Genomic DNA, 56,702 nt, shown 5'->3' with positions numbered 1-56,702 from the left:
ATCACAAAAATCAACACGCCGATTGCAACAGCAACACGAGTTAAAAAGCCAAATAACGGCAGCTTCCCTTCTTGCCATTCGTTATATGCCTGTAGAGCGCCCTTAGCAGTGACGATAAACGCTGCAATACCGATAATCATTGCCACGATGCCGAATACAGCCAAAATGATGTTTTTTGCGACTTCTACATAGTCGGTACTGCTACCGCTAGGAACGTCAACAGTAGGCAAATCAACGGCGCTGGCAATGCCTGAATGAACTAGCAAAGCAGAGATCCCCGCCATGCAAGTCATTCGTAATAAACGGGTTTTATTCTTAGTAATAATTTGAGTTAGTTTCATTTTGTTACTCGCAAAGGGTTAAAAGAAAAACGTGGTAAAAATCAGCAATCCGATAAATCGACATGCATAAAACATAACGTCCAGATTATCTAATTTGCCTTGTGACCAAGACCTAAACAGACCAAGGAAGAACCAAGCGCCAATTAGAAAAATGGTAATGGTGTAGATAACAATTAAGGTCGTGGAGAGAGTGCTTGCTTTAGCTGCACCAGCAACTGTTGCATCCCAGGCTCCGACCGAAGTATTTGTAACGCTCATATTCAATCCCTAAAAAACTGGCACAGGGCGAGGCGTTAACGGGGCGTTTAGATAAGCGTCAATATCAGACTCTAACTGCTTTAACTGACGCTCCACTATCGAGTAGTTAAACTGCACTTTTGCATTAGGGTCAGAGTGCATTTTGATTGTCTGAGCTTGTTCCAATAGCTTTGAAACTTGAGTACGCATAACCTCAAGCCCCATTCGTTCCCTAGTCGCATCGGCAGCTTGTGTTACACTTGAAGCTAGTAGCAAGCTAATGGTTAATAGTTTTGTAATCTTCAAAATTAAAAATCCCACAAAAGGTCAGTTTGAGGGATTTTAATTGCTAGGGTTTTGCCTGTCAGAATTGGCATGGATAAAAAGTAGGGTTTTCGTTTAACCTCAAAGTGGTTGCTAGTTTTTCGACTTTCGCGCCCTTAACTGGCTAGCGGCAGTAAAGCCGCATTACCCATCGAAATGACCGTTTTTCCCTATCATTTTTCTTCAAATGTTACACCATAGACTGCGTGGAGCTTTGCGTTTTCTTGAATCGTGTCAAAAACTGTATCAGAAATAAAAAGCCCGTTCCACGACACTGAATCACGCTCATAAAACGTAACCAATCCACGAGTTGTTGTTGCGGAGGCTATGTCATACTCAGCAGGGGTGAATCGGTAATGCTGGTAATAGGTGTTATTGTCATTGGAGCCAATTGTTACTATTTCATCAAAAAGCCTAAAGGACTTTGATAGCACTATATCGCCAGTCGATAAACCCCCAGCTTGACTCCAAAGTAATTCGTAGTTTCTTTTTGTACCGCTGCCAGCGGCGGTCGGCAAAGGAGTCCCTGCTAGCAAGGTTGTTGCGTTGCCCTCAGCCGCCGCTACGCTCGAATAACTATTGGACTGTACGGCTAGGGATGATATGTCAGCAGCGGTGACCCCCCCACACCCCGCAAGTGTTGCGGCGATAGCAACCACTAACATTGATGTTGAGCTGGTCTTGAATTTTGTTTTTTGCATTTCTAAAACTCCTTAAATCTCAAAACGCAATAAGCGCCCCGAAGGACGCCCATCACACCACCTATTTTACTTTTTCAGCTTTCGACTAAAGGCCAGACCAAGTAACGCGATTAGGCTGTAACCTAATGAACCACCACTAGAGCCTGATTCCTCTTTAGAACCACCAGTGTTACCGCCATTACCGTTATCAGGGGTGACTTCCCAAGCGTTTACGCGAATAGATTGCTGACCATCCAAAGTGATTTCACCTTGACCGCCGTTACTCGTTACTTTCATTTGGCAAACCTCAAACGGTGCAACACTGTCTGCACTGTGGTGAGCCGCTTTAACATCATCTTGTTCAGGGGCAAAACAGCTAATCGAATTAATATCTACTGTTACATCGCCGGTATATGAAATTGTGTTTAGCAAATTGACGTTTTCAGTGTGTAAAGATTGCACTTTTACTGTCACAGTCTCGCCCGTTTTCACACTCTTAACCCACGATGGAAAGTTCCAGCCGTTAATCGTTTCTAAAATGAATTGCTGAGTTAATGGGAAGGCCAAGCGGTTTGAGTAGCCGCCGTCACCAACTAGCTCATAATCAGGACTAGCCACTTCTTTGTAATAATCAGCATCCGTGGGTTCGGTTGCGTGGTATTCCCAAGTCGCTCCCGCAATATCCCAAGGTGAGTTAGAATGAGTCACCGACACCGCATAACCGAGTTCGTTTAAGTACGCTGAACCCGAGTCACCGCTAGTTGTTGTCCCTTGTCCAATTTGATAAGTAACCATTAATGATGGAGGGATTCTTTCGCAATAACCATCATCCAAGATTGCATATGGCATGGTGTAACATTCTTCACCGAGAGTATTGGTATAGGGCGCAAAATCGCCACCCCAATGCCAATTCGCCAACGGGCGCAGCTGTGCATACCCAAGATTGGTGCCTGTACCGCCAAATCCGTAGACGCGAAGCAGAGCATTATCCGCAGGCGTTACCGTGGAGATTGGCGTAAAATCGGAGTGCTGAATGGCGCTCGATAACTCCCAAAAGGCAACGTCCATTAACTTCATGTTATCGACGCTCCAACCTGTTTGAACATAGGTGTTAAGAACGCTTGCCCCGTTTCCGTAAGCTGAATTAATGTATGTGCCTTTACCACAATGAGCGGCGGTTAATACCCACCTCCCCGCGATAACCGTACCTGTGCAGCTTCCGTTAGAGCCATTTCGCCAGTCGATGCCGCGAATAACGGTTGAGCTATCGTGACTCACGCGCTCAACTGCGGTGTAATTTTCCGTAACCGCAAGGGCTGAGTTAGCAATGGTTAAAGCTGTAATGGCTAGTGCAATCTTTGATAATTTCATAACGTACTACCTATCTCGTTTGTATGGAAAAATAATATCAGAGCGCACCGAAATGTCTCCTAACTTATTGTTTTGTATTATGCAATGCCATCAAATGATGCAGGATATATTTACGTTCACCTCGCCCTTGTAAAAATCCTTCCACTTATTAGTCGCTTTATCAAGTGCTCTGTATTTGATAAATACTTGCCAATATTTAGAGGCTGCATATGTAGTGTAATAGCTCGACACCCCGCCTAGGGTTGTAAACTCGTCACCTGCCACAGTTTTTACGGCTGTTGAAATTGCAGGTGTCAGCCCAGTAGGACAGCTTGGCATAGATACCTTCGTTCCCGCGCCACTGGTCACTGCAACCGCAAAACTTGAAATCACCGTTGCCCCCAGGTTCATTTGTCTGCCGTCCTGAGTTCTGACTAAAACGTTTTTAGCGTTTGCAATTGAGTAATTCCCTACGTTCCAATCGCCCGTTAGTGGGGTGTCACCGTCTTTACGCAAGAAAACGTCTGAGCGCACACTTGCCCCGCTACGGTTCACTCGAATAGTTAAGTACGTTTTGGCGGCATCCACGGTAACAAATGGAATAGTTCTAACGATATAAGCCGCAGCGCGTTTTCTTCTGGCTGCATCCGTAATCTTGGTGAGTGGATATTTGATTTGAGCATGAGTTCGTACTGCTGGCGATGCAGAGAGATTTTCGTCGTAACTGGTTATCGTGATTGAGTCCCCCCAAAACGTGTAATCCACTGGGCGGCAAGTACCCAATACCGTGAAGCTGTTTGATGTGCAAGCGTCTGCGTAGCCCTTAGAGACTAAATCGCTCATGGCAGACGGGAAACGCTCTTTTGTGTTTACCGTATTAAGTGAGTCATGCTCAAAAGCCTGAACCATTGTAATGAGTTCGTTGATACCGTCAGCGGCCACTTGAGCCTCACGCTCGAAAGCGTCGTTTTGCTTGGTTTGAAAGTAGATAGCACTCAAGATGCTGATAACGCCCAAGGCAACAACTAATTCAATTAAGGTAAAACCGCTTTGTTTACTGCGTTTCAATTTTCAGCTCACTTCGTAATTTGATTTGGATTTATATCGACTCAAAACACCAGTTCCCTGATTTCGAGTTTTCTTGGACGTAATCCGAATACCGGGATAATTTTGATGAAGGCTTTAAGGAAATATCGAATCCGAACTCATTGGTTGAGGTATTTAATTTGGTTGCGCCGATTGCGGCGGCGGCACGTTTGGTAAATTCGGTGTCTGTCAGCAAGAAATACACAGTAACCTTGTAAGGAAGTATCCTTGAGCTGGCATCGGTGGCCGTGGAGAACACAAAGCGTGTGGTAAAGGGCGCAAGTGATGGATCGCTGGTTAGCAATCCATTTGAGTATAGGGTTGCAACTGTCAGATTAGTGCTTACGGAAGTGCAATTTTGAATTTGGGTATTTGCATAGCCAGCGAGAGCAAACTCTAGTTCTTCTTTTTGTTGCAGCAGCTTGGCTATTTCAGCATGGCCTTTAGTGTTGCTCTTGATCAAAAGATGAATGCCAAGGCTCAATACCGACGCCACGACAAAAGCAATGCATAGCGTTAATAGCATGAAACCTTGGCATTTTTTCATTTACAGCAACCTTAAGTTTTAAATGTCGATCTTGATAACGCCGCCAGCAGCGTTAGTGGTTGGTGCAGTTTGGGTGATCGTCGGGCAGGTAGAGTCTGCGCGAGTACAGGCTCCTTTAGAACGTGCAGCTAAAGTATCTGCAAGCTCTTGGAATCGCTCGTCAGGAATGTTAGTTAAGCCAATTGTGATATGGCCTGCACCTAATTTGGTAGAGGTCGTAAGAGTCCAATCACCGCCAAATGGGTTAGCACCAACGCCAGTTTTTGCGGTTCCACAAATTGAGGTATTCAGCAAACCATCTGCACAAAGGTTTGAGATTGAAATTGTGGATGGGTATGAAGGGCGCATACCACGGAAAGTTAAGGCGTCTGTAGCAATCGCATCCACAGCCTGGCCAATTTGATGCTTCTGCTGCATAAATTGTACTTTTGGGATAAGCGCGGCAGCTGCTGCAGCGATAACACCGATGATTACTAACGCTGTAATTAATTCAACAAGCGCGATACCTTTTTGCTTGTTCTTTTTACTGCCTAAGTTGTACTTCATAGAAACCTCTAATAAATGATAAAAATTCTTTACTTCAATGTTCGGTAAGCGAGCTGATTGAAATGGTAAATGGGGAGCTAAAATTATTCTGAAAAGACATGGGTTGGTTTTTGGCGTAAACCTAAAAGGTCATCCCTGCTCGCATCATTTGGAGTGCGTACTGTCCACCAAATGCCAGTAAAATGAACATTGCTGCGCCGAAGTATCCGACTAACATGATGACAATGGATGCTCTTGATATCGCCTTATCCAGTAGCTTGTCGTGCCTGATAGAGCTGCTTTCTAATACGCTGCTTTGGCCAGCATTTTTCGCCGTTAGCGTTTTGAGGCGTGACACCTCTGAATCGGTAAGGAGCCCTACATCAAGAATTTGCCCTAAACCGGAGCTGCTTGCCTTTTTAGCGATTTGATTTAAAAAATCGCGCATATAAGGAGTTGAGGTTTTTGAAAGTGTTTCAATGGCTTGAACCAAGCGAATCTGAGAGTTCAGCATCATCGAAAGGCTACTTAGGAACGTAGTAGAGAGCATCATTCGGTAGTGACGGAATATAGGCCAGTTATCTACCTTCTTACGAAATTGCCCTGTCCAGTTGGCCAGCATGAAGCTGCTCAACTTGAATAATACAAAAATCAACGCTAGGTACACGGTTCCAAAATTGACCATGTGTTCAGAAAAGCCATAAGACCACTGGCTCACCATTGGCCAACGAGCAACAGGGGTTTTAAGTGCAGCCTCTTGGAAAATGAAGAAATACACCACCACATTGACGTTCATACCGACCAACATCATTACGAGTGGGTAAGTGTTTTTAGCAAATATCTTGCTCATAACGCTTGAGCGGCGTTGTAAGGAGCTTATTGCGTTGTCCAGTGCCGGGAGCAAAGCCCGGCGCTTCTCACCAGCCCTAATCGCTTGAATGATGGTGTCATCAAACCAGCCGCTAAAAGCTACAGAGGCTGGTTTGCCGCTGTTTAGGGTTTTGTGAATGTCAATTGCAGCCCTTTTTGCGGCACCATTAGAGAATGTTCGTAAATGCTGAACAATCACTATGGGGGCTTGATTAGAAGCAATACCGTCCTTGAAATCCTCTAAGAATTGCTTTTGTTGTTCAATGTTGAACCCTTTGTATTTCTGCTTTTTCTTAAAACTTGAAATTGCGGTATTCAAATAGGAAGCTATATCTAAATTCATACTGCCGCTCCTGCGCTAAGTAGCTCTTGGTTCAAAGTGCTGTAGTCAAAGCTCTTAGCGTTTGAACTATCCATATTCGCCACTTTGTCGCAGGCTTCGTGAATATCAATAATTCGATTCTTCACCGAATAAAGTGCGTGATCACGAACAGTTGGGTATTTGGACTTCTCCAAATATCGACTAATGCCAACCATATCCCTAGCCTGAATTAACTCTCGAATGGAGTCATCGAGCATGAGGAATTCAGCCAATACCGTTAACCCATCAAAGCCACGATATTTGCAGATAGCGCAGCCATTTTCATTGCGGTACAGCAAATCTTCGTAACCGTCGATTAAACGCTCAGCAAGTGCAATTTCATCCATCATTTTTGTGTAATGCAATTCGTCATCAAAACGTCTAAATGCTTTGGCCTTCACCAGTAGCTTTTCAGTTTCGTGTTTGTGAACATCATGCTTGCGAGCGCAAGTGCATAGCTTATTAGCGAGCTTTTGATGCATAAAGCAGGTGAAGGCGTCACCGTCAGCTACTTGGGCTGGATGCATTCCGAAGTATTCAATCATTGCGCTGATAACACCTTGCGCTGAACTGGTATGCATCGTGCCCAACGCTAAGTGACCTGTTGAAGCAAGGCGATAAAAAACATCGGCTGTGGGTTTATCGCGGAGTTCACCGAACATCACAATGTCGGGGTCTTGGCGCAGTAGTCGTTTACCGTAGTAAGCGAATGATCCGATGGTCACGCCATACTGATCTTCTTCACCGCTCAAGTTAATTTCGGTTTGAGCAATCTTGTTATTTGACCACTCAACCGGATCTTCCAAAGTATGAACGCTACGAGACTCTGGAACCAAGTTGATCATTGACATGAGTGTTGTCGTTTTACCTGAACCAGTTTGGCCAGTGATTAACAAGCCGCCGTATGGCAAGCCAATGATGTTGTGCAGCATTTTGGTTTGAGCTGGTAAAAAACCTAATTCCTTAGGTAGTGGAATCTTGTCACTAAATGGATCTAGTGCTCGAATAACGATTTTACAGCCGCCTTTTATTGGCATAGTTGAAGCGCGATAGCGTAAATCTCGGCCAGCAATGCGCCAAGTAAAACTCGATTCGTCAGCTTCGTTTGGGTAGAACATACCCTTGGCACCTTCGGAAGCGATAGAGCCAAAAACGTAGCCGCCGATCAGCATTCCGTATTCATCACTGCGGGTTGCTGTGTAGATACGTTCTAACTTGCCAGCAATACGGCCTTTGACGACTGTACCTTCATCCTTTGCCCCTTCCTCCCTGGTGCGAACAAAGATATGAATATCGGCAATCTTCCTGTCCCGCGCTTCCTTGAGAAGTTCGTCTAAGTTTTCGCGACCTAAGTTTTCATCAATTGCATCACCTGAGTCGATTTTGAATGTGATCAACAATGCGTTATTGGGGATCATCAAAATCTTATCAATAGCCCTCTGTTCGGCCAGTCGGATGCTTACAAAGCGGTTGTCGCCGCCGAAAGATTCTAATTCAGCTGTCAATTCATCTATAAATGGATGATTGAAAGATGAAGTAAAAATGCAGAAGTCCTCAGTCACGAAACAAATGCCATTTTCCTTGCATTTATTCAAGATTTCTTCGTTCTTAAAAATCGAGTAGCCGCCGTCTACAAAGTCCGTTGCTATCGGAATTTTTAATCCGTCATCGAGGTAGTTTCGACTTTTCGCAGTTTCACAATCACTCAGTTGAACATCATCCGGTAGCAACTGAATTTCGGCTTCATCAACGAGATTAACGTCAATGTGCTGCAATTCGGTAGGTGTCAAAGGCTCTTTCATTACTTGTCCAGCCCTAAGCAATACTCTTTCTTGTTGATAGCAATGCACACTTGAGAATCGCTTAAGCTCTTAACAATCAGATTTTTAATGGCCTTGCCGCTAGTTACGCCAAATTCATTAATGGTGCTAACTTCATCATTCACTAAGATGGTGGCTTCGAGGCTTCCATGAATAGTCGCAATTGATAAAAGCTGAATTGAGGATTTCGCTTCAACTGTTAGTTGCTCTTTCGTCGCAGCTGTCAATTCAGCTGGTACATTAACTGGCATTGTCAAAGCTACTTGTTCAGGCATTACGTAAGCAGGCATATTTTTATTTGAATGCCCAAAAGCATTAGCTGTTTGGGCTCCATCAGGAGAAATATCAGCTAATTCGGATTTGTTTTTTGCAATCTGGACTTGGGCCTGTGTTTCTTTCGCTTCTTCCTCTTTCAATAACGTGCTTAATCGTTTCTTGATTAAATCATTATTAAACATCGCCATATCTTGAACTTTTAAAGGCAAGAGCGTAGGAGCCCCTTCTATTTCAGGAGCATTAACCTGAGTAATGATCTGTTTTACATTTTCACCACTGGGTTTTGCTGAGCTAGAGTCCATTAAAAAATATGCACCAATCGCAATCGCTACACCGATAATGCCCACTGCTGCAACTGGGCTTACCTCAGTTGATTTTTTATCAACTACTACGTCTTTAGTGTTCACGTTAAATACCTACCAATCTCATTTTATGAGTTATTTTGAATGTGGTTTGATCGACCTTATCAATTGACAAGTCGATTGAAATTAAGGGGATATTTGCAAAGACAGCATAAATATCGCTGATTTGCATGACAGTCAGGTTTTCAAGGTTTAATGTCAGGCTCACCGCCTTGTACTTGTCCACTGGCTCAATCGAAGAAATCTCAACCGCTTGTTGGCCATGAATAGCTAATAGGTCGTTGAGCTGAGCAATGTTCAGTACCGTATCAATCTGATATTTTTTAAACGCCTTGAAATAATCACCGCTTTTAGATTCAGGAAGCGCCGACTCAAAAGTAGCTAGTCCATCACCGCTAATGGCGACCTCTTTAAGTTCCCTTTGTCTGCTCCACAAAATTAAATCTGTGTAAGTAGCAACATCGCTTTGTTTGGCCAATTCGATAGAGAAATTCACTTCGTTGCTTCGGTACTTCTCAACTGACCAACTTTTCAGTCCTTCAAAAGTCGCAAAAGTGCTAATAGCATTGTTTAAATCCTCGACAACGTGGCGACCCGTCAAGGCATCCCGGTAGGACTTCCATTCATCACTTGTCTTATACTCAACTTGTTCAACCTGCATAGATTGGTAAAATTTATAGGCACCAAATGCAGTAAGACCAAACAGCCCGGCATAAGTCAGGTTGAGCATAGATTCAGAAAATGTTCGCCCGTTTGACGCAAGCAATTCTGAAACTGTTGAATAAGTAAACAGCTCCAAAATGCTTGGTTCAACCTGCTCATGCCCAATATGCAATTTAGCTTGCTCCGCTTTCGCTAATGAGCAAATTAACCCTAGGTCAATACCTTCCGTGGCTACGATTCTGCTATCGTGCGAAGTAACAGCCTTCTTGAATACGGATATAAATGCGTCCTGCATTTTTGCTTCGTAAGTGGCTGTTATGCTGAAATCCTTAACAAAAATGAAAGTCAAAGTTGATTTAAGCGGATCGTCGTCATTGCTAGCTCGACCTATAGCAACAAAGTTTCTGTGCCGCTTCCCGTACTGGTAAGCAAGAGCGTCGCATTCAAGAGATCTTTCAGACTTTCTAACGATTAACTGAACCTGATCATCTTTGAGGTCGGGGCATAATGAAGCCATGTAACCACCGCTCTGATTTTTTAAGTAAGAGCGGATAACCTTACGTTTACGGATCTCTGGTTTTGATGGAATAACAAATCTGGCCATTGTGATTCCTATCTAATAATCCGTGGTGTAACCAAAACAAGGGTATGGCTCTTGCGTTCTTTACCACTATTGCCACCTAGCAATGGGTTTCTGAATGATTCTGATTGCTCAGAAGTTACAGCGGATTGGGTGTACCCACTTAAAATTACTGTCCGGCCATTCTGAATTTTCAATGGTTGGTTGAATCTGTCCTCAGACATATTCGGTGTTTTAAGGGTGATAGTCGGCATTTCTACAGTGCCAAAATTACCCAGGCGAGAAATAGTGGCTGACATTTGCATTAGCACTTCATCACCATCAATTTTGACCAGAGCCCTCATTGAGAAACCTTCGCTTACAACGCCCTGATTAACTTCTGAATAAGTGCTACTGTCCTCGTTTGTAGCTTCGCGCATCGTAATATCTTTGACGTAAGCCTCTTTACGCAGGCTCTCAATCTCACCAACACGGTTATTAATTGCCAGCATAGACGGGGTTGTTACGAGTGATACGTTGCCTTGTGTCTTAAGAGCGTTGACTAAAGCGGTTGAGCCATTAAATAACTTATCTGTCGATGCAAAGGTCAAGCCGCTCGTTTCGCCGCTACTTGGGATAGTGAAATTCAGAGTACCTTTAGTGGTTTCTCGCACCATGTTCCAATCAACGCCAAAACTGTTATCAAGGTTCGATTGGAATGTGATGATCTGAACATCAATGCGAACCATTTGGCCAAACATCGCGTTTAGCTGCTTTACGTAATTTTCGACGTCACGCATGATCCTCGGTTTAGTCGTAACAGTCAGAGTCCCACTTGCGATATTTGGATGAACCTGACCGTTGACATTTTTCTCACCCATCATGGATTCTATGACTTTTACGGCATCTTTGATTTCGCTAGATACTGTGGCTTTGATGTTTGCAAACTGATCTTGGTCAGCGTTAAACAATGCGCCGCTTGAGCTTTCTGCGCTTGTATCCTGACCCTCGGTAATATCCGTGGCTGTGTTCTTACCAATTAAAAAGTCATGCTGACCAACTAAATTAAACAAAGATAATGTTTTGGTTTCCCAAGCAAGAACTGAAATAGTGTTCTCGACAGAAGTGTCCAGCTTGTATTCGGTCTGATTTTCAATTGATGCAATTAAATCGCTCAGAGTGCCATTAACATTCACCCTTACCTTTACACCCGAGTTAGTATCACGACCCCAATAAACGACTGTCTTTAAACGGCGATTAATGTCTTGCATTACCACGGACAAGGGAACATCAATAGTATTCATGCTTACAGGCACAGAGTCAGTCCAACTCACAGCCTTCTTAATCTTTACCTTTGCAAAGTTCGTAGGCGGCGCAGTAACGAATAAATTACTTTGGTTTGCCCGAATGTCCTCAAGCTGGCTCTTAGTATCCAAAGCAGCATTTTTTTGATCTAGAAAATCCGTTGAACCACAGCCGGTGATCAAAGAAGCTGTTGCAATACAGACGGCTAGTTTTGTACGTTTAATCATTAATTCAGACCTTCCGAAGCAGACACGATATAGACTTCTTGCTTAGTCTCTAAAAAGCGGGGTTGTACGCTTACGCATTTTTCAGTTGCTTTAAGAACCGAATTAACAATGTTGTTGCTTGTCACGATTGGGTAATCAACCGATATCATACAATCGTCGTCAGCAAGCCAGCCGCTTTCAGCGTTGAAAGACCAACCAAACTCCCCGGCCAATTCCGATAAGTTTTGTGAAAGCAAACCTTTTTTCATGTTGAATACATGAACGTCACTAGCCCCACCTAGGAATTGATGAAATACAACATAGCCTTGACCTTCATTGATATATGCATAAGTGCGTTTGCCATCTTCATTTGTGGCATTGACTAAATCGGCAACCCCTGTAGCAAACTCTTTTACAGAGTTAGCATTAAGTGCTGTTGCTTGTTTTGGGTTGCTTCTGAAAATACCAGCGACCTGGTTATCAACTTCCCACATAACTTGCAGACCTTGTTGGCGCATGTAGCGTCTAATCGTCGCTGCATACGTTTCACTTGGAGAAGTAGAAACTGTATTATTCAAGCGTTTAGACTCTTTAATTTCCTCTTGCATAGGCTTATCTACTTGTTGATTTACTGTTGGTTCAGTCTTGGAAATTGAATAATCAGAACCCCTTAAAATTCCAGCTTCACCTTTAAAGTTATTAACAGGACTCTCGGTTTGTTGCCGAATGATTGGCTCAGTTGGTATAGATTGGACTTGGTTATTTTCCGCTTGGTAGGAATTACCTTCGGTGTACCGAGCCAAGATCATTTCTTCATCAGTCATAATTTGAGTAGGTGCAATAGAGGCTTCACCTAATCCAATATTGGTAGATACAGGATTTATGGTTCTGCCCTCAGTAAATGCACTCAACTGCAAGTCTTTGGCTGCTTCGGCTTCACGGCTTTTAACAGAAACAAATTGCTCTGATGAAGGAACGGACAATTTATAGGGAGTGATTAAAAGCTGATTTTTTCCTTTGAGCACATAAGTCAAAAACGGCGTATTTTCATACAATGCATCAAAGGCTGATTCTGCAGTCAATTCAGAAACATTAATGTTCACTGGTAAGGTTAATGGTGGAGTTGTAGGGGTAATATCTTTGTGCCACTGAATTGATTTTAGATTGTACTTTGCTGCTAATGCCTCAGTGGTCGATCTTAGCGATGCACCTGCATCTGCATGAAAAATATCAGTCTTACCAGTTATCCCGGTATTCATTGAGCAACCAGCCAAGCCAAACAATACACTGGCTGCTAATAATTTGAGTTTCATTGAATCGTTCCAAGTCTAATGAGTATCGTGATGGTAACGACAAGAGAAAAATGTGCTCGAAAGGTGTGGGTTGATTTTGGTTAGCTGACAGAGTTTTTTAATTTGCAGACTGCAAATTTATAGAGTTCTTTCAGTAAATTGGCATCCTGGTAAAATGTATTTAATAAAATTTTCGATTGAGGTGGTATATGGAACTAGCAGGTTTAGTAATTAAACAAATTGAGCAACTAGGCGTATGGAAAATTGCAGCAGGTATGATCGTAGTATCTTGCTTATTAGAGATTTTCTTTGGCTACTACTCTAAAGCAATGAAAAAAGCCTTTTTAAAAGGTATTGATCAAGCATGATCCTTTAGATCAAACCAATGAACTAAAAAGTTGCTTTGCGATCTAATGGTAGGTTTATAGTGCAGAAAATGAAGCTTTTTAATATATGAACGGGTATCGAAAACAAACCCCCTAGGGGTTGTTTGAGATTCCCTGTTCCTTCGACTGAGCCTAAGCGAAAGAGAATGCTTTAACTTTAAGTATCTAAAGATACTTAAAGATACTAGGAAGCCATTAAAAACTATCCCAATTCCTGTGAAAACTATACCAGTTTCTGAAAAATATATACCAGTCTCTATCGTCTGATATACCAGTTTCTAAAGTCCCATTATCCCAGTAGCTGTAATTGATTATTTTTTGTATCCCAGTCTCTGTAAGGGTTTGAAGCTATTCTGATTCTTATGCACACCTATAAATCGGTGTAAATGATCCACTTTCATTAGTTGGGCTTCAGTCTCAATTTTCTACCTTAAAGGGATTCAAATCACCTTTAAAAAATATCCCAGTATCTGTGTTAACTATCCCACTGTCTGTATTATTTATCCCAGTATCTGTAATCATCGCAATTTCCCTGCATAGTAATGAAATTAACCTGCACTTTATGGGGTAGAAATCGTCAAAAAGTAAAATATCCCAGTATCTGTAACAATATACCAGTTAGTGTGAAAGCTATCCCAGTTAGTGTGCAGATATATACCAGTCTCTGTGGTTGGTATACCAGTTGATGTATTCCAGTCTAAATGGGTGAGCTTACGCAATTTACTTTTCAATGGTCACAGAGACTGGCGAACACTATCCCAGTATCTGTGATCTTTATACCAGTATGTGTAGACTTACTATCCCAGTATCTGTAAAAATATACCAATACCTGTAAAATTGGGTTGTATCTATTCCAGTCTCTGTTATGTTGGGCTGATAAGAAAAAAATTAGGGAGAATTGGCGTGGCCGAGAATCAATTTGGTCTGTTGGTAACTGACGAGGAAAAACGTCCTAACAGGCACATTTCGTCACATTTATTTTCTAGGGCAACTATCTTTCACCCATCACCAACTTATACGCCTTGGATGCTAGAGCGAATGGCTGGCCGTTTAGAGTCAGACTTAAATAAACCCCTGTCGTCCGTAGAGTTTCCTCTCTTTAGTAAGAACTTTCGTGTAGACCTACATGGCGATTTCTTACTGCAATCTCATAAAGACTTATTAGAAACCATTATCGCTTACGCAAAAACGATTAAGCTGGATGATGAATCTTACGCTGCGGGTGAACGCCTAACTTGGAAAGCCATTTTCAAGGCTCTGCCGGAACTCCAAGTTGTTGGTAGTGGCCTTGAGTTTGATTCAGTATTAGATCCTGATGCCACGGTGTTTTCTATTGGGCTATATGAGTTGGCCGGGTGGTTATCTGTAAAGCCAGATCGTGTTAATTATGATCTTATAGAAAAGCGGATCTTCCAATTGTCCATGGCTCGATTAGTTGTAAACGAAATTAATGAGGACGGGCAAATCGTTGATGTGAACCCTATTAAGTTTGTTGATGACTTTAGGCTTTGCTATGACAGCTCTAAAAATAAGAATGGCAAGGGTTCCCGCTCAACCAATCACGTATTTTTAGTGTTAGATCGTAGGCTAATTGATGCCATTCTCAACTATGGTTACTACTACAGAATTGAGCAGCATAAAATTATGCATTACCGTTCCCCTGCCCTTCGCTCGTTCTTGAAGTGGATTAAAACCCATGAGCCACAATATCTGAATGGCAAAAAGCTGGCTTGGACGTTAGCTGAGTATGCTAAGTCTGTAGCTTCCCCGGTTGGAGCAAATTTTCTACGCAATCTTAAAGAGCAGGTTCTATCTAATGTTGCTGAAATTGAAGCTGATTTTCACTTTTCAATCAGAAAACATTCATTTGATGAAGAACAGATTTTCTATGTAGGTACTGGCAATAATAATGGAGAAGGCGGTTTACTAAATGCAAAACCTTAATTTATTGACCGTGGGGGAAGTTCTTCAAGGGGGAGTTGTTCAGCCTCCTGAGTTCGTACTTGCAGGACTACTTAAAGCGCATGTAGGTATGCTAATAGCAACTCCTAGCGTTGGCAAAAGCCATTTAGCAATGTCAATTGGGATGGAGCTTGCTTCTGATGCTGTATTGGTTGGTTTATCAAGTTCGGCTGAGGCCAAGAAGGTACTGTATTTCAGTTCAGAAGATGATCTAACTGTGCTTAAGCAGCGTTTAGGCGATAAGTTACAGGCATTGCCGCAAAATATATCTGACCAAGTATCTTCCAATTTATTCATTGTAAGCAGTCACGAACCTTTGTGTTCGCCTCCTGAGGCGGGGTCTGTTGAGAGCAATGAGTCTAAATCGAACGCTGACAATCTCATTCAATTGATTAAAAACAATGGTATTGAGTTAGTCATCGTTGATACGGTGTCCGAGGTGATTGGGCGCTGTGATGAAGTTAAGCATGATCGGTTGATAAAGCATACCTTTCAGCAAATTGCATCTGAAAGCGGCGCAGCTGTTCTACTGGTGCATCATGTCAACAAGGACGAAATCCGAGGTTCGCAAAAAATCTCAATGGCCTCCGGCGCTGGCCTTAGCTCTGTAATGAGATTGGTTAAGTTTATGGTCACGCTACAGCAGGCAGAGAACGGATTAGAAATAAGATATCTCAAAGACAATTACATTCCCTCAGGCGCAACCAAAATCATTCCTGTGGAATTTAGTGGTGCATTGCTGGTTAGTCCTAGTAAAGTTAATTTTGAACGGGTTGTTCAGCATCAAGCGCCTCAACTTCCTGATAGTGCGACGGCTCAACCAGCTCGTAAGGCTACAAGAGGCAAGTTATCTGATCGTAAAGCAAGAAAGATCGAAGATGGTGCAGGCTCTTTGGTTATCAACTCTACTCACGAAAGCAATTCAATAGATCCAGCGGCATCGAAACGTATGAGAGAGGCTTTCTAATACCACTGTCTGTGCTGATATCCCAGTATCTAAAACAACCCCGCCCATAAAAGCGCCTAACGGCGCTTTTTCATTTTGTATTCTGCAAATTGATTTGAGCATAGTAGTGACATAAATCACATTAGATCATGATGCACTACGCAAAATGATTTGAGCATGATTTAGTGTGTTTTATGTGTTGAACTGTGTACAAAAAGAATGTATCTTGTTCAACATTAAGTTATTAATGGATTATAGGTAAGCAAATGGCCACCGAATTCTTAAGCAAGATCAATGTCATTGCGGATAGAGCAAAAATTGCTCTGCAAACCATGTCAAATGCAGTTCAGAGTCACAAAGATGAATTTGGGCTCAATGAATTTTACTTAAGTTTTACTAAAGGGGTTGTTTCACAGCTGTCAGGATTGAATCGCCGCAGCGTTGAAAAGGCAATGGCTGAAATGGAAGCCAATGGCTACGAGTTTGGCCGTAAGAAAATTGGTGCTGTCGAAGGCTATGATTTTTCAATCGAACAGGTCATTGATATTTATAAGCATCGAGGATTCGCCCCGCTCAGAGATAAATACGCAGAAGGTTTGGTGTTGTTCTTTTCCAACCTTAAAGGTGGAGTAAGTAAAACCTTATCGACCGTTAGTATTGCTCAGTCGCTGCGTTGTCATCGCGACTTACTTCAATATGACATTAAATGCTTAGTGCTTGATATTGACCCACAAAGCTCTGCAACGATGTATCTGAATCAGCGCAGCTCTATTGGTGAAATTGATAACACTGTCGTTCAGGCCGTATTTAACGATGTATCACGCGAACAGTTGCTATCTGATTTCGTATTACCAAGCCAAGTGCCTGGTGTAGATATTATTCCTGCCAGCATCGCTGACGGCTTTATTGCTGCTGAGTGGGAAAGCATCTGTAAAGAGCAGTTCGGTGATGACTTCAACCCTTACGAAGCTCTATATAAGAACGTCATTCAGAAATTGAAAGGTGACTATGATTTCATCTTCATTGATGCTGGTCCACATTTAGACGCTGCATTGAAGGCAGGCTTGTGCGCTTCTGATATTTTGGTGACGCCATTACCTCCAAGTCGTGTTGATATGCATTCGACACTCCAATATATCAGCAACTTACCTTCTATCCTGAATCGTTTAATTGAAAACGGTGCAGAGTTGCGTTTAAAAGGCCACTTAGCCTTTATGACCAAATTCAGTCAGTCGGCACAGGATATTGATAGCTCGATACTTGCGAACTCTGTTTTTGCTGAGGACTTCATGATGTCGAGCATTCCTGAGTTAAGTGCATTTAAGCGATGCGCTGAAACCTTTGATACCGTGATTTCTGTTCACCCGTCGTTATACGGTGGTGCTGGCAAGTCACTCGCAAATGCTAAAGATGCATTGGACTCATTTTCTTTAGCGTTATTCCAGCACGTTTCTCGACTGAGATAAGGACTATCTATGCCACAACCACCGAATAAAAAGGCACTTAAGCAAATAGGTCGCTCTCTTGGGAGTGCTGTAGCTGGCGCAATTCAACATGGCGTACAGCCAATTACAACAGTGGGTGACGCAGCTGCTACTCAAGCAACAATGTCAATCAAGCTGAAAAGTGGTCGAGTAATTAAGTTTGTTCGACACAACTTAACCTCTGTTCAAGTAAAAACACAGACTGGGATACACGAACATAACCCTCGTGCTAAATCAGATATTACCCCTCAATCGTTGCAAAAAATTCGCGCCTCTATCAAATACATTCAGTTCATGGATGCGCTTGCTGTACTGATTGACGGTGTTCACATGATTATTGACGGCCAGCGCCGTCAAATGGCTGCACTACTCGAAGATGCCGGATTAAATGTCCAGACCACAGAAGATGATTTAAGCCGTGAAGAAATCATTGAAATTGTCAGGTATGTGCAATCAGCTGAAAAGTATTCCTATCGTGATGCTGGTGCTCGTTTCCTTGCTGACATTAACGCATGGAACGATCCTGAGGCGGTAGCGGCTAGGGAGGCCAAAAAGCATGAAGCTGAGGAATTAGACCTGCCATATAACGAGGACGATTCAAAGCCGACTCAACGAAACCTAGCCGCTCGATATGGTGTTTCAGTGGCGTTTGTGACTCGCGCTCTGAAAGCTATTGAAATTCCTCAGGAGCTAATCAATTTATTCGTGTTGCCAGCCACATTAAATAGCACACAGATTATGGCTTTACATGCTATCCAGCTAGGTTCTGATGTTGAGTCGCTTGTAACCCCCGAATTGATTGAAGATGTTAACCAAGTGCTTCAAACAATTCAGTCCGATTCAGACACTGGGATATATGACGACGGCTCACTTGCTAATGAACTGGTTTTTGATGTGATTCAAAAACACACGATTATCGAGAAGCCAAAAAAGGCTAATGAGAAGTTTGCTCAAGCTAACAAGAACCGTTGGGCAACTATTGAAACTGCAAACCGCAAAACGGTATTGAAGATTTCGAGGCTGAATGAGGATGAAATTCAAAAATTACAAGAGTTTGTTAAAACCCTAGTAGAAAGCCAGCAGTAAAAACCAAGACTAAAGAAATAGAAAAGGACAGGTAGACGACCAAGCCACACCTGCCCTAGCGTTCACAATTAAGAGGTTAATTATGTCTGCAGAATCAATGCTAACACTTGTCAAATCATTACACAACGCAGCAGCTCAAGGTGGTTCCACCAGAATCCCTCCTATGACCTTTGCCGAACTGGGGCAGCTTATACAGCTTTCAGTAAAATTCCGCGCTGAAAAGTGAAATTGAAAAAAGCAAATTCGTTCTAGTAATGAGCCCGTACTTCAAAAGTCGGGCTTTTGCGTTATTTACCATACCAATTTCGCACCATGCTAAAAATAGCTGTAAGCTGCTGTATACATTCTATAAAATCACACAACAATGGCCTTGTATCACGCGATACAAATCATAGTTACAGCAAATGGGGTATGAAATGTCACTTAAACGGAGTGAACAGTGGAATAAGTTTTACGCCATGGAAAGGCAGCTATTTGATTTTGTCGCTGATAATGGTCAGCTGGTCAGGACTATCGACGATAAGCCTGCTGAATACGTTATTTCGCATCGGTATCAGTCTTTAATTTATGTGCCTCCTGAATCTATCAGGCAAGTTTACCGTTTAGACGCAAATAAACTATCTGAGGCCAAGGACAAGGCTAACGCTATGATCCTTGAGTACACCAAAGCAATGGCTGAGGATAACAAAGTAAGTAAGCGCCTCCCTGCTCGGTTCCCGCAAATTTTCTCAGGTGTGACCAAGATTAACATTCAGACGAACGAGGCTTACTCGAGCTTTTTGGTACGTACCTATGGCGATCCCTTGCCAATCGCTCGGTACTTCACAAACAAAACCCAAGAGGACACGATAAATAAAGCAGTTTGCAAACTTAGGGCGCTTGGGATAAATGCTATCGTTCTTGATTCAACTGTGACCGGGGAACAGGCAAAGTACATTTTTGTGCAGCCAAATGAGTTGCTTAAATACTTCGGACTACAAGACGAGGAATTGCGCTGTAGACGTTCATCTGGCACTCAGTACCGCGCATTTGTGTATCAAGGGAAGGAAAAAGTTAGAACTAATATCGGTTACTTGCTTTGTGAAGGTGACTTCGACGTTTATGACACTCTGCCCCAAGAGCCTCGCTCACATAAAACTGAATTATGCAAAACGCAATTGACCTTCGATGGTGGATTGATTGGCCAGCATGTTGAGTTTTACAGAGCTGAAATCGAGACTGTTGATGAAGATTAGAAGTTTGAGAATAGCTGCCCAGGCTTAAACAGGTGAAAAGGAGGGAAGCCCTCCTATTTCCGCTCTAAGCCTTTATGAACATTAATCTTTCCAATATTAAAATTCCTTTAGGGGTTCCCACTTGGTGCGTAATCCGAATACAAGCTGCTGTAGCAGTCAGCCACATAACCAGCTGTAGCTCCTAATTCATCTTTGCAAATATCAACGGCGTTCTCGGGGAAATTTCCGTTCTGTATATGGAAGATAATTTTGTCGTCGATGGATTTTATCCTCTGCCGGAAAGTCGCAATCTGCGTTTCAATCTCTGCACGATCACCGGTATGAAATCTCGGCACGTTAAGGCTGGTATCCAGCAACTGAATCTGATTGTTGAGGCTTATCTCTTTCAGCCATAGTCGAACAAAAAGTGATTTCGATTTGGTGTTCATTTAAACTACTCGTAAATTGGTGAATCAAACCGGGCTAGCCAATATTCTTTAGCCAAGATCCCATAAACCGCTGGAACATCAATTTCATATTGACGAATCAAAGAGCCGAGAATTGCCGGAATATCAGCAGCTGGACGCTTGCCGTACACAATGAACATTTTAGCGACATGGTATGTTTGAATTGCTGTTAGCTTTGTGCCGCGAATATGAGCCAGATACTCGCTAAAGCCATAGCATTTGATGTAGTTTCGCTTAGATGCCTTAAAGCCTCCGTCTGCCCTATATATCGCGCTTACAATGGTGTTTGAGCATCTTTCGTCGTACAGTGCTTTGATAAATGTGTTAAATGTTACAAACATGGCCAACTACCCTTGCCGTTAATCAATATCGCTATTTTCAGGCAAGGGGATCTCAGCTTCAATTTGTTTATCTAATTGAATATTCCAAATAAATAACTCTATCTTCTGGATTTACTTATGGTGCCTGGGACTACTTTGCATAATGCAAGTTGCTATGAATTAGGCCGCTGCTAACACCGCTAGAGTTATTTCTTTTGCCATATTTGGAGGGACTGCGTTTCCTATCATTGTTTTGGTAATGGTCTTTGCTTCTGGCCATTGATAGTTGCTATCGAATGTTTGAGCCGCAGCAAGCTCCTTAATCGTAAGTGGGCGTATTAAATCGCCAATCACAAGTGAGTGCTTGTTAGTGCAGGTAACGGTGCCAAGAGGCTTGTCTATGGAGCGCCCTCCCCGCTCAAGGCCGTAAGCTGCATCCAAGAAAATATCCCCGAACGCTTTTCTGCCGTTTTTAACTCGGTTGCGTGTGGCTAATACCCTATTTTCAACCTTGTCCCACTTATGCCCTTCAAGGTTTAAGTCTAAAAAATTTCGGGCAGGGATAGTCTGATAAGTAGGTAGTTTAAGCTCAATCGGGTTTTGTGATCTGGTTGCGACGATAAACAGTCTTTCTCTGCTCTGAGGAACTTGGAGTGTCTTAGCGTTAATTTGATTGATTGAAAGTGAGTAACCTAAAGAGTTCATGGCCATTGACCAAGCCCCGTAAAGCTCCCATCGCAAAAAGTCAGTCACGTTCTCTATGATTGCAACTGGTGTTCTATGTGCCTCGAGGCAAGAGACTACAGCCCAAGCCGTTGAGCGGCTGATATCGGCTTGCTTGCTTCGATGTTTTTTGCCTGCTGCACGAGAATGGCCTTGGCAGCATGGACTAGCAAAAACGATATCGTGGTCAGGTACTAGCGCCCAGTTAGCTTGTTGAAGGTCTTGATGAGCGTGCTTTACTTCTGGATGATTTATTTCGTGATAGTCAACTGCTGTTCTATTATGGTTTGCCGCCCAAACCATTCGTACCCCTGCCATTTTTGCACCTGATGTTGTGCCGCCTGCACCCGCGAATAAATCAATACCACGAACCATTAAAATGAATTCCTTATTACCCTAATTCTGCTGGCCATACTATTGGCCAAGTGCAAACATGGAAATAATTATACCTTTTTGATTTATACAAACTGGTAATGGCCCTGCATAATGGCTGTCATTCAGAATTGAGGGGTGTAGCGCAAAATGGTTCATGATTACGTTGTAGAATTCACAGCTGCAACGATAAATACTTGATCCAATCATTCGTTGTACCAAAGGGTTTTTATAGCCGTATCAAATTTGATACGGCTTTTTTTACTGTCAGTTTGTATCGCGTGATACAAGGTGAGGTTTTGCGGTTTTTATGATTTAATTTCAGATAGTTAACTGCATTTTCGTTTTGGTGCCGATTTTCATTGTTTTGCGGTCTGCAAGAACATAAACAAGTTGTCCTTCTCTCTGCTCTACCCTACTTTATGCCCTAACAAATTAATCAATTCGAGGTTGCTATGGGTGTATCGTGGGGTAATGTCTGGTTTCAAGTAGTTCATCAGAAGCCTGAGTTAAACGGCGTCATTTTGTTGAGCAAGTATCCTTGTGCGGCAGGTGGAGTTGATGAAAACGGTATTGAGCTAACAGATATACCAGTACCTGTAATTGAAGGTTTTAGTTTTGTCCCCCGGGATTCAAAAGATGACGCGATTTACCACGCGAAACTGAAACGATTGGAACTAACACAAGACCTCATTGTGACTGAGACTTTCCATATTGCGAGTTATGAGTGTGACATACAAACGCATGAATACGTGTTGAAGCACTCTAAAAATAAAACTGCGAATAATCACCGATTACGCACCTTGGAATTGAACCAGCAGTTTATTGATGATCATAGAAAAAAACTAAAGGGTATTAAGCAAATCCGAAATGCCAAAGTGCCAGAGTTCTTAGAGAGTGATTTACAGAAGGTCAAATAGAAGGGCGGTTGTATGATTAAAAGCGAGCTTGATTTAAAGATAGAGCAACTTGCTAGGAGTTTTCAGCAAAAGGATAGGAGGTTGTCTTGGGAAACTGCTAAGCGACGCGCAATCCAAAACCTGAGACTTTTCCGTGGCGGTTGTCTTGAAGCCGAATCAGACTAAAGAAGATTCATATCCCAGTTGGTGTGTTTTTCTAAGGTTCACGTATCCCACTTAGTGTAATTTATATCCCAGTTAGTGTGATGTATATCCCAGTTTGTGTGATATATCCCAGTTTGTGTATTAACTATACCAGTATCTGATAGTAATTCATCGGCGGCTAAAATCATTAAAGCCTGTAAAAGCATAACACCTATCACTTAAGGTGTTTAGAGCGAACAGGGTAGCGAGTTTTATTGATACGAACGGTCCTTGCTTTGGGCCGTTTTCTTTTTTGGGGCGTAAGCGTCCATTTTAGGACGTCCTATTCCCACTTAAGATCGCGCGATAAGCTGTGCACTCATCATAACAGGAGAGTGATATGGCAAAGCGAGCTTACCGCAATGCTGCACAGTGGCAGCAATTAATCGACTTATGGCACACATCAGAGCTGAGCATCACTGAATTTTGTCAAACCCATCAACTCAGTACCATGTCATTTTATAAATGGCGGCAACGCTTGGCTGAGCAAACTGAACAAGCGCCTGTGCACCAGGATACACCGTTTATCGATTTATCCGCGCTTGCACATCACGGTAACACCCGCTGGCATATCGTCTTGTCACTGGGTAATGGCGTTGAACTCACGCTTAACCAGCAATAATGTTTATCCCTGCTGCCAACCAAAAAATCTGGCTGTGCACCACACCCGTGGATATGCGTAAATCCTTTAACGGTTTAAGTGCCCTGGTGCGCAATAAACTTTGCCATAATCCACAAAGCGGCCAGTACTTTGTGTTTATCAATGCCCGCAAAACCCAGATGAAGGTGTTGTACTTCGAAAGCTCAGGCTATTGTGTCTGGGCTAAGCGCCTCGAGCAAGGCCAGTTTCCGGTGAAACCGCATCCGAGTGGGATCCAATCGCTCACCGGTTGCACCCTGCAAATGATCGTTGACGGAATTACCGTACTTCGCCAGAAACAAGCGAAGCGCTATGGGCAGTCAAGCGCTTGATAAGCCTGTATAATTGGCATCATGAAAATCAAGCCTTCATCCTCATCAAACGTGGCAACTGATGCCGATACACGGGTTAATTTAACCAGTGAAATCGCGCGCCTGCAAGCTTTGGTTGAAGCGCTACAGCAAAAAGACACCTTAGCGCAAGCCCATGCTGAATTGGCACAAAAGCATGCTGCCTTATCACAAAAACACAGTGTACTTGAGCAAAACTGGGATGAGCTGCAAGCGCAGTATGCCAAAATGACACAGTCCTTCGCGGGCATTAAGCAGCGCTTAGCCTGGTTTGAGAAGCAGTTGTTTGGTCAGAAGTCAGAAAAGCGCGCCTTGGAATTGGGTATGCAGTTAAGCTTACTGGGCGATATGGTGCCAGCACTGGCCCAACCCGAAGGTGAAACCGAATATACCACCTACACCCGCAGAAAAGGCAAACAGCGCCCGGATGATTGCGTTAATGACAGTGGTTTGCGATTTAACGATAACGTACCGGTGAAAGTGATTACGCTGATACCAGACGAGTTAAAAGGGGAAGATGCCGACCAGTATGAAGTGATTGGCGTAAAAAGCACCTTCCGCTTAGCACAGCGCCCAGAGAGCTTCGACGTGCTGCGTTATGACCGGCAAATCGTTAAACACAAAGGCAGCGACACTATCCTGCCAAGCGCAGCGCCGTTTAATGTGCTGGATAAAAGCGTGGCGGATGTGAGTTTTATCGTCGGCATGTTGGTGGATAAATTCCAATACCACTTGCCGCTGTATCGCCAACACCAGCGCTTAGCCGCAGCGGGCATTACTTTAAGCCGCAGCACACTGGGCACCATCGTGGCACGCGGTATTGATTTACTCTATCCGATTGTGGATGCGATGCTGACCAGCATCTTACAAAGCCAGGTGCTGGCAATGGACGAGACGCCGATTAAAGCAGGCAAAGCGGGCCCGGGCAAAATGAAGCAAAGTTACTTCTGGCCGGTGTATGGTGATAAGGATGAAATTGTTTTTACCTTCTCCACCAGCCGCGGGCGGCAACATATAGAAGAGATATTAAAACATCGCTTTAAAGGGACTTTATTAAGCGATGGCTACAGCGCCTATGCCAGTTATATAAAAGCGAATGAGGGCTTAACCCATGCCCAGTGCTGGGTGCACAGTCGCCGGCAATTTATTGCAGCCGAAAACAGCTGGCCACAACCGGCCAAAGAAGCGATAAGCCTAATCGCCAAGCTGTATGAGATAGAAGAGACTATCCGAAACCAAAAGCTCACGGATGACAAAAAACGCCAATACCGGCTTGCGCACAGTAAACCGGTGGTTGACCGCTTCTTTACGTGGTGTGATGACACCCTGCATAACCTGACGCTGCTGCCAAAAGACCCCCTCTACAAAGCGATTGGCTATGTACAAAGCAAAGAAATGGCACTGCGTGTCTTCTTAGAAGACCCCGATGTGCCGCTGGATACAAACCATCTGGAGCGGGCGCTCAGGCCCATACCCATGGGGAGAAAAAATTGGTTGTTCTGTTGGACAGAAATCGGTGCTGAGCATGTTGGCGTTATCCAAAGCCTGATAGTCACTTGTCGATTGCATGATATCAATGTAAACGATTATCTGACCGATGTACTGCTACGTATCAGCCAACACCCTGCCAGCCTGGTACATGAACTGACGCCACGGTATTGGAAAACCCAGTTCGCCGATAATCCACTGCGTTCAGACCTCTTTGCTTTACCCGCCACTTCGGTAGAATAGCCTCCAGACGGAGGCGATATGCGCATAGAAGACCTAACCTTAGACGAATTACATGACCTGAACGAGCTAATCTGCAAGCGGATAGACTACTTACGTTTGCAAAACGACATCAATGTTCTAAGCCAGCTACGTTTAGGCCAAAAAGTCCACTTCAAGGCCAAAGAAGGCCAAGTGTTCGGCGTGGTTATCAAAATCAACAAGAAATCAGTGATGGTGGTCAGCGATGATAACCGCCAGTGGAAAATCCCACCAGGTCTGGTGCAGATCATGAAAGACATCTAGCCAGGATGCTTGGCCGAAATCTATAAGGCGTCAATACGTCCTAAAATGGACGCTTACGCCGCAAATGCCATTTCAGGAATTTAAAAGTCGCCTGCTAGCCCGAAAATTAGAATTGGAGCGCCAGGTCGCTGCCATTGAGCGCGACTTTGCGCAAGGTCGCAGTGCTGACTTTGCCGAACAGGCAACCGAACGCGAGAATGATGAAGTATTAAGCGCTATCGAACAAAAAGATCGGCAAGAGCTGGCACAAATCAACAGAGCGCTTGGCCGAATGGAACTCGGCACTTACGATAAATGTGCCCAGTGTGGCGAGGCCATTAAATTGGCACGTCTTACCACTATCCCCTTTACTGAGCTTTGTATTCGCTGCGCCAAGTAGCCACCGGGCCGGCAAAACCGGCCCTGTTTTAACCAGCTCAGGCGGGTTTTATCCGAAACAGCATGGCATACAGTACCGGCACCGCGACCAGGGTTAATACCGAGGCAAAGGCTAGGCCGGCCATTATCGTTACTGCCATACTATTGAAAAACGCATCCCAAATCAGCGGCAACATCCCCAGAATCGTGGTCAAGGCTGCCAGTAATACCGGCCGGATCCGGCTGACACTGGCCTGCACTATCGCCTGAACCTTATCGCTGTTTTGCTGAATTTGCAGATCAATTTCGTCTACCAGTACGATGGCGTTCTTCATCAGCATGCCTGACAAACTGAGGAAGCCGAGTAAGGCCGTAAAGCCAAAAGGCAATCCGGTGGCCAGTAAACCGGCGGTCACGCCACAGATAGACATCGGCACTATTAACCAAATCACCAGCGGCTGCTTCAGCGCACCAAACAGTAAAATACTGATCACCAGCATCACGATAAAACTTAAGGGTAATTGCGCGGCCAGCGATTGCTGGGCTTCTGCGGAGTTTTCATATTCACCGCCCCAACTCAGTTGATAACCAGCGGGTAATGGCAGCGCCTCAATTTTCGGGCGAACCAATTTTAGGGCCTGATCGGCCGTGTAACCCCAGGCCGGTTCAGCTTCAACGGTAAGGGTTCTTAACCGGTCGCGGCGCTGAATTATCGTTTCTTCAGTTTGGGTTTGCAGCCCATTAATCACCTGCGTAATCGGAATATAGGTATTATCGTTAGCACTCCAAATCATCCGATCCTGCAGCCGGTCAATATCAAACCGCTCGGGTGCTGGCGGCCGCACCACGATGGGAATTTGCTTATCATGTTCGCGGTAGACACCACTGCGCAACCCGGTGCTGGCAAACTCCAGTGTTTGCGCCAAATCAGTGCGGTTAATGCCGGCAACCCGCGCCCGCTCTTGGTTAAAGTCCGGTACGATCACCAGCTCCCGTTGCCGCCAGTTATGCCGTAAATCGGTGATAGCCGGCTCTTGACGCATTAATTCAGTAATTTGCTGGCCGAGCTGCCGTAAGATGCGCTCATCCGGGCCAGATACCCTGGCTTGCAGCTTAGCGCCACTGCCCGGCCCAAACATCAGTTGCTGGGTGTAGATCTCAGCCTGCGGTAAGCGCGGCGGCAGTTCAGTGCGCAGCCGCTGCATCAGCGGTGGGATCTGGTCACGGTGTGCGGTACGGATAATCAATTGGCCATAGGCGGCATTCGGCTGCTCCGGTGCGTAAGTCAACATAAAGCGACTGGCACCCGAGCCAACGAAACTACTGACTGATTCGACTTCGGGTTGCGCCATTACAAAGGCTTCAATTTCTGCCAGATCACGCGAGGTAGCGCGAATATCTGAGCCCTGGGGCAAGAAGTAATTCAAGTAGAAAATTGGCGTGTTCGACGCCGGGAAAAATGCCTGCTTTACTTGCCCGAAACCGATAACACTAATTAGCGTTAGCAGCGCCAAACCGCCCAGAGTTAGCGCACGTTGGCGCAAGGCAAAGCGCAATACCCTGACATAACGCTGATAAAAACCGGCAGCATAGGGATCGGCAGCGGCACTATTGGCATCGACTTTAAACAAATAATGCGCCAGCAAAGGGGTGACACTAATCGCCAGCACCCAACTTAACAGCAATGAAATCGCGATGACGGCAAACAGCGAAAACAAGAACTCACCGGTACTATTCGGCGACAGGCCAATACCAGCAAAGGCCATAATGCCAATCACGGTCGCGCCTAACAGCGGGATCTGGGTACGACTGGCCGCTTCATCCGCCGCCTGCCGTGAACTCTGGCCACGCTGCATATTAATCAGCATGGTTTCTGCGACCACGATGGCGTTATCAACCAACATGCCCATGGCAATAATCAGCGCGCCAAGCGAAATCCGCTCCATCTCGATATTGGCCAGTTTCATAAAGAATACGGTACCCAAGACGGTAAGTAACAAAGTACCGCCAACGACTAAACCAACCCGCCACCCCATGGTCAGACACAGCACCGCAATAACAATGACCACGGACAAGATCAGGTTAACAATAAAGTCGTTAATGGCGTTATCCACCACGACATGTTGCTGATAGATCGGATGCAGGGTTACGCCAAGCGGGATACGCTCTGCCAGTTTCGCCAGATGCTGATCAACCGCTTTACCTACATCGACAATATTGGCATCGGTCAGACCGGAAATCGCCAGCGTAAAGGCCGGTTTGCCATTAAAGCGAATGATTTGCGATGGCACTTCAACTTCATCCCGGCGCACTGTTGCAACATCAAAAATGCTTAGTTGCTCGGTTGAGCCCGGTTTTCCAATCCGTAAATTTTCAATTGCCTCAATTGAATCCAGGCCGGGTTTGCTGTTCAGGCGAATCCTTTTGTCACCCACCTGCACCGAGCCGGCTTGTGCTACTGCATTTTCGGTTTGCAGAGTATTGACCACTAACTGCAAAGGCAGACCGATCCCGAGCAAACGCTCATGCGAAATTTCTACGCTGATTTGCTCTTCCGGTTCGCCGGCGGTCTGGACTTTTGCCACCCCAGGCACCGTCAGCATCTCACGGCGTAAAAAAGTAGCCAGCTCGCGTACTTCGCGATCGGAAAAACCGTCAGTTGTCACGGCATAAAAAATACCAAATACATCACCGAAATCATCATTGACGATCGGCTTCATTACGCCGGTGGGCAGGCGAATACTGGCATCATTAACCTTACGCCTGAGCTCATCCCAAATCTGTGGCATCTGACTGCCGTCATACTTATCCTGAATTTGCACCCGGATTTCCGATTTACCCGGCATCGACTTGGAGGTAATACGCTTTAATTGTGATAATTGCTGAATAGCGGATTCCAGCAATTCCGTCACTTCCTCTTCCACTTCCAATGCCGTTGCGCCCGGATAATAGGTGACAATAATCGCCTCTTTCAGGGTAAAGGCCGGATCTTCTAAGCGGCCAATACTGACCAATGCCCAAAGTCCGCCCAAAAAGCACAGCATAATAAACAGCCAGGTATTAACCTGCTTTTCAATTGCATAACTGGCAATCCGCATCAGAAGGCTCCTTAGTAGGCCACAAAGGGCTGCACCTGCTGCCCGGGCTGTAACTGATAAATCCCGGCAGAAACCACCTGCTCGCCCCGGTTCAGGCCACTGAGCACTTCAATCTGTTGCTCACGCACCGTGCCAACCTGTACGGCAATGCGCTGCACAGTTTGGGTTTCGGGCTGATAGCGCCAGACATAAAATTGTTCCGGTGTGGTGGTATCCAGCGCGGATACCGGAATCAACACGGCGCTGTCGGTTGCTACCCGCTCAGTCACCACATTAACCGTCATACCTGGTAATAAATTAACTTCCGGTAAACGCGGCATCGCAAAAGACACCTGATAGGTTTGGGTTAACGGGTCGACTTCGGTAGCATGTTCCCGGTATGCCAGCGGATAACGCTCGGTTGCCGCCTCGGATAACCGCACTGAAACCAGATAGTCACTGGTATCCCTGACCTGGCGCATAATCTGTTCCGGCACGTTAATATGTACACGCAATTCGGAAATATTTTGCACTCGTAACAATGGCGTACCGGCAGCAACAGTGGCAAAACGTTCTACCAGCCGGCGGGTAACCAGCGCATCAAAGGGCGCTTTAAGTTGGGTGTAGTCCAGATTACGGCGGGCATTTTCCAACGCAACCCGGGCAATTTCAAAATTGGTTTGCAGCTGATCAAAGGCAGACGGGGTTAAAACTCCCTGTTCACGCAACGGCTTGCCACGTTCCAGATCTCGACTGGCCTGCGCCAGCTGCACTTCCGCCTGGTCCACGGCTAATTGGTAGTCTGCGGGATCTAAAGCGGCCAGCAGTTCTCCGGCAGGCACGACCTGCCCCTGCTGCACCGGTAATTCAGTGACCCGGCCGCCAACCTGAAAGGCTAAATCAACAGTACTCACCGCATCTATACGGCCGACAAAATGCCGGCTATTGGCCTGCTCTTCGCCATTCACGGTATAGAGCTTCACTGTCGGTACCGCCACTGCGGCCGGTGGCGGTGCTTCTGAGCAGGCGCTTAAACCAATCACGAAACTCAAAACCCAGCAGGGTGATTTAAATGCCATCTTCATACTTGTAGCTCCCGTGCCTGTTGCACTAATTGTTGTTCCAGCGCGCTGCGCTCTGCTGCGGTAAAAGGGGATAAATTCAATAAATCGTGATAAATCAGGGCTTCACTGGCCAGTAACAGCAAGGTTGCCTGCAGTGAATTACCATGTTCAGCCTGAATTTGCTGCATTACATCCTTATTGTGTTGCTGCACCGGCTGTAACAAAGCTGGCTGCTCTGCGGCCGCGGCCAGAATCGCCATCGCGGTATTACCGGCAATCTGCCGGGTAAAGTGGGCGCGGGTTTGCAATACCGCTGCCAAGGTCGAACTTTCCGTGCGCTCTTGTTGCGTCCGCTGGCACTCTGTCTCATCTAACAAATGCTGCACCATGGCGCTGATTAACGCTTCTTTACTGGGAAAATGGTAAATCAAACCACCTTTACTGACACCAGCGACTTTGGCAACCGCATCCAGCGTCACTTTACCGGCGCCATTTTCAGCAGCAACACTAAGCGCGGCCTGAATGATTTGACTGTTAGTCAGTTGAGATTTTTTATTCAAGGATAAGCTCCCGTGCCGAGGCCGGATCGAAGCCGCCGTAGCCACAAAAATACCGACCGGTTGGTGCAGTAAATTATTATAGGCGAATCCAGGTAAACCGCAACTGAAGCATTAAAAAATGACTATATTATGGTGAACTTGACTAACACCCGTAAGCGTCCATTTTAGGACGTCCTATTCCCACTTAAGATCGCGCGATAAGCTGTGCACTCATCATAACAGGAGAGTGATATGGCAAAGCGAGCTTACCGCAACGCGGCACAATGGCAGCAATTAATCGACTTATGGCACACATCAGAGCTGAGCATCACTGAGTTTTGCCAAACCCATCAACTGAGCACCATGTCATTTTATAAATGGCGGCAACGCTTGGCTGAGCAAACTGAACAAGCGCCTGTTCGCCAGGATACACAGTTTATCGATTTATCCGCGCTTGCACATCACGGTAACGCTCGCTGGCATATCGTCTTGTCACTGGGTAATGGCGTTGAACTCACGCTTAACCAGCAATAATGTTTATCCCTGCTGCCAACCAAAAAATCTGGCTGTGCACCACACCCGTGGATATGCGTAAATCCTTTAACGGTTTAAGTGCCCTGGTGCGCAATAAACTTTGCCATAATCCACAAAGCGGCCAGTACTTTGTGTTTATCAATGCCCGCAAAACCCAGATGAAGGTGTTGTACTTCGAAAGCTCAGGCTATTGTGTCTGGGCTAAGCGCCTCGAGCAAGGCCAGTTTCCGGTGAAACCGCATCCGAGTGGGATCCAATCACTCACCGGTTGCACCCTGCAAATGATCGTTGACGGAATTACCGTACTTCGCCAGAAACAAGCGAAGCGCTATGGGCAGTCAATCGCTTGATAAGTCTGTATAATTGACGCTATGAAAATCAAGCCTTCATCCTCATCCAACGTGGCAACGGACGCCGAGACACGGGTTAATTTGACCAGTGAAATCGCGCGCCTGCAGAGTTTGTTGCAACAGGCTTCTGCAGAGAATCAGGCCTGGTCAGAAAAGTACGGCAAGCTGGAAACTGAGCATGCGTCATTGCGCGAAACCTTCGCAGGCATTCAGCAACGCTTAGCCTGGTTTGAGAAGCAGCTGTTTGGTCAGAAGTCAGAAAAGCGCGCCTTGGAATTGGGTATGCAGTTAAGCTTACTGGGCGATATGGTGCCACCGCTGACCCAACCCGAAGGTGAAACCGAATATACCACCTACACCCGCAGAAAAGGCAAACAGCGCCCGGATGATTGCGTTAATGACAGTGGTTTGCGATTTAACGATAACGTACCGGTGAAAGTGATTACGCTGATACCAGACGAGTTAAAAGGGGAAGATGCCGACCAGTATGAAGTGATTGGCGTAAAAAGCACCTTCCGCTTAGCACAGCGCCCAGAGAGCTTCGACGTGCTGCGTTATGACCGGCAAATCGTTAAACACAAAGGCAGCGACACTATCCTGCCAAGCGCAGCGCCGTTTAATGTGCTGGATAAAAGCGTGGCGGATGTGAGTTTTATCGTCGGCATGTTGGTGGATAAATTCCAATACCACTTGCCGCTGTATCGCCAACACCAGCGCTTAGCCGCAGCGGGCATTACTTTAAGCCGCAGCACACTGGGCACCATCGTGGCACGCGGTATTGATTTACTCTATCCGATTGTGGATGCGATGCTGACCAGCATCTTACAAAGCCAGGTGCTGGCAATGGACGAGACGCCGATTAAAGCAGGCAAAGCGGGCCCGGGCAAAATGAAGCAAAGTTACTTCTGGCCGGTGTATGGTGAGCTTACGGCAGCATGGCGTGACATAAGTAATAAAGCAAAAAATCTGGTTTCTTAAATTTCAGGCACGGCAATACTTAGGCCACTGGCCCAAGCATTGCTTGATTATGAGCGGTTTATTATTGGTATTGGTCGAGATAATTCCAAGGTAGGTATTTTTCAGGATGCTTTTTTGCATCATCCGCATCTCGTTGCAGTCGCGTAAAGTAATCAAATACATTGATGCCTGCTTCATTGCCTGTTGCTATCATCGACGTGATAACATCGCCAATGTTCGCACCGAGTAAGCTTTTACGAAACATCGCATTTTTTCTATCTCGCACCACTATTTTTAACATCGATTCTATGCGGTTATTATCTATTTTTACCCCTTCGTGATGGCAAAATAAACTCAGCCCGTCATAGTGTTTTAAAAAATAACGGATAGCTTTGCCTAGACCGCTATTTTCTTCAATGCTTTCATTAGTAAAGTGCTTTTCACCCCAACTTTTAATCGCTTCAAGTATGGGTAATGAATGTTGCTGATGGTACTCAAGTCGCTCGCGTGCGGTGAGTTCACGTTCAATGGTTGTCTGTTCATTGCGCCAAACTTCACCATAGAGTGTGAGTATATTTTCAACCTCTTCGGGGAAATGATTAATGACATCGACAAACTGGCGCCTTGCATGGCTATTACAAAGTGATGTTTCAACCTCGCAAGTACTTGGCTGATTACTGGCGAGCGCATCACTCATTAATATCGGTGCGACAGTGACTTGTCGTTTGTAGAGTATGCGGTCGATAAACTCACCTGCGTGCCCAATATTGGTTTCAAATAACACAATATCATGGCCCGTTTTTAAGCTGGCAATCACTCCTGATGTATAAACACCTGAGCGCAAGCGTGTTTTCTCGCTATTACGTACTTTCTTTTCAACTGGCTTGGCGTCAAGAATACGGTGGGTGGTGTCATCTAAGTAATAGTGCTTAGCATCGCCAGCCAACTCAAACAAGTGCTGGTAAACAGGATAAATCGCATCACAGACAAGCTCTACTTGGTCAAACACCGTCGACGCAGTGATGTTGACGCCCAATAGCTTTTGGATGTTGCCTTGACGATAAAAAGGTAGCCCTGCAAAGTATTTATAAATCGCCATTAACGCACGCGCAGAGTAACCATATTTTTGATGACTATTACCGTCATGTAATACTTCATCGGGCAGGTTTGCCGTGAAATAGGCACCACACGCATTGCAACGCAAGCGCTCCATAATATGTTGCTCTGGGGTAAAAGGCGTTTGCCCTGTAATGCGCAACAAACTGCCAGGCTCGACTTTATAGGCCTTACCTTTCAAACATTCTGGGCAGCTATCCCCTTTATTTACTTCGTTTAACGCATGTTTGATGATAACCGGTTTGACCTGTGTAAAGTCTTCATCCTGTGTTTTTGGTTTTTTACTTTTCTTGCTGGTTTTTTTCTGTGCTTTACACAGGTCGCTTTGTTTTTCTGATGATTTTTCAATCCCAAGTAACTTACGTAATTTATGCACGGTGATACCGTGGTCAGCTAGCTTGTTTTGTGTTGTTGTTAATGTCAGTAACGCATCAAGCAATAACTGATAATCATCAGCGCTAAGCGCAAGATTATTTTCTTTGGCTTCAATCACTCGCTTGATTAAATCATCGAGAGATTGTGCATCGATATCGTTAAAAGGTTTTGCCACAATAAGCCTTTTGCCTGCGGGAATAAAAAAGAGGATGGAGTATGATCCCATTTAAAATGAAATCAAGCGGTTATTTATAATGGGTGGTAATTCCCGCTGAGCAATTGCCGTAAATGTTTGGCGTCCACGGACGTCATGGCACTATTAATGGTTGGCCAGCCAGAGAACTTGCCCTTAGATAAACGCTTTGTCATCAACCAAAAACCGTTATTTTCATAAGCGAGTGCGCGCACCATGGTTTTGTTACGATTAATAAAAACAAACAAGGTACCAGAGCGAGGCTCACAATGAAGGCGTTGTTTACACAGCGTAGCTAACCCATCAATGCCTTGACGAAAATCAGCGGGCTGGGTAGCAATCAAAATGTCGCTATGACGGGTTAAATGGATCATGATTTTATGGCCTCAATTAACTGAGCAAACCGTGTTTCGCTGACTTCGCCAGATACGGCTAAAGAATTGCCATTGTTGAACTTCAGGGAGATAGAAAGCGACTCGGTTATCGGCGTTGCATTGGGTAGTGAAATAAAGTGATTGGATACATCACTTGATGAGTTGGCGGTAAGCCAAGTATTGAATTGCTCATGACTAATACGCAACTTTTTAACAATGGTTGTTTTTGAATAATGCGGTAAAAGGGCGATCGCTTGCTGGCGCAAATTTTCAGGGATTGCACTACCTCGAGAAGGTTTATTGCTTCGCCACTGTTCAAAGTTAGCGAGGGTGTTAAGGAGTTTATCTGGCATCATTGTGACCGGGTTGATTTAGTTACAATGATTAAATCAGGTTAATTGAAATAAGTTGAGCTACGCTGCCGTAAGCTCACGGTGTATGGTGATAAGGATGAAATTGTTTTTACCTTCTCCACCAGCCGCGGGCGGCAACATATAGAAGAGATATTAAAACATCGCTTTAAAGGGACTTTATTAAGCGATGGCTACAGCGCCTATGCCAGTTATATAAAAGCGAATGAGGGCTTAACCCATGCCCAGTGCTGGGTGCACAGTCGCCGGCAATTTATTGCAGCCGAAAACAGCTGGCCACAACCGGCCAAAGAAGCGATAAGCCTAATCGCCAAGCTGTATGAGATAGAAGAGACTATCCGAAACCAAAAGCTCACGGATGACAAAAAACGCCAATACCGGCTTGCGCACAGTAAACCGGTGGTTGACCGCTTCTTTACGTGGTGTGATGACACCCTGCATAACCTGACGCTGCTGCCAAAAGACCCCCTCTACAAAGCGATTGGCTATGTACAAAGCAAAGAAATGGCACTGCGTGTCTTCTTAGAAGACCCCGATGTGCCGCTGGATACAAACCATCTGGAGCGGGCGCTCAGGCCCATACCCATGGGGAGAAAAAATTGGTTGTTCTGTTGGACAGAAATCGGTGCTGAGCATGTTGGCGTTATCCAAAGCCTGATAGTCACTTGTCGATTGCATGATATCAATGTAAACGATTATCTGACCGATGTACTGCTACGTATCAGCCAACACCCTGCCAGCCTGGTACATGAACTGACGCCACGGTATTGGAAAACCCAGTTCGCCGATAATCCACTGCGTTCAGACCTCTTTGCTTTACCCGCCACTTCGGTAGAATAGCCTCCAGACGGAGGCGATATGCGCATAGAAGACCTAACCTTAGACGAATTACATGACCTGAACGAGCTAATCTGCAAGCGGATAGACTACTTACGTTTGCAAAACGACATCAATGTTCTAAGCCAGCTACGTTTAGGCCAAAAAGTCCACTTCAAGGCCAAAGAAGGCCAAGTGTTCGGCGTGGTTATCAAAATCAACAAGAAATCAGTGATGGTGGTCAGCGATGATAACCGCCAGTGGAAAATCCCACCAGGACTGGTGCAGATCATGAAAGACATCTAGCCAGGATGCTTGGCCGAAATCTATAAGGCGTCAATACGTCCTAAAATGGACGCTTACTTCGTAGCAGCACTTCATCTTCGAGCATATTGTGCTTTATCTCTCCGTAGCTGTTCTCTATTTCCCATCGTTCAAAATACACATCCAGTAATGACTGCGTACCATATTCCAGACTCGTTAAGGAGGTGAGAACACCTATGACGTGATTAGGTTGTTCTGGCTTAGGGTACAGGACAAGGCGGGCTTGCCATTTCTCCGGCAAGCTTGGGTCTTGTTTCCGAGCATGGGCTGACACTTTCATTTCCACTAAAAGGTCTCGCCCTTCCTTATCCAGTTGCTCAACCACTTCATATTGCGTGTTGGATTTTATCGGCGTCATCCAGTGACTCGTCGTATGTTGCCGTTGCCAATTAATCATCAACTCGGCACTGAGGTAACAGCGGTCAAAAATCGTCAGGGAGTGAGCGGGGGCTGAAGCGGCCAGCTGTTTGGCATAAGAGACCTCTCCTGTCGAGCTGGGCCCAAAGACAACATCATGTAATAAACGACTTCGCAGCGATGTGAGGGCACATAATCGAACAATCGGGTATTCAGTATGGTGGTTTTCATTGTACTTGATGTATTGGAAGTGCTCTGCAAGACAGGCGGTATCATGGGTGCGGAACTGAGTGCCGTCGACAGAAAGTAAACTCAGTCCAAACCATTTGTCATCGCTATCTTCCTGCTGGGTCCAATGGGCTGCTGTCAGTTTAAAAAGCGCTTCCAAAGGTTGGGCGGTGAGGCGCTTTCTCGCTTGAGGAATAGCACTTGGTGCAACAGAATCCCCTAAGTGGTTGGAAAGCTTGAGGTCTAGTTTATCTAAAACTTCCGTGATGGGTTTATCCCGATACAAGCCAATACCGACAATTAGCCAAACGACAAGTTCGGCGGGTAACTTACGCCGTCTCATGCTGGCTTTATTGGTAGAATCAAGGGCTTGCTCTATCCATTCGAGCGGGAGTTCTTTTTGGAAGAGAGCCAGTGATTCTGGTGCAGCAAACGTATCGACATCAATCAGCCAGTGAGCCAACATAAAAAATACCCTCAGCAATTAGTGTACTGAGGGTATTGTTAACCATCCGTAGGATCGTTCAACTGATCAATGCCTTAACTGATCGGTGTTATCCCGATTGGGAGGCTTTACAAAATAGCTCATTTTTATCTTACGCTTGCGCTTTCTTAGGCAAAGAAAAGTGCAGTAAGGCATAGCCAAGTAATGCTGCTGTCGTAGAACCCATTAAGATACCGAGTCGAGCATAGGTATCAAATTCAGGACTTACATTTCCGAACGCTAAAGAGGAAATGAAGATAGACATTGTAAAGCCAATACCACACAACACAGATACCGCAAAGATATGCTTGAAGTTAACGCCTTCAGGTAACTTAGCAACGCCCATTTTTACCGCTGCCCAGCTAAAGGTAAAGATACCTAGAGGCTTACCAACCAGTAGACCCAAAGCAATACCGAGTGGCAGCATTGAAGTTAGACCTGACATCGATACGCCTTCTAACGAAATCCCCGCATTGGCAAATGCGAATAGAGGCAGAATACCAAATGCCACGTATGGGTGAAGCGCGTGCTCCATATGTTTAAGTGGAGAATGTTCGCCCTGCTTTCCCTTTAGTGGGATAGCAAAACCAATCACTACACCTGCCAATGTTGCGTGAACACCAGATTTAAGCACCGCGAACCATAAGATCGCACCGACGATCATGTATGGCGTAAGTTTTGTTACTTCCTTCGCATTCAACATGAATAGGACACCAGTCATGATGAAGCCAACAAGCAACGCCATGGTCGACAGGTCACCGGTGTAAAATAGCGCGATAATAACAACTACACCTAAATCATCGATGATAGCAACCGCCAGCAAGAACACTTTTAGGCTTACTGGTACACGCTTACCTAATAACGCCATGATACCTAAAGCAAAAGCGATATCTGTCGCCGCTGGAATTGCCCAACCAGAAATCGCCTCAGGATCGTTGGCATTAAAGGCTACGTAAATAAGAGCAGGAGCTAATATACCGCCAACCGCTGCAATCGCAGGGAAAATTGCGGTTTCTTTTGATTTTAACGCACCTTCAAGCAGCTCTCGCTTAACTTCAAGGCCAATGAGTAAGAAGAAAACAGCCATTAGGCCGTCATTAATCCAGTGAGAAACTGACATACCAAATACATAAGTATGCAGTACAGATTGATAAGTTTCGCCCAGCGGTGAGTTAGCAATGGTCATCGCAATTGCCGCGGCAATCACGAGAAGAATACCACCAGCTGATTCCATTTTGAAAAAGTCACGAATGACATCGTTCATGGTTTCGTCCTTATATTTATTATCTTAATAAACGATTAACAAAGAATGATAAGAGTGTATAGCGGTCGAAAACTTTAGAATAATCGCTTCTTCAGAGTATAAACTTCGATTTTTCCTATATGAAGTTTACTATACATCGTATTTTCCAACATAACACTCAATTTTGATCACAGCGCGTACTTGTTGTTATCGCGCCAAATGTTTATCAAGATTATGAGAAAATCAGCATAACATGGCATGTACTGTCATGATAACCCCATACTTTTGAGAAAAATTCAGGAAGTTTCATCCACTAAAAAACCACCCATTGGGGTAACACCGATCAGTTAAGGCATTGATCAGTTGAACGATCCTACGGATGGTTAACAATACCCTCAGTACACTAATTGCTGAGGGTATTTTTTATGTTGGCTCACTGGCTGATTGATGTCGATACGTTTGCTGCACCAGAATCACTGGCTCTCTTCCAAAAAGAACTCCCGCTCGAATGGATAGAGCAAGCCCTTGATTCTACCAATAAAGCCAGCATGAGACGGCGTAAGTTACCCGCCGAACTTGTCGTTTGGCTAATTGTCGGTATTGGCTTGTATCGGGATAAACCCATCACGGAAGTTTTAGATAAACTAGACCTCAAGCTTTCCAACCACTTAGGGGATTCTGTTGCACCAAGTGCTATTCCTCAAGCGAGAAAGCGCCTCACCGCCCAACCTTTGGAAGCGCTTTTTAAACTGACAGCAGCCCATTGGACCCAGCAGGAAGATAGCGATGACAAATGGTTTGGACTGAGTTTACTTTCTGTCGACGGCACTCAGTTCCGCACCCATGATACCGCCTGTCTTGCAGAGCACTTCCAATACATCAAGTACAATGAAAACCACCATACTGAATACCCGATTGTTCGATTATGTGCCCTCACATCGCTGCGAAGTCGTTTATTACATGATGTTGTCTTTGGGCCCAGCTCGACAGGAGAGGTCTCTTATGCCAAACAGCTGGCCGCTTCAGCCCCCGCTCACTCCCTGACGATTTTTGACCGCTGTTACCTCAGTGCCGAGTTGATGATTAATTGGCAACGGCAACATACGACGAGTCACTGGATGACGCCGATAAAATCCAACACGCAATATGAAGTGGTTGAGCAACTGGATAAGGAAGGGCGAGACCTTTTAGTGGAAATGAAAGTGTCAGCCCATGCTCGGAAACAAGACCCAAGCTTGCCGGAGAAATGGCAAGCCCGCCTTGTCCTGTACCCTAAGCCAGAACAACCTAATCACGTCATAGGTGTTCTCACCTCCTTAACGAGTCTGGAATATGGTACGCAGTCATTACTGGATGTGTATTTTGAACGATGGGAAATAGAGAACAGCTACGGAGAGATAAAGCACAATATGCTCGAAGATGAAGTGCTGCTACGAAGTCAGTCTGTGGAGGGGGTAATACAAGAAATCTGGGGAATATTGATAGCTTACAATTTGGTTCGCCTGGAAATCAGTCGTATTGCGAGAGAGGCGCAGGTATCGCCATTGCGTATAAGTTTTATGATGGCATTGAGAGATATTCAGGATGAGCTGATGTGGTGTGCGATAGCCTCCCCCGGCTCCATCCCGAGAAAGCTAAGGGCCATGCGGGAGAGAGTTAAACGCTACATACTGCCCCAAAAAAGAAAACGGCCCAAAGCAAGGACCGTTCGTATCAATAAAACTCGCTACCCTGTTCGCTCTAAACACCTTAAGTGATAGGTGTTATGTAAAAGCAGGCTTTATGTGTGATGGATAAAAGTATCGACTGTTAGTGTGCGGAATGTTTTAAAATCCAGTCTGAATTTTCTTGAACGAATGAATAGCTACCATTCATTCTAATAATATCCCCTGCTTTGAATGCTTTAACGCCCTTGTTCTGTAGAGTGAGAAGGGAAAGGCTTGTGCCGCCAAAGGGCTCGTAAGCAGCTAAAGGTGACGCACGTTTTAGGTCTGCGGTGATTTCTCTAAGGCTCCGATTGAATACCAGGTCGTATTCAGCGTCGATGACATGAGCTACCCCTCGTTCATAAGATTTTATTATCTTGAAGTTTTCAATCGCAAAGAGTTGGTCGCCGCCGTTGCTCAATAGTGTAGATTTAATAATTGATTCGAGTTCTGCCTCTTTTGGTTGTTCATCAATGCAGCCAGACACTACGGTAAGTCCGAGAATCAAGAGCAGGGTGGTTAACAGTTTTTGCAGCATTATAACCCCCTAAATTTGACGCTCTTGAAGCATTAATTCAATTTCGGCCTTTTTAAAGCCTTCTGCCATTAACTCTCTGTAAAGCTCTATTTGGCTAAGCAGTTTGGCTTTTCTGATTGCTTCTTTAGGTGATTTGGCACTACTTTCGGTTCTCAAGTGGTTATGAGCATTGAAGTTCATGGTTTAGTTCCTTTTGATAGTTAAACGTACTTAACGAAGTGCGCTGCAACGAAGTAAGAGCCAACTGCAACGCAAGTAAACAGAGGTATTAAAACGAATACTGGATTAACGAAAATCGGTAAAAAAAGGTACAGCGAAACCGAGCCAGCGAAAAATAGCTTGGTGCCGTTAACGGCCATATCGAGTTTGAAATCTGAGTCTCTAACTCCACGATATTTCCGGTCTAATCGCTCAATCCAGCCACAGTGAAAAATCGGGCTAATGGTGATCAGGAGCAGCGGTAACATGCTTAGGAAGTACCCCAATTTAATCAGAACGCAAATTGTCGAAAGGGTGACTATATTTATGCCCGTAGATAAGTGATTTTGCAGTTCTTTAATTCGGCGCTTGCCTCTATCTGTAAAGTTATCTTCATCACTAGCTGCGGGTAGGGCGGTTTGCTCAAACAAAAAATCGTCCATTGTTAGTCCGATTTTCCCTAACCCGCCAATGAACCCATTTAACGCGCTGGCAGGGGAGATTAAAAACTTTTCCCCATGAGTATCCATTTTCAGCTGCTGTAAATATTCGTCTGTAGTGTTTTTGGAGTGATCACTGCCCCAGGTTCCGGTTAGGACTCCCCCGAACTCAATGAGGATAGATAACAGTAGGCACACTAAAACCGTGTGAATGACCCACTTATATCCAACCTTTTTAGCTGGCGGTGTGCTTTGTTGGTTAGTGGTTTTTTGATTTACAGCCATGCTTAGTACCGGGCGCAATCAACAGAGCGGCGAGTTATTTTGTATTTTGCAATCTCACTTTCCGCATCGAACCCGGCTAATGCCTTTTTGTATTCAACGCACTTGTCCTCTGCAATCAGGTACACTTGTAAAAGTTCGTTTATCTCACTTCCGGTATGCGCTTGGCTGATAATTCGATTTTCTTCTTTTAGAAGTACCGGATATGCCGTATTGCTACACCCGGCCAGACTTATCGCAAATGGAGTTACTAAGGCGAAGGATATAGCTTGTTTAAAGTTCATGAGCAGTCCCAAGTAATAGGTTTGAATTGATAATTTCATTAGGCAGCTTCTTTTTCCCACCAGTTATCGTAGGAGCGATATTGCTTCTTCATTTTGCTGTAAATCAGGCTTAGCTCTGGTGGTAACGTGTGAGCGGATTCTTTAGGTAGTGGGAACCGGAGCTTGTATAGCTTAGAGCCTTCAAGCAGGGCATAGGCTTGCCCCTTAGGTAAGGAAATAATGTCATCCGGTTTAAGTAGCTTTTGTGTCTTGACGATTGATACAGAGTTATTAATACGAGTAGTCATTAATGATTCGTCATCGACGTTTAATTCAGGGCTAATCATCGACCCTACTGACAGGTCGTAGATATTGACCTCTTTAAGCTGGTCTGTGAGTAGCTTGGCCGTGTCCTCAGTTTTTACCCTGAACATGATGATTGTGTTGTAGTTTGACTCAACAACTTGAGCTTTTGCCTTATCGCCTAACCTCACCTCGAAGTCTTGGCGAGATTGGGTGTATGCGATTACACGCAAGCCAGCACCACGCGCCTTGTTCAGAATTGGAATGTATTCATCACCGCACATTTCGTTTGCTTCATCTAAATGAAGGTAGACGTTTGCGCGTTCTTTAGAGCTGGCAGCATCAACACCGTAGTTAATGCCAGATTGATAGATTTTCCCTGATAGGGATAACAAGTCTGATAGCATCGAGTTAGAAACAGCGCTTGCTACGTCCCGGTCAACCATCGCGGCAAAGCCACAATAAACGGCAGCTCCTTGGCGAATGGCTTGAGTCCAATCCAGAATTGGTCTTGTGTCGTTCATATCTGAATAGTCAGGCGATAAGATTTCTAAGTTATCCCCGGAGCAAAGTTTTTCGAGCAGTGGCAAAAGAGAAGCGGTGATCTTCGAGAAGTACGACGCATCGTATTTCACAGCATTCAAAAGCCCTTCGTAAGCAGGGGTGACTCGAATTGAATTGGCTTGTGTGAAAGACTGAATCAGTGAGTCTAAAGCCACTGACCTACGGCTGGCACCTTTGAGATTTTCTGGTACCTTTTTGATGGTTAGAACTAGGTCATCCACTAGCACACGCCAATCACTAACACCAAGTTCAGCTAAGTAATGCTCTGCATACCGGATAAACAGTGACTCCATATCCATGATATAGCTGCGAATGTCTTGGTAGCTCGGGCGTAAACCCATACTGAATAATGCTTTTGCAATAATCGAAATGAACCGCCAAGCGAACTCTTTAAATGCGGCGCTATCACCAGAGCCTGCTAATTGGCCGGAAATACGTGTGGCCACTTCACTTAGTCGGCTAAAGTTACCGACGCCGTTATATCTGGCTGAAATACCAGCCTCGCCTAAGTGGAAGAAAATGAATGGCCTGCCAGCGCGTTTTGCTTCTGAGTAGACTCTCGCTAATAGTTCAGGGTCGCCTTTAGGGTCAAAGCACACAACGCAACCGTCCGGCTGAGATACTGTTTGCTTCTCAATGTCGCCGCTCGGGGTTCGCTTCTGGATTGTGCGCTTAATCTTTCTCGCTATATCTGCGGTTAGGAAGATTTCAGCTGCACGAGTTTTGCCGCAGCCAGTCGTCCCCATAACGAGAACATGACCTTCCATTGATTTGAGAGGGGTAAGAACGTCGGTTTCATCCTCGATGCCTACGCCGTGTAAGTAGGGTTCGCCGCCGACATTTGGGTAAGGTGCAACAGGGTTTTTGAAAAGAGAAACCTTTTTCCCCCCTAGGTTCACGGTTACAAAGTGTTGCCCATCCAACCTTTTAGCTAAGGTTTTAATTGGCCATGAAGCCCCTTGCTTTTTAGCTTTTCGGCTAATTTGCCTTGCCCGATTATATGCCTTACTAGGTTTTGTGTAAGGTATCCCATTTGGTGTATTGCACTCGTACATACGCTGAGCGTGTACCTGAGTTACCTCATAACCACGGCCTAACCAAAATTCATCTTCCGAAACTGGTAAATCTTCTGTTTGGATAAAGAATGGTTGTAAGTTTCTGAGCCCTTCCTGGTAACGACGGAGTTTGCGCCCTTTGTAGTATTGAGCGACGCCTAACAGTCCTAATCCAATGGCTGTGGCATAACTGCTAACAAATGGGACGCCCATTAGATAGGGCATTTTGGTTGCTGCAAATGACATTACCGCAGCATTGACGCTGGCTTGGTATTCGTAGCAAGGTCTAAGCCGACCGTCTAACTGTATCTCTGTGGACATATCGTTATCGAGGTAGTTTCGGATATGGAATTATCCGAAATTAAGTAGGGCGGCGCTTAAAAGGTGTGGTTCATTTTCAATTTGCATTTAACCGACTGATTTTCATCTTGAGTTTGCATTGATCAAAATAATAAACAACGGGACGGGTAAGGGGGCTTGGGATATGCTTTTTTCCAGAAATTGAGATTATTCGGGAAAGAGGTTGTATGTCAGTCGCAAATATTAAGCCTAACCATGCTGTGTTAGCCCAGTTGCGCGGGATGGTTGAATACTTGGAGTCGCTAACGATTGAATCAAGTGTCACCAAGTCTGGCTTTGAGCCGATGTTTAAGATTAAACGAAGTAAAGTCATTACTGGCCTAATTAAATACCTAGGGCTTGGACGCAACATAGGTGAAGTGACGGAGGAAGCAGACAAGCTAGTATCCCTTGAGCGTGAACATTGGCGAACAAGTTATTTACCTCGTTATGGTGAATTTGGATATGACGATGTGAAAGCGGGATTGATCGCCGGTATCCAACCAAGTTGGCAAAAAGAGGAGGGAGGCCGAGATTATTTTGATGAAGCTATTTGGTTCTCAATGGCGCGAGGCGTAGAAGCTGCGGCCACTAAAGTGTTTATCGAGCATCCTCTGTTTATTGAGCTTTCTGAAAGCAGGCAAATTGCAGGGCGATTGGCCTCCGAGCCAGAAGTTTTGAAGCAGACTCAACAGTCAACCGTAACCCCAATTGCTGTTGGTGAGTTCAGTCAGAAAGGCACTTTTGCTGTCCAGTACGAAATGCCTAGTGGTCAGAAGTTATTAGTTTTGATGGAGAGTTTTGTAAATGGCCTACCTAATGAGCAAGATTTGGAAACTCGGATTTCTGGCCTTGGGCTGGACTGCTATGAGTCATTACGAGGAAGTCTGGTCGGCCTTGTTGTCAGTACCGTTAACCCCATTCATTCACTTTATACGACAAGTATCTGTAGCGTTGTAAAGCGCAATACTGAGGGTTCGCTTGAGGAATTGGATTTACAAGAGGCCGTTGGCGCTATCTTCTTCCATTTATCAGGTGTGCGGCGAGAATTCCAGTCTGCTGCGCTGTTTAAGCTGTTTGAAAATGGGGATATCGACAATATAGCTATTCCGTTTAGTGACGATTAATAACGGTCCCGAATAATTTTGATTTTTGCAAACTGATGCCCTTAGGCTGTCAATAAATGACGGCCTTTGCTTTATGGAGTTGCGGAATACAAATACACGTATTTATCGGAGTTTTTGGCGTTTTTGGTAAAGTTAACCCATCAAATTATAGCGCAAAACGCTGATTAGTTTAGGGGTTGTCATCATGGGTACATTAGCAGTAGTTCAGAAGTTAAAAAACGCAGGTCAGGATTTTGAGTGGTATCCGACTACCGATGCTCAGCTGCAAACTATCGTTGATGATATTAAGGCGATTCAAGAGAACTTCGACTTAACTAATCGCTATAGTGACCCTGTGAGATTTCTCGATGTAGGCGCTGGTGATGGTCGAGCATTAAAGACGTTCAAAGCGGCTTTTGAAGATGAAGAAAAGCGCCAGTCAGTAAATTGCTATGCAATTGAGAAAGCGACCATTCATACCGACTCTTACTTTGGTGAGGGTATCACCCTTCTTGGCACTGAGTTCACAGAAACCAACTTTATCTCTAAAAGCTGCAATGTGGCATTCGTAAACCCACCTTACAGCGAGTTTTCCTTGTGGCTTTCAACACTGATTAAACAGCTTACATTTAACCTACTTTATGCTGTGGTTCCTGAGCGTTGGGTTAACTGTCCTGTAATTGCAGAGGCAATTCAATTGCGTGGCGTTATCGCGACGGTAATTGATGAATCAGACTTTTTGAATGCTGAAAGAGCGGCAAGAGCAAAGGTAAACTTAATTCGTTTTAGCTTCGTCAATGTAGATGAATCCGATGAAGATGATAAACGCGCTCAATTTCGCCGTGACCGTGGTTATAAGAAATCGCTCAGCTACGACCAAACAGATGCGTTTGGGCTTTTCCTAGAGAATGAGCTAGGGCTGAAAAAAACATATTCTCAAACCACTCAAAAGTTTAGTGAATACTACGAGGCCGAGCGCGTTAAAAAATCAATGCACACTGAGGGTAGTGAATCTTACGCAGTAGCTGAGACAAAAGGGGTGCTATGGGCGCTGCTCGAAGGTTATGAGCGAGATTTAGCTAACACCTTAGCCCAGTACAAGCGCATTGCCTCAGTTGAACCAGAGCTGCTAGCTGAACTAGGCGTTGAACACGACAAATTACTTGAAAGCGTTAAAGATAAATTATTCGGCTACCGCAATGTTTATTGGAAAGTGCTATTTGATAATCTGGATGCAATTTCTAGCCGTTTGATAGGCAAACACAAAACAGATTTATTGAACAAGCTGAACTCTAATGCTTTGGATTTCACCTACACAAATGCGGTTTATGTAATTAAATTTGCGGTGGACTATGCCAACGATCTGGTTGAAGAAAGCATTACTGACACGTTTAAGATGCTCACATCCAAGGATTCTATCTCTAAATACTACAAGTCAAATGAAAAGGTATTCAGCGACAATTGGAGGCATAACCGCGAAACCAACGGAAGTAAATACCTGCTGGATTATCGCTTTATCTTTAGCAGTTGGGGCAATTTTGATAAATATAAATCGCGTGGATTGTCAGATAGTGCCGAGGTTTTTATTAACGATTTGGCCGTCGTCTTTGGGTTGCTAGGTTACAGCGGTATTTATAACGATGTTTGCGCTGGTTCTGGCAAGGGTTCAATCTACGGAATGGACACCAAAGGGAATTGTGTTGAGCTGCTAAATGTGAAGTTTTACCAAAACGGCAACCGTCATTTAAAGTTCAATCAGGCCGCAATGCTTCGCTTTAACGTAACAGCTTCGCGTTTACTTGGTTGGGTTCGCAGCAAAGAAGAACTGCAAACTGAGCTTGACTGTGATTCTGAGGTAGCAGCCGAAGTTTGGAACGTGAAAGACACATTAGCGTTAACTCCTATTGTCGCATTAGCATTAGCTTGTCCGAGAGCAGATAACTTAGATATGGCAGCCTGATTGAAAAGGTAAGGGTAGTAGATCAGTTAAGGGTTTGTATCACGCGATACAAACCCTTTTATTATGAGTTTTATATTTAAACTTCAATTAGTTACTGTGTTTTTCGTTGTGGTGCGTAAATGCAGTTTGCAACAAGCAAATTGAAACCATTATCAATGGTTCATGAGTGATATAAATACTGTCTAATGTGAGGGTTGGTGTAGCAGGTTTTCGACATAATAGCCGTCCCAAGCGAGTATATAGTGAAAACTGTGTATAACTGCGAGTGAGTGAGTGCTAGCCCAGTTAATGCTGGGTTTTTTATTGCGCCGAGAATGTACACAGTGTGTACATTCAGTATGTATATTCTAATCTGGTAACGCTTGTTGTTTTGTAATAGCCGCTGCGCGGCGGTTTAGCAGGATGAAGGCTTGGTCTGATAATACACAGCACATAGAATACACTATATATTCATTCGTGTTTTGACCATAAAAAAGGCCACATAAAGTGGCCTAGATACACATTATACACAGTCCAAACAGCTATATATAACCTATTGGACGGCTGAGAATTTTACTTGCTAGATGCTACAACCCTAATTCAGTGTGGTAATTGATTAAAGTCGTAAATCGGTACTCGTTGCTATTAATGATATTTCTATCTTTGGTTGTGACGGCCTTGATGTACTTGTTTACGTAGGCTTCAAATTGCTGCTCGACATGAGCTTGTTTACCAATTAGCTTTTTACCCGCTGACTTAGATTTTAATAGAAATACGTCATTGGAAACGTGATTTGCTGACCGAATTAGCAGTGCTTTGGAGTAATCCAGCCCCATCCCTTTTATGCCGACGACATTACGGTTCACTTCAATAATATAGCTAGCGTTGTGTTTAATATGCGAACGCACTGGAATGGCAAATATAAGTCCGTTGACGGTGACTTTAACAATGCCGTGACCGCGAGTTTTTCCAGTTTGCCAAGTGTTAGTAGCCGAATCAAAATCTAATGCCTGCTCCACTCTTGGGTTGTCATGGTAAAAATCTGCGGCGAGTTTTTTTAAATCCATGCTCTCTCCGTTAGAAACGAAAAACCCAGTCTATAAGACTGGGTTTTCGGTAGCTAATACAAGGAATTTGGGTTTTTAACGTGGGGATATTCCTACCGCCACAACAAACAAGGAATTTGGGTTTTTAACGTGGGGATATTCCTACCGCCACAAGCTACATAACAATAGTAAGGCTAGTTAGCCTTGAATGCAACGATATGCTAGGTATTTTGTTGCTTGCATTCTGCAAACTCGAACTAGATAGGCTATAGCTGTTGCCTTAAATCAATGACGCGAGGCTTTGCTGCATCCGTGTAGCCAAGCGATGTAATTGAGAATGGCTTATCAGCAACACCTTGAACGACGACGTAGCGAGTATTTGTTAATTGTTCATCGGCTAGCGCAAAGTCCTGTTCGGTGGCGGGGCGATATAGATAGCTTTCTAAAAACGGATTGCAAATCCTGATGTACTGAGCTTTTTTGCCGCTCAAAGTGATGTTGATTTTCTTTTCATTGCTATCAGTTTTGGGGTTGCAATTGCAACTTGAAATGATGGTTCCGTTATCGGTCATGAAATACATACCTATACCAGACCCGTTATTGACTCTTACTTGAGGTGATGCAGCTTTAATCTTAAGAGGATTGTCAGGGCTAGGTGATCGAATCCATGCTTGTGGCTCATAGGCATTTGCGCTGAGCGTGAATAGGATAAGAGGGATGAAAAGTCGTTTAGATTTCATTTTCGATACTTCCTACGACCGTTAAATAAGTTGAAGTGCGACTGAATATTCAGAACCGCTCCAATTGCATCTACACACCACGCCAGTAATCGTAGATTGAAGCATGGAGTTGGCATTAAAAGTGATTTTTAACGTATCACCTAATTCAAAGGGCTTAGAGTGAGCCAATAAAACCCCGCCTCTTGAAAGATCAATGCAACTAGCTTCATCGGTTTGTTCCTGCCCATTGGTTTCATTCCAGCGCAATATGACAGCTTCTCTGTCCATGCAAATGCGAACTTCGGCGCGTCGTTCATGGTTAAGGTAGCTCTTAACATTGTCTACAGGAATTTTGGGTTGCGTATTTAGTGTTGAGGCTGTGTGCATAACAATAATCCTTCGTTTATATATTTGGTTGCTCTAAGTGTTCAGCTATGTCATGCGCTCCGGCAAAGTGAAGTGCCGTTGCCATATCGCTGAAAACTTGCTGCTGGTCGTCAGACTTACTTATTTTTCTTGGAGTGGGCTCGTCGAATGCTTTCACTTCCCAATATTTCTCGGTTTCGGTTATTAGATCGGCAGATATCAACCAGCCATTTTTAGTTGCTATTAGCATTTAATTCAGCGCGTCCTTCGAGACTAGCCCGAGTTGGAAAATGGCTTTTTCAGCTTTGTTTATTGCAAACTCGTCTTGCTCTGCAATAGCCCAAGCAGCAAGGTTTGCTGTCATTTGTTCTATGAATTTCTCATTTGTGCAGGTTTCCAAGCATCGTTGAGCTAATCCAAATAGGTGACTTCGAGATTTACGCCGGGCAATTCGCTGTTCAGCAGTCGCCAAATCTTCACGAATAAAGTTTTCACCAATCTCTGTTTTTTCAGTGGACACCGTGATGTAACAAGTTTTCTCGTCTCGATCTAAAAGACTCTCGCCCAGGTGCAACAAAATACTGCCCATGGAAACGGCTTCGGTTGAGCTGAGAACTAATCGGTGAATGCGTTTATTGCCAATATTCGCGCTTTCTGTGAGCTGGCGTGAGCGAACATCAATAGCCACATAGTCGCTACCTGCAGGCTCAATAATGACTTCCTCACCTAGCCCGGCGGCGTTCGTTTGGCTGCGCTTGTAGGCACGACCGAGCTTGCCTTTAACTTGCTTGAATGGCGGCTTTGGAATTGGATTGTTCAAACTGGAAGCCCTATCTGATTAGAGTTAGGGCATGATGTGATTTTTTTGAATAGCTTTCAGAAAAGGCGTGGAATTTTTATGGGGTATAATAAAGCGCCCGAGGGCGCTTACTTACTACTTTGTTGCTGCTTTAGCTTCTCTGGCCTTTTTCCTTTCTTTATATGCTCTTAGTCGCTCTTTACGTACCTCGAATTGTCTGCAGTTCAGAATCTCCTATGTAGCAATCTTCGCCATGGTTCAAAAATATTGTCAGTTGTCTTTCGGCTTCAAAAAGTGTCAGGCCGTCAGCGAGGACGTTATCATCTTCATCCACGATGCAATGAAGTTGGTTGGTGGTTTCAGCTATCTGCTTGCTCATGGTTTGAGTCCAATTAATCAAAAATATAGTGACGTTCTTCGCCGTCAGGTACTGATTCGATAGGGGGCAACTCGAATCCGTTAACAGCTTTGTGCAGCACCCGAATGTTGTCTGGCTGGCCACCTTCATAGGCTGAAACAAAACCTAACGACTTCCAGTATTCCGTTGTGCTTCGACCACATAGAGGCGCAGACATAAGGCGAATGGTCTTAACAGCTTCATGCTTGATTGCGTCCAATACAGATTGGAATAACTGTTTACCAATTCCTTTCCCGCGCTGTGAAGGAGGAACGTAAACGAGGTGAATCAGGGCTCTATCGCCGTCAATTTCCCAGTCGATGTATGGGCTGGCGGCTGCAATATCTTCATAGCCTTTTTCATATTCGATTTCGTTCATGTCACACCTTGTAGCTAGCGGAATATCGCTCAATTCATGCAGGCAATTATACTAAGTTAATAATCTAAGTTACTGTTATTTATAATTTTGTATAATGCAAACTTGAGCGTGTTGGTTTAGATGATAGGTAGTGATGTGCGAGGTAAGAAAAAACTGTGATAGCTCAAGTTGCAGGGGTAGGAACGATCACTCGCTGTAGAAGTGCAATATGTTTGGACGCTAACTGCTGAGCCCACAACGGAAGGTTGAATCAGTGATCGCATCAAAATTCGGTTAAGGCTAACATACTCACGTGATTTAAAATTAAGGGATTAAGTATGAAATTACGCACAATTTTGATGCCAATTGTTTGTTTGTTCAGTGTTACTAATGCTGTGGCTGATGTGGACAAAGGGTTCGCTTGTTATATGGAGAAAAATTACCAGTGTGCATTTAAAGAATTTCTTGAATCAGCCGAACAAGGTGATGCATTTGCCCAAAGCGAAGTCGGAAGTATGTACGGCAGTGGCAAAGGCGTTAAACAGGACTATTTGAATGCAGTGGAATGGTATCAGAAGTCTGCAGACCAAGGATCTGAGGAAGGCCAGTACAGCCTCGGCTTTGCTTATGAATATGGTCACGGTGTTAAACAGGACTATGTAAAAGCCGTGGAGTGGTATCAGAAGGCGGCAGACCAAGGCTACCTATTTGCGAAACAGAGGGTTTTAACATTAAATAAGTTTTTAAATTGCTCAAAATCAGCCAAAACTGAACTCTTTGGGGTGAAAATCAAATCGGTTAGCACTACTCTTGAGCTAGTAGCTAAATTGATAAGGTCTATCTGATTGGTTCCGTTTTGAAAAAATCAAATCGGATTTAAAGGGAGCCACACACAGAAGTGTGTGGCCAGAGGTGTGATTAGTTATACGTGTTGTAGTGAAAGCCTTGGTACGGACAGCTTTCGGATTCGGGTAAATCTGCATAAACAGCTTCACGATTGTGTGACAGTTTAATTGGATACTTCGGTGGGTTGATTTGATTGAGTTCAATCTCTACCCAACGTCCAGATTCAATTAGCTGGTTAGCTGATTGGCCGAACTCGGGTATGATTGCGCCCCAATTACCTTTGAAGTATTTCCCCGGCACCAAATTTCGATAGTCAGCCCAAACGTGCCAAATATCCCCGCTGTGAACATCACGACAAACAGTGCAGTAAGAAATGGCTTGTCCAAGACTCGCTAACTGTTCATCGTCATAGCCCTTAATGCTTACGCCGTATTGCTTTGCATTCATCCGGGCAAGCCAGACGAACACATTGACGCCGCCAAAATCCCCATAACCATCGTATGCTGATTCAGTGATTGGAGCGCGATTGTGAGGTTGCAGCAGGTAAACGGTAGAAGCTCCAATCTCAGAGTGACGATTGGCGATACTTTGTTTCTTATCTGCGGTTAGGTAGCTAAAAAATCCCATGGAAATTTCCTTACTTTGGTTGGTTGGATTGACGCCCTAGCTTTAAATCTAACTAGGGCGGGTATTGCGGATTGGTTAAGTGCCTTGGTGGAACCACACAAAGCTGTGGCCAGCTTTAATGGCTTCCTCAAAGACAGGTAGAAGTTTTTCAGGAATGCGATCACCGGAGTGTTGCACCTTGTAGACGTTTACAAAAAACTCCCAAATGCCGAAATCGCCGTTCTCATTGTGAGAAAACGAGGATATGGACTTGACCCATTGCCATTCGTCAATGAAATCAGGCGTGTCATAATCCCCGACAATATCTTGCATCATCACTTCAAGAATGGTTTGCGTAGTCATTTAGTTTGTTCCTTTTGGTCTGGTTGGTTAGATTTGCGCTATTGGGGTCAAGCTTCGACAACGGCGCTCTGATACCCGGCAAATGCGCTAGGTAACAGGTAGTCACTAATCTGTTGTTTGGCCGCAAGTTCGCAGCATGAGTAGTGAATGCAATTTTCGTATAGCTTGCTTTTCTCGATGTAGAGATCAGTTGCATCAACTGAGTTTTGAGCAATGGCTAGTCCATGTAACGTATCTGTCATTCCCAAGCCCAATACAGCGACTGGGCGGTTTAGATAGAGCGATACAAAGAAAAAGCGATAGCCTGTTTTTAAAGTTGGATTCATTGCTGAATACCTTTAGTTGATTGGTTGGATTTAAAGAGAGTTGAAGCCAGCAGCACCAAGGGCGATGAAGGTTGCTAGACCTAAGAGATACGTCGCTTTCGTGCCAGCTTGAATGCACCACCAGACCAATAGGCCAAGGTAGAGGAATTCATTTCTGGTGATTTGCAGCATAGTTAGATCCCCTCAAATGCGGAGTAGACGAAACAGAACATGGCCAAGACGCAGGTAAAAATTGCGTAGTGTTTCCATGGGAAGTTTTGCAGTAGTGTTTTGTAGAAATCAGACATAGGGTTTCTCCAAGTAAAAAAAAGGACGCCGGGTACTGAAGAATCCCCTGATGATTTACAAATAAATCATCAAATTAGGGTGGAAGCGCATCTTGTTGCATGATCAAATGGTTTCGCTAAAAACTACACTTGGACAACAAGATGCGCGAAGCCAATATCCTACAACATTCTTTACACCAATACTGCCCAGAACTTCACCTAAAACGATTAAACAGCTTGATGCTGGCCTCTAAGGCACTGATTGAATGTAAGACACTGACCTTGACTGAGTTAGGTCGAAATTTACCAACCACGGCCCGAACCAAGCACAACATCAAGCGCATTGATCGTTTGCTCGGCAACACGCATCTGCATCAAGAACGGTTAGCTGTCTACCAATGGCATGCCAGCCTCATCTGTTCTGGTAACCCTATGCCGATTGTGCTCGTCGATTGGTCAGACATCCGAGAGCATAAACGCATCATGGCTCTGCGCGCCTCAATAGCCTTCAATGGCCGCTCTATTACCCTGTATGAGAAGTCCTATCCCCTATCAGAACAATGCTCTAAGGCCTCCCACAACGGTTTTTTAGCGGACTTAGCCAAGATTTTACCTTTGCATGTTACCCCTCTCATCGTGACTGACGCGGGGTTCAAAGTGCCTTGGTACAAAGAGGTTGAGGCGCATGGTTGGTTTTGGCTAAGCCGTATTCGCGGTACAGTTCAATTTGCAGATATTGGCGCTGAAAATTGGCGTGCAGTTCGCAGTACACATGACTTGGCCAACGGTCAAGCGAAGAGCCTGGGTTGTAAGACCTTGACCAAAACTAACCCTATCAATTGCCATCTCACGCTTTATCGTAGCAAACCTAAGGGGCGTACAAATCAGCGTTCAACGAGGACTAATTGCCACCATCCATCGGCAAAAACGTACTCAACATCGGCGAAAGAGCCTTGGGTGTTAGCCAGCAATTTACCACCAGAATCTCGGAGCCCAAAGCAGCTGGTAAACCTGTACGCCAAACGTATGCAAATAGAGGAAACCTTTCGTGACCTCAAAAGCCCGGCATACGGCTTTGGCTTACGCCAAAGTCGTACCAACAGTCCAGAGCGATTCGACATCATCCTACTGATAGCGTTGATGGTTCAATGCCTGTTGTGGCTAGTTGGTTTACACGCACAGCAACAGGGCTGGGATAAGCATTTTCAGGCCAATACCATTGGGCATCGAACGGTACTCTCAACGATTCGCTTGGGATTGGAGGTACTCAGGCGGCCTGATTATCAAATCACGGAGAAAGAATTGCTGGCGGCCTGGGTATTATTCGCCAATCAGTTGCTCAAATATGGCTATGCTATGGCTGATTTATGAGGGGATCCTTCAGCGCCGGGTAGGGCGTCCTTATAGCGGTGTTCAACGTGCCGAAGCAGATTGATGTTATGGTTGTGGCATCGCCGGTATCAAAATAAGTTTGCTGAATGCAAACCTATAGTGGACCGGATTACTTGCGGTACTGGTAAGCCTGTTGAGAGGCTGGTGCGTACTGCTGTTGAGAAGCTGGTGCGTACTGTTGCTGCGGGGCAGGTTGATACGATTGAGCGTTACTCTGTGGTTGTTGTGCTGCGTTTGCAGATGATTTCGGCTTGTTAACGATGAATTTATTCACGAAGAAGCTAACAGAGTTCACGGCGTTGCCGTTTCTGTCAGTGTAGCTTTCCGCTTTCAAAGCTCCATCGAAACAAACTACATCGCCCTTTTGAGGCGGCGTGGCCTTATCCTCTTTGATACTGCACTTAAGCCAAACGGTTTGATTATCCCATTGGCCATTGTCTAACTTTTTAGATTTGGTTGTAGCCACGCTGAAATTGATCCAGCCGTTTGCAACGTCCACGGTTCCAACATTTCCGGCAATTGTTGCCGAGTTAATTGAAATCCACGAATTACCTCCGTAGACAAGAATCTCAGTTACATCAATAACAGTGACTGTGAAGGTGGAGTTGTTTTGGCCGGAAAACTCAACTGAGTCGAAGAACCCTTTAACCCCAAGCACTTGGCCTGTAGTGATTTGGTGTTCTGTTCCAATTAGTAGAGTTACGTAGGTTGGCTGTTGAGCAGGATTCTTATTTGGAATCTCAAGCCAAACAGCTTGCTTGCCGTTGATTTGGTGTTGCTGGATTGAACTAACAATACCGCCAACGATTGCTGTACGGCTGTTCATGTGTAGTTTAGTTGAAGTAGTCATATTGGATTATCTCTTAGTTAAATTGAATAAAATTCAAATAGCAAAAGGCATCTTCAAATCGAATTGAAAATGAAACTGCTGGATTGATTGGATTAATTTTGGAACAGGGTAGAACTTAAACTGAGGGGTAGTGACGAAACCTTTCATCGTCGGAGGCTGTAATAGAGCCTCCATGATGCACATTCCCTGATTTAGTTGCAACCTGCAGTTTTAAAAATTGATTAGTCCGTCAATAGTCTGCCGATAGCTTTAAAATTTGATTTGCCCATCAAGCAGCCGAAGTAGCTTATCTCCACTAACAAGCTCGATGTGATCGCTTAGGGTGAATTGGTCTTTAGAGCGGTATCCGGTACGCCCTGTATGGGCAAAGACTCCCCTAACTTTATGGCGCTGGCATAGCTGGTCAAAGTCTTTTACATGACGGGGGTTGATGTAGCTTTTGTATCGCTTTGATTGAACGAAATACTTTACTTTCCCAACCGTGAACTTGCCGTCAATACCGCCGTCGCCTGAATACCGACGACCCCGAACAACGGGATAGCCGGATCTCTCTATCCCAGTCAAAACAGCTTCCTCAAAAACATAAGGGGTAATATCACACTTTAGCCTGCTCATTCTATGAGCTGGTGGCAGGCCATTAATTTCACCTAAGAACTTTATCGCATTCTTTATGTTGGCCTCGTGCCTACAAATCTTCGCCCTATCACGTCGGTCACGACGCATGAGCAAGCGCTCTAGCTTATAAGCGATGTATAGGCTGAAAATACACAATAACCAGATAACTAGCATTGATATGATAATTCCGACCGTTGAACCCAAAATAGTTAACAAGTCCAAACCGCCGCTTTCCTCTGCGTAATTCTTGAACATAAAAGAAACCTATCTCATGCGGATTTTGAATGCTGGCTTCATACTATGAGCCCGAGGTTATTGGTAAATACCTGTCGGAGTCAGTAGGGCAGGGTAGTAAGACAATCCAAATTCTTGAGACAGCGGGTAGCCGCCC

Annotated in this window: 63 protein-coding genes and 3 pseudogenes (1 of these 66 running past the window's edge); 23 read left to right on the top strand and 43 right to left on the bottom strand. The window is 44.7% G+C overall.

Going from position 1 to position 56,702, the window contains the following annotated elements; translation table 11 throughout:
* The 14 genes from N7386_RS23030 to N7386_RS22965 all read right to left on the bottom strand — a co-directional run.
* Positions 1-341 carry the 5' portion of a DUF2976 domain-containing protein gene (locus N7386_RS23030; protein ID WP_014611647.1) on the bottom strand. 46 nt of this gene lie to the left of the window's left edge, so only the first 341 of its 387 coding nucleotides appear in the window; its start codon is at positions 339-341; its stop codon lies off the left edge, out of view.
* Between the two features lie 18 nt (positions 342-359).
* A complete protein-coding gene (locus N7386_RS23025; protein WP_014611646.1) occupies positions 360-599 on the bottom strand; it encodes a DUF3262 family protein in 240 nt (79 codons plus the stop codon).
* Positions 600-608: 9 nt separating this feature from the next.
* On the bottom strand, positions 609-884 hold the full coding sequence (locus N7386_RS23020; RefSeq protein WP_259476974.1) for an RAQPRD family integrative conjugative element protein: 276 nt from the start codon (positions 882-884) through the stop codon (positions 609-611).
* A gap of 191 nt (positions 885-1,075) precedes the next feature.
* Positions 1,076-1,603: a hypothetical protein gene (locus tag N7386_RS23015; protein ID WP_259476976.1), complete on the bottom strand. Its 528-nt coding sequence runs from the start codon at positions 1,601-1,603 to the stop codon at positions 1,076-1,078.
* A gap of 66 nt (positions 1,604-1,669) precedes the next feature.
* Entirely contained in the window at positions 1,670-2,953 is a 1,284-nt protein-coding gene (locus N7386_RS23010) for a trypsin-like serine protease (protein WP_259476977.1), read from the bottom strand.
* Positions 2,954-3,043: 90 nt separating this feature from the next.
* Positions 3,044-4,000 (bottom strand): type II secretion system protein, encoded by a 957-nt coding sequence (locus N7386_RS23005; protein WP_259476978.1) that lies wholly within the window; start codon positions 3,998-4,000, stop codon positions 3,044-3,046.
* 31 nt (positions 4,001-4,031) lie between these two features.
* Complete coding sequence (locus N7386_RS23000) at positions 4,032-4,565, bottom strand: hypothetical protein (protein ID WP_014611641.1); 534 nt, start codon at positions 4,563-4,565, stop codon at positions 4,032-4,034.
* An 18-nt stretch (positions 4,566-4,583) separates the two neighbouring features.
* A complete protein-coding gene (locus N7386_RS22995) occupies positions 4,584-5,111 on the bottom strand; it encodes a prepilin-type N-terminal cleavage/methylation domain-containing protein (protein ID WP_259476981.1) in 528 nt (175 codons plus the stop codon).
* 121 nt (positions 5,112-5,232) lie between these two features.
* Positions 5,233-6,303 carry a type II secretion system F family protein gene (locus N7386_RS22990; protein WP_014611639.1) on the bottom strand — a complete coding sequence of 357 codons (1,071 nt, stop codon included), beginning with the start codon at positions 6,301-6,303 and terminating at the stop codon, positions 5,233-5,235.
* Positions 6,300-8,123 (bottom strand): ATPase, T2SS/T4P/T4SS family, encoded by a 1,824-nt coding sequence (locus N7386_RS22985; protein WP_259476985.1) that lies wholly within the window; start codon positions 8,121-8,123, stop codon positions 6,300-6,302. Before N7386_RS22985 ends, N7386_RS22990 begins: the two co-directional genes overlap by 4 nt.
* Positions 8,123-8,824: a hypothetical protein gene (locus N7386_RS22980; RefSeq protein ID WP_014611637.1), complete on the bottom strand. Its 702-nt coding sequence runs from the start codon at positions 8,822-8,824 to the stop codon at positions 8,123-8,125. The genes N7386_RS22985 and N7386_RS22980 overlap by 1 nt, the downstream gene beginning before the upstream one ends.
* A 1-nt stretch (position 8,825) precedes the next feature.
* The gene (locus N7386_RS22975) at positions 8,826-10,046 is read right to left on the bottom strand and encodes a hypothetical protein (RefSeq protein ID WP_259476988.1); all 1,221 of its coding nucleotides are present in this window, start codon (positions 10,044-10,046) and stop codon (positions 8,826-8,828) included.
* A gap of 8 nt (positions 10,047-10,054) precedes the next feature.
* Positions 10,055-11,533, bottom strand: a complete 1,479-nt coding sequence (locus N7386_RS22970) for a hypothetical protein (protein ID WP_259476991.1) — start codon at positions 11,531-11,533, stop codon at positions 10,055-10,057.
* Entirely contained in the window at positions 11,533-12,825 is a 1,293-nt protein-coding gene (locus N7386_RS22965; protein ID WP_259476993.1) for a hypothetical protein, read from the bottom strand. Before N7386_RS22965 ends, N7386_RS22970 begins: the two co-directional genes overlap by 1 nt.
* Before the next feature lie 188 nt (positions 12,826-13,013).
* Here N7386_RS22965 and N7386_RS22960 point away from each other — a divergent pair, with 188 nt between their 5' ends.
* The 7 genes from N7386_RS22960 to N7386_RS22930 all read left to right on the top strand — a co-directional run bounded on the left by N7386_RS22960 (position 13,014) and on the right by N7386_RS22930 (position 19,903).
* Entirely contained in the window at positions 13,014-13,172 is a 159-nt protein-coding gene (locus N7386_RS22960) for a hypothetical protein (RefSeq protein ID WP_248088628.1), read from the top strand.
* A 921-nt stretch (positions 13,173-14,093) separates the two neighbouring features.
* On the top strand, positions 14,094-15,134 hold the full coding sequence (locus N7386_RS22955; protein ID WP_014611632.1) for a hypothetical protein: 1,041 nt from the start codon (positions 14,094-14,096) through the stop codon (positions 15,132-15,134).
* A complete protein-coding gene (locus N7386_RS22950; RefSeq protein ID WP_014611631.1) occupies positions 15,121-16,119 on the top strand; it encodes an AAA family ATPase in 999 nt (332 codons plus the stop codon). The genes N7386_RS22955 and N7386_RS22950 overlap by 14 nt, the downstream gene beginning before the upstream one ends.
* A gap of 245 nt (positions 16,120-16,364) precedes the next feature.
* Positions 16,365-17,564, top strand: coding sequence for an AAA family ATPase (locus N7386_RS22945; RefSeq protein WP_014611630.1), 1,200 nt, complete (start codon positions 16,365-16,367; stop codon positions 17,562-17,564).
* Positions 17,565-17,573: 9 nt separating this feature from the next.
* Entirely contained in the window at positions 17,574-18,668 is a 1,095-nt protein-coding gene (locus N7386_RS22940; RefSeq protein WP_014611629.1) for a hypothetical protein, read from the top strand.
* Between the two features lie 82 nt (positions 18,669-18,750).
* A complete protein-coding gene (locus tag N7386_RS22935) occupies positions 18,751-18,894 on the top strand; it encodes a hypothetical protein (RefSeq protein ID WP_014611628.1) in 144 nt (47 codons plus the stop codon).
* 190 nt (positions 18,895-19,084) lie between these two features.
* The gene (locus N7386_RS22930; RefSeq protein WP_041412239.1) at positions 19,085-19,903 is read left to right on the top strand and encodes a hypothetical protein; all 819 of its coding nucleotides are present in this window, start codon (positions 19,085-19,087) and stop codon (positions 19,901-19,903) included.
* Between the two features lie 107 nt (positions 19,904-20,010).
* Here N7386_RS22930 and N7386_RS22925 read toward each other — a convergent pair whose 3' ends face one another.
* From N7386_RS22925 to N7386_RS22915, 3 genes are all read right to left on the bottom strand, one after another.
* Positions 20,011-20,331: a hypothetical protein gene (locus tag N7386_RS22925; RefSeq protein ID WP_014611626.1), complete on the bottom strand. Its 321-nt coding sequence runs from the start codon at positions 20,329-20,331 to the stop codon at positions 20,011-20,013.
* A gap of 5 nt (positions 20,332-20,336) precedes the next feature.
* Positions 20,337-20,690, bottom strand: coding sequence for a hypothetical protein (locus N7386_RS22920; protein ID WP_259476997.1), 354 nt, complete (start codon positions 20,688-20,690; stop codon positions 20,337-20,339).
* 159 nt (positions 20,691-20,849) lie between these two features.
* Complete coding sequence (locus N7386_RS22915; RefSeq protein ID WP_014611624.1) at positions 20,850-21,767, bottom strand: DNA cytosine methyltransferase; 918 nt, start codon at positions 21,765-21,767, stop codon at positions 20,850-20,852.
* Between the two features lie 452 nt (positions 21,768-22,219).
* Between N7386_RS22915 and N7386_RS22910 the strand changes: the two genes are divergently transcribed.
* The 6 genes from N7386_RS22910 (at position 22,220) to N7386_RS22885 (ending at position 26,249) form a co-directional block, all read left to right on the top strand.
* The gene (locus N7386_RS22910) at positions 22,220-22,684 is read left to right on the top strand and encodes a hypothetical protein (protein WP_014611623.1); all 465 of its coding nucleotides are present in this window, start codon (positions 22,220-22,222) and stop codon (positions 22,682-22,684) included.
* A 523-nt stretch (positions 22,685-23,207) separates the two neighbouring features.
* Positions 23,208-23,489, top strand: coding sequence for an IS66 family insertion sequence element accessory protein TnpB (locus tag N7386_RS22905; RefSeq protein WP_216832056.1), 282 nt, complete (start codon positions 23,208-23,210; stop codon positions 23,487-23,489).
* A complete protein-coding gene (gene tnpB, locus N7386_RS22900; RefSeq protein WP_216832057.1) occupies positions 23,489-23,839 on the top strand; it encodes an IS66 family insertion sequence element accessory protein TnpB in 351 nt (116 codons plus the stop codon). The genes N7386_RS22905 and tnpB (N7386_RS22900) overlap by 1 nt, the downstream gene beginning before the upstream one ends.
* A gap of 21 nt (positions 23,840-23,860) precedes the next feature.
* Positions 23,861-25,588, top strand: a complete 1,728-nt coding sequence (locus tag N7386_RS22895; RefSeq protein WP_279771374.1) for an IS66 family transposase — start codon at positions 23,861-23,863, stop codon at positions 25,586-25,588.
* An 18-nt stretch (positions 25,589-25,606) separates the two neighbouring features.
* On the top strand, positions 25,607-25,870 hold the full coding sequence (locus N7386_RS22890) for a transposase (RefSeq protein WP_014610306.1): 264 nt from the start codon (positions 25,607-25,609) through the stop codon (positions 25,868-25,870).
* A gap of 64 nt (positions 25,871-25,934) precedes the next feature.
* Positions 25,935-26,249 (top strand): TraR/DksA family transcriptional regulator, encoded by a 315-nt coding sequence (locus tag N7386_RS22885; protein ID WP_086904891.1) that lies wholly within the window; start codon positions 25,935-25,937, stop codon positions 26,247-26,249.
* A 37-nt stretch (positions 26,250-26,286) separates the two neighbouring features.
* Here N7386_RS22885 and N7386_RS22880 read toward each other — a convergent pair whose 3' ends face one another.
* From N7386_RS22880 to N7386_RS22870, 3 genes are read right to left on the bottom strand one after another with little or no spacing between them, the layout of a single operon-like run.
* Positions 26,287-29,325 (bottom strand): efflux RND transporter permease subunit, encoded by a 3,039-nt coding sequence (locus N7386_RS22880; protein WP_086904892.1) that lies wholly within the window; start codon positions 29,323-29,325, stop codon positions 26,287-26,289.
* An 11-nt stretch (positions 29,326-29,336) separates the two neighbouring features.
* Positions 29,337-30,383 (bottom strand): efflux RND transporter periplasmic adaptor subunit, encoded by a 1,047-nt coding sequence (locus tag N7386_RS22875; protein WP_279768409.1) that lies wholly within the window; start codon positions 30,381-30,383, stop codon positions 29,337-29,339.
* A gap of 2 nt (positions 30,384-30,385) precedes the next feature.
* Complete coding sequence (locus N7386_RS22870; RefSeq protein WP_279768411.1) at positions 30,386-30,928, bottom strand: TetR/AcrR family transcriptional regulator; 543 nt, start codon at positions 30,926-30,928, stop codon at positions 30,386-30,388.
* 231 nt (positions 30,929-31,159) lie between these two features.
* Between N7386_RS22870 and N7386_RS22865 the strand changes: the two genes are divergently transcribed.
* The 3 genes and pseudogenes from N7386_RS22865 to N7386_RS22855 all read left to right on the top strand — a co-directional run.
* A complete protein-coding gene (locus N7386_RS22865) occupies positions 31,160-31,441 on the top strand; it encodes a hypothetical protein (RefSeq protein WP_086904956.1) in 282 nt (93 codons plus the stop codon).
* Positions 31,441-31,791 carry an IS66 family insertion sequence element accessory protein TnpB gene (gene tnpB / locus N7386_RS22860; protein WP_014610304.1) on the top strand — a complete coding sequence of 117 codons (351 nt, stop codon included), beginning with the start codon at positions 31,441-31,443 and terminating at the stop codon, positions 31,789-31,791. Before N7386_RS22865 ends, tnpB (N7386_RS22860) begins: the two co-directional genes overlap by 1 nt.
* A 21-nt stretch (positions 31,792-31,812) precedes the next feature.
* Positions 31,813-32,715, top strand: a pseudogene (locus N7386_RS22855) (IS66-like element ISSpu21 family transposase); the annotation flags it as partial.
* A 115-nt stretch (positions 32,716-32,830) separates the two neighbouring features.
* On the opposite strand, the gene N7386_RS22850 reads toward N7386_RS22855, so the two are convergent.
* The 3 genes from N7386_RS22850 to N7386_RS22840 all read right to left on the bottom strand — a co-directional run bounded on the left by N7386_RS22850 (position 32,831) and on the right by N7386_RS22840 (position 35,159).
* Positions 32,831-34,357, bottom strand: a complete 1,527-nt coding sequence (locus N7386_RS22850; protein ID WP_279768420.1) for an IS66 family transposase — start codon at positions 34,355-34,357, stop codon at positions 32,831-32,833.
* Positions 34,358-34,488: 131 nt separating this feature from the next.
* Positions 34,489-34,806 (bottom strand): IS66 family insertion sequence element accessory protein TnpB, encoded by a 318-nt coding sequence (gene tnpB / locus N7386_RS22845; RefSeq protein WP_086904928.1) that lies wholly within the window; start codon positions 34,804-34,806, stop codon positions 34,489-34,491.
* Positions 34,803-35,159, bottom strand: a complete 357-nt coding sequence (locus N7386_RS22840; protein WP_140374535.1) for a hypothetical protein — start codon at positions 35,157-35,159, stop codon at positions 34,803-34,805. Before N7386_RS22840 ends, tnpB (N7386_RS22845) begins: the two co-directional genes overlap by 4 nt.
* A gap of 81 nt (positions 35,160-35,240) precedes the next feature.
* Between N7386_RS22840 and N7386_RS22835 the strand changes: the two are divergent.
* A pseudogene (locus tag N7386_RS22835) lies at positions 35,241-36,017 on the top strand (IS66-like element ISSpu21 family transposase); the annotation flags it as partial.
* An 18-nt stretch (positions 36,018-36,035) separates the two neighbouring features.
* A complete protein-coding gene (locus N7386_RS22830; RefSeq protein WP_014610306.1) occupies positions 36,036-36,299 on the top strand; it encodes a transposase in 264 nt (87 codons plus the stop codon).
* A 49-nt stretch (positions 36,300-36,348) separates the two neighbouring features.
* On the opposite strand, the pseudogene N7386_RS22825 reads toward N7386_RS22830, so the two are convergent.
* Positions 36,349-37,368: pseudogene (locus N7386_RS22825) on the bottom strand (IS4 family transposase); the annotation flags it as partial.
* Between the two features lie 130 nt (positions 37,369-37,498).
* Positions 37,499-38,650 carry a Na+/H+ antiporter NhaA gene (gene nhaA / locus N7386_RS22820; protein ID WP_001000601.1) on the bottom strand — a complete coding sequence of 384 codons (1,152 nt, stop codon included), beginning with the start codon at positions 38,648-38,650 and terminating at the stop codon, positions 37,499-37,501.
* Positions 38,651-39,054: 404 nt separating this feature from the next.
* Between nhaA and N7386_RS22815 the strand changes: the two genes are divergently transcribed.
* Positions 39,055-40,386 carry an IS4 family transposase gene (locus tag N7386_RS22815; protein ID WP_043015601.1) on the top strand — a complete coding sequence of 444 codons (1,332 nt, stop codon included), beginning with the start codon at positions 39,055-39,057 and terminating at the stop codon, positions 40,384-40,386.
* A gap of 52 nt (positions 40,387-40,438) precedes the next feature.
* Here N7386_RS22815 and N7386_RS22810 read toward each other — a convergent pair whose 3' ends face one another.
* The 5 genes from N7386_RS22810 to traD are packed head-to-tail and all read right to left on the bottom strand — an operon-like array spanning position 40,439 to position 44,299.
* On the bottom strand, positions 40,439-40,873 hold the full coding sequence (locus N7386_RS22810) for a hypothetical protein (protein WP_014611620.1): 435 nt from the start codon (positions 40,871-40,873) through the stop codon (positions 40,439-40,441).
* A 9-nt stretch (positions 40,874-40,882) separates the two neighbouring features.
* Entirely contained in the window at positions 40,883-41,053 is a 171-nt protein-coding gene (locus N7386_RS22805) for a hypothetical protein (protein WP_259476999.1), read from the bottom strand.
* A 20-nt stretch (positions 41,054-41,073) separates the two neighbouring features.
* The gene (locus N7386_RS22800; protein ID WP_014611618.1) at positions 41,074-41,796 is read right to left on the bottom strand and encodes a DUF4400 domain-containing protein; all 723 of its coding nucleotides are present in this window, start codon (positions 41,794-41,796) and stop codon (positions 41,074-41,076) included.
* 2 nt (positions 41,797-41,798) lie between these two features.
* Entirely contained in the window at positions 41,799-42,116 is a 318-nt protein-coding gene (locus tag N7386_RS22795) for a hypothetical protein (protein ID WP_041412237.1), read from the bottom strand.
* On the bottom strand, positions 42,116-44,299 hold the full coding sequence (gene traD, locus N7386_RS22790) for a type IV conjugative transfer system coupling protein TraD (RefSeq protein WP_259477000.1): 2,184 nt from the start codon (positions 44,297-44,299) through the stop codon (positions 42,116-42,118). Before traD ends, N7386_RS22795 begins: the two co-directional genes overlap by 1 nt.
* Before the next feature lie 206 nt (positions 44,300-44,505).
* On the opposite strand from traD, the gene N7386_RS22785 reads away from it, so the two are divergent.
* A complete protein-coding gene (locus N7386_RS22785) occupies positions 44,506-45,444 on the top strand; it encodes a hypothetical protein (protein WP_014611615.1) in 939 nt (312 codons plus the stop codon).
* A 184-nt stretch (positions 45,445-45,628) separates the two neighbouring features.
* A complete protein-coding gene (locus N7386_RS22780) occupies positions 45,629-47,383 on the top strand; it encodes a DUF4942 domain-containing protein (RefSeq protein WP_014611614.1) in 1,755 nt (584 codons plus the stop codon).
* 566 nt (positions 47,384-47,949) lie between these two features.
* Here the strand turns inward: N7386_RS22780 and N7386_RS22775 are convergent.
* From N7386_RS22775 to N7386_RS22745, 7 genes are all read right to left on the bottom strand, one after another.
* Positions 47,950-48,429, bottom strand: a complete 480-nt coding sequence (locus N7386_RS22775) for a hypothetical protein (RefSeq protein WP_014611613.1) — start codon at positions 48,427-48,429, stop codon at positions 47,950-47,952.
* A 245-nt stretch (positions 48,430-48,674) separates the two neighbouring features.
* A complete protein-coding gene (locus N7386_RS22770) occupies positions 48,675-49,148 on the bottom strand; it encodes a hypothetical protein (RefSeq protein ID WP_259477003.1) in 474 nt (157 codons plus the stop codon).
* Positions 49,149-49,169: 21 nt separating this feature from the next.
* The gene (locus N7386_RS22765) at positions 49,170-49,514 is read right to left on the bottom strand and encodes a PilZ domain-containing protein (protein ID WP_014611595.1); all 345 of its coding nucleotides are present in this window, start codon (positions 49,512-49,514) and stop codon (positions 49,170-49,172) included.
* Positions 49,515-49,530: 16 nt separating this feature from the next.
* Positions 49,531-49,743: a hypothetical protein gene (locus tag N7386_RS22760; protein ID WP_014611594.1), complete on the bottom strand. Its 213-nt coding sequence runs from the start codon at positions 49,741-49,743 to the stop codon at positions 49,531-49,533.
* Complete coding sequence (locus N7386_RS22755) at positions 49,744-50,313, bottom strand: hypothetical protein (protein WP_014611593.1); 570 nt, start codon at positions 50,311-50,313, stop codon at positions 49,744-49,746. It abuts the gene before it with no gap.
* Between the two features lie 178 nt (positions 50,314-50,491).
* Positions 50,492-50,671 (bottom strand): hypothetical protein, encoded by a 180-nt coding sequence (locus N7386_RS22750; protein ID WP_014611592.1) that lies wholly within the window; start codon positions 50,669-50,671, stop codon positions 50,492-50,494.
* A 13-nt stretch (positions 50,672-50,684) separates the two neighbouring features.
* A complete protein-coding gene (locus N7386_RS22745; RefSeq protein ID WP_014611591.1) occupies positions 50,685-51,068 on the bottom strand; it encodes a GNAT family N-acetyltransferase in 384 nt (127 codons plus the stop codon).
* A gap of 317 nt (positions 51,069-51,385) precedes the next feature.
* Here N7386_RS22745 and N7386_RS22740 point away from each other — a divergent pair, with 317 nt between their 5' ends.
* Positions 51,386-51,892: a tetratricopeptide repeat protein gene (locus N7386_RS22740; RefSeq protein WP_259477028.1), complete on the top strand. Its 507-nt coding sequence runs from the start codon at positions 51,386-51,388 to the stop codon at positions 51,890-51,892.
* Positions 51,893-51,965: 73 nt separating this feature from the next.
* On the opposite strand, the gene N7386_RS22735 is transcribed toward N7386_RS22740, so the two are convergent.
* The 4 genes from N7386_RS22735 to N7386_RS22720 all read right to left on the bottom strand — a co-directional run bounded on the left by N7386_RS22735 (position 51,966) and on the right by N7386_RS22720 (position 53,359).
* A complete protein-coding gene (locus N7386_RS22735) occupies positions 51,966-52,520 on the bottom strand; it encodes a hypothetical protein (protein ID WP_014611589.1) in 555 nt (184 codons plus the stop codon).
* Positions 52,521-52,595: 75 nt separating this feature from the next.
* On the bottom strand, positions 52,596-52,862 hold the full coding sequence (locus N7386_RS22730) for a hypothetical protein (RefSeq protein ID WP_014611588.1): 267 nt from the start codon (positions 52,860-52,862) through the stop codon (positions 52,596-52,598).
* A gap of 47 nt (positions 52,863-52,909) precedes the next feature.
* Entirely contained in the window at positions 52,910-53,188 is a 279-nt protein-coding gene (locus N7386_RS22725) for a hypothetical protein (protein ID WP_014611587.1), read from the bottom strand.
* A 30-nt stretch (positions 53,189-53,218) separates the two neighbouring features.
* The gene (locus N7386_RS22720; protein WP_014611586.1) at positions 53,219-53,359 is read right to left on the bottom strand and encodes a hypothetical protein; all 141 of its coding nucleotides are present in this window, start codon (positions 53,357-53,359) and stop codon (positions 53,219-53,221) included.
* A 257-nt stretch (positions 53,360-53,616) separates the two neighbouring features.
* Here N7386_RS22720 and N7386_RS22715 point away from each other — a divergent pair, with 257 nt between their 5' ends.
* Positions 53,617-54,825: an IS4-like element IS10A family transposase gene (locus tag N7386_RS22715; protein WP_001206290.1), complete on the top strand. Its 1,209-nt coding sequence runs from the start codon at positions 53,617-53,619 to the stop codon at positions 54,823-54,825.
* Positions 54,826-54,955: 130 nt separating this feature from the next.
* Here N7386_RS22715 and N7386_RS22710 read toward each other — a convergent pair whose 3' ends face one another.
* Both N7386_RS22710 and N7386_RS22705 read right to left on the bottom strand, forming a co-directional pair.
* A complete protein-coding gene (locus N7386_RS22710) occupies positions 54,956-55,696 on the bottom strand; it encodes a single-stranded DNA-binding protein (protein ID WP_014611585.1) in 741 nt (246 codons plus the stop codon).
* Positions 55,697-55,945: 249 nt separating this feature from the next.
* On the bottom strand, positions 55,946-56,566 hold the full coding sequence (locus N7386_RS22705) for a restriction endonuclease (protein WP_014611583.1): 621 nt from the start codon (positions 56,564-56,566) through the stop codon (positions 55,946-55,948).
* Between the last annotated feature and the right edge of the window lie 136 nt (positions 56,567-56,702).

Source organism: Shewanella sp. GD04112, from assembly GCF_029835735.1.
Lineage (GTDB): Bacteria > Pseudomonadota > Gammaproteobacteria > Enterobacterales > Shewanellaceae > Shewanella.
Note: the sequence above shows the minus strand (reverse complement) of the source record. Positions and strands in the feature narration are given on the sequence as shown.

Coding starts and splice junctions, on each gene's coding strand:
- N7386_RS23025 (WP_014611646.1), bottom strand. CDS start 599: ATGAGCGTTACAAATACTTCGGTCGGAGCCTGGGATGCAACAGTTGCT.
- N7386_RS23015 (WP_259476976.1), bottom strand. CDS start 1,603: ATGCAAAAAACAAAATTCAAGACCAGCTCAACATCAATGTTAGTGGTT.
- N7386_RS23010 (WP_259476977.1), bottom strand. CDS start 2,953: ATGAAATTATCAAAGATTGCACTAGCCATTACAGCTTTAACCATTGCT.
- N7386_RS23000 (WP_014611641.1), bottom strand. CDS start 4,565: ATGAAAAAATGCCAAGGTTTCATGCTATTAACGCTATGCATTGCTTTT.
- N7386_RS22995 (WP_259476981.1), bottom strand. CDS start 5,111: ATGAAGTACAACTTAGGCAGTAAAAAGAACAAGCAAAAAGGTATCGCG.
- N7386_RS22990 (WP_014611639.1), bottom strand. CDS start 6,303: ATGAATTTAGATATAGCTTCCTATTTGAATACCGCAATTTCAAGTTTT.
- N7386_RS22985 (WP_259476985.1), bottom strand. CDS start 8,123: ATGAAAGAGCCTTTGACACCTACCGAATTGCAGCACATTGACGTTAAT.
- N7386_RS22975 (WP_259476988.1), bottom strand. CDS start 10,046: ATGGCCAGATTTGTTATTCCATCAAAACCAGAGATCCGTAAACGTAAG.
- N7386_RS22970 (WP_259476991.1), bottom strand. CDS start 11,533: ATGATTAAACGTACAAAACTAGCCGTCTGTATTGCAACAGCTTCTTTG.
- N7386_RS22965 (WP_259476993.1), bottom strand. CDS start 12,825: ATGAAACTCAAATTATTAGCAGCCAGTGTATTGTTTGGCTTGGCTGGT.
- N7386_RS22960 (WP_248088628.1), top strand. CDS start 13,014: ATGGAACTAGCAGGTTTAGTAATTAAACAAATTGAGCAACTAGGCGTA.
- N7386_RS22950 (WP_014611631.1), top strand. CDS start 15,121: ATGCAAAACCTTAATTTATTGACCGTGGGGGAAGTTCTTCAAGGGGGA.
- N7386_RS22945 (WP_014611630.1), top strand. CDS start 16,365: ATGGCCACCGAATTCTTAAGCAAGATCAATGTCATTGCGGATAGAGCA.
- N7386_RS22940 (WP_014611629.1), top strand. CDS start 17,574: ATGCCACAACCACCGAATAAAAAGGCACTTAAGCAAATAGGTCGCTCT.
- N7386_RS22935 (WP_014611628.1), top strand. CDS start 18,751: ATGTCTGCAGAATCAATGCTAACACTTGTCAAATCATTACACAACGCA.
- N7386_RS22930 (WP_041412239.1), top strand. CDS start 19,085: ATGTCACTTAAACGGAGTGAACAGTGGAATAAGTTTTACGCCATGGAA.
- N7386_RS22925 (WP_014611626.1), bottom strand. CDS start 20,331: ATGAACACCAAATCGAAATCACTTTTTGTTCGACTATGGCTGAAAGAG.
- N7386_RS22920 (WP_259476997.1), bottom strand. CDS start 20,690: ATGTTTGTAACATTTAACACATTTATCAAAGCACTGTACGACGAAAGA.
- N7386_RS22915 (WP_014611624.1), bottom strand. CDS start 21,767: ATGGTTCGTGGTATTGATTTATTCGCGGGTGCAGGCGGCACAACATCA.
- N7386_RS22910 (WP_014611623.1), top strand. CDS start 22,220: ATGGGTGTATCGTGGGGTAATGTCTGGTTTCAAGTAGTTCATCAGAAG.
- N7386_RS22905 (WP_216832056.1), top strand. CDS start 23,208: ATGGCAAAGCGAGCTTACCGCAATGCTGCACAGTGGCAGCAATTAATC.
- tnpB (WP_216832057.1), top strand. CDS start 23,489: ATGTTTATCCCTGCTGCCAACCAAAAAATCTGGCTGTGCACCACACCC.
- N7386_RS22895 (WP_279771374.1), top strand. CDS start 23,861: ATGAAAATCAAGCCTTCATCCTCATCAAACGTGGCAACTGATGCCGAT.
- N7386_RS22890 (WP_014610306.1), top strand. CDS start 25,607: ATGCGCATAGAAGACCTAACCTTAGACGAATTACATGACCTGAACGAG.
- N7386_RS22885 (WP_086904891.1), top strand. CDS start 25,935: ATGCCATTTCAGGAATTTAAAAGTCGCCTGCTAGCCCGAAAATTAGAA.
- N7386_RS22880 (WP_086904892.1), bottom strand. CDS start 29,325: ATGCGGATTGCCAGTTATGCAATTGAAAAGCAGGTTAATACCTGGCTG.
- N7386_RS22875 (WP_279768409.1), bottom strand. CDS start 30,383: ATGGCATTTAAATCACCCTGCTGGGTTTTGAGTTTCGTGATTGGTTTA.
- N7386_RS22865 (WP_086904956.1), top strand. CDS start 31,160: ATGGCAAAGCGAGCTTACCGCAACGCGGCACAATGGCAGCAATTAATC.
- tnpB (WP_014610304.1), top strand. CDS start 31,441: ATGTTTATCCCTGCTGCCAACCAAAAAATCTGGCTGTGCACCACACCC.
- tnpB (WP_086904928.1), bottom strand. CDS start 34,806: ATGATCCATTTAACCCGTCATAGCGACATTTTGATTGCTACCCAGCCC.
- N7386_RS22840 (WP_140374535.1), bottom strand. CDS start 35,159: ATGCCAGATAAACTCCTTAACACCCTCGCTAACTTTGAACAGTGGCGA.
- N7386_RS22830 (WP_014610306.1), top strand. CDS start 36,036: ATGCGCATAGAAGACCTAACCTTAGACGAATTACATGACCTGAACGAG.
- nhaA (WP_001000601.1), bottom strand. CDS start 38,650: ATGAACGATGTCATTCGTGACTTTTTCAAAATGGAATCAGCTGGTGGT.
- N7386_RS22815 (WP_043015601.1), top strand. CDS start 39,055: ATGTTGGCTCACTGGCTGATTGATGTCGATACGTTTGCTGCACCAGAA.
- N7386_RS22810 (WP_014611620.1), bottom strand. CDS start 40,873: ATGCTGCAAAAACTGTTAACCACCCTGCTCTTGATTCTCGGACTTACC.
- N7386_RS22805 (WP_259476999.1), bottom strand. CDS start 41,053: ATGAACTTCAATGCTCATAACCACTTGAGAACCGAAAGTAGTGCCAAA.
- N7386_RS22800 (WP_014611618.1), bottom strand. CDS start 41,796: ATGGCTGTAAATCAAAAAACCACTAACCAACAAAGCACACCGCCAGCT.
- N7386_RS22795 (WP_041412237.1), bottom strand. CDS start 42,116: ATGAAATTATCAATTCAAACCTATTACTTGGGACTGCTCATGAACTTT.
- traD (WP_259477000.1), bottom strand. CDS start 44,299: ATGTCCACAGAGATACAGTTAGACGGTCGGCTTAGACCTTGCTACGAA.
- N7386_RS22785 (WP_014611615.1), top strand. CDS start 44,506: ATGTCAGTCGCAAATATTAAGCCTAACCATGCTGTGTTAGCCCAGTTG.
- N7386_RS22780 (WP_014611614.1), top strand. CDS start 45,629: ATGGGTACATTAGCAGTAGTTCAGAAGTTAAAAAACGCAGGTCAGGAT.
- N7386_RS22775 (WP_014611613.1), bottom strand. CDS start 48,429: ATGGATTTAAAAAAACTCGCCGCAGATTTTTACCATGACAACCCAAGA.
- N7386_RS22770 (WP_259477003.1), bottom strand. CDS start 49,148: ATGAAATCTAAACGACTTTTCATCCCTCTTATCCTATTCACGCTCAGC.
- N7386_RS22765 (WP_014611595.1), bottom strand. CDS start 49,514: ATGCACACAGCCTCAACACTAAATACGCAACCCAAAATTCCTGTAGAC.
- N7386_RS22760 (WP_014611594.1), bottom strand. CDS start 49,743: ATGCTAATAGCAACTAAAAATGGCTGGTTGATATCTGCCGATCTAATA.
- N7386_RS22750 (WP_014611592.1), bottom strand. CDS start 50,671: ATGAGCAAGCAGATAGCTGAAACCACCAACCAACTTCATTGCATCGTG.
- N7386_RS22745 (WP_014611591.1), bottom strand. CDS start 51,068: ATGAACGAAATCGAATATGAAAAAGGCTATGAAGATATTGCAGCCGCC.
- N7386_RS22740 (WP_259477028.1), top strand. CDS start 51,386: ATGAAATTACGCACAATTTTGATGCCAATTGTTTGTTTGTTCAGTGTT.
- N7386_RS22735 (WP_014611589.1), bottom strand. CDS start 52,520: ATGGGATTTTTTAGCTACCTAACCGCAGATAAGAAACAAAGTATCGCC.
- N7386_RS22730 (WP_014611588.1), bottom strand. CDS start 52,862: ATGACTACGCAAACCATTCTTGAAGTGATGATGCAAGATATTGTCGGG.
- N7386_RS22725 (WP_014611587.1), bottom strand. CDS start 53,188: ATGAATCCAACTTTAAAAACAGGCTATCGCTTTTTCTTTGTATCGCTC.
- N7386_RS22720 (WP_014611586.1), bottom strand. CDS start 53,359: ATGCTGCAAATCACCAGAAATGAATTCCTCTACCTTGGCCTATTGGTC.
- N7386_RS22715 (WP_001206290.1), top strand. CDS start 53,617: ATGCGCGAAGCCAATATCCTACAACATTCTTTACACCAATACTGCCCA.
- N7386_RS22710 (WP_014611585.1), bottom strand. CDS start 55,696: ATGACTACTTCAACTAAACTACACATGAACAGCCGTACAGCAATCGTT.
- N7386_RS22705 (WP_014611583.1), bottom strand. CDS start 56,566: ATGTTCAAGAATTACGCAGAGGAAAGCGGCGGTTTGGACTTGTTAACT.